General features: G+C 71.7%; 51 protein-coding genes (1 of these 51 cut by a window edge). 26 read left to right on the top strand and 25 right to left on the bottom strand.

Translation table 11 applies throughout. The features are described 5' to 3' along the window. Both AB0447_RS22040 and AB0447_RS22035 read left to right on the top strand, forming a co-directional pair. Positions 1-1,732, top strand: the 3' portion of a protein-coding gene (locus AB0447_RS22040) for a TPM domain-containing protein (RefSeq protein ID WP_366478410.1). Its footprint begins 371 nt before the window's first position; the window shows 1,732 of its 2,103 coding nt (coding positions 372-2,103); its start codon lies beyond the left edge, outside the window; the stop codon is at positions 1,730-1,732. 25 nt (positions 1,733-1,757) lie between these two features. After that, positions 1,758-2,477 carry a PspA/IM30 family protein gene (locus AB0447_RS22035; protein ID WP_366478401.1) on the top strand — a complete coding sequence of 240 codons (720 nt, stop codon included), beginning with the start codon at positions 1,758-1,760 and terminating at the stop codon, positions 2,475-2,477. A gap of 107 nt (positions 2,478-2,584) precedes the next feature. Here AB0447_RS22035 and AB0447_RS22030 read toward each other — a convergent pair whose 3' ends face one another. From AB0447_RS22030 to AB0447_RS22005, 6 genes are all read right to left on the bottom strand, one after another. Further along, entirely contained in the window at positions 2,585-5,155 is a 2,571-nt protein-coding gene (locus tag AB0447_RS22030) for a SpoIIE family protein phosphatase (protein ID WP_366478409.1), read from the bottom strand. Positions 5,156-5,367: 212 nt separating this feature from the next. Next, entirely contained in the window at positions 5,368-5,796 is a 429-nt protein-coding gene (locus tag AB0447_RS22025; RefSeq protein WP_366478408.1) for an ATP-binding protein, read from the bottom strand. 129 nt (positions 5,797-5,925) lie between these two features. Continuing rightward, on the bottom strand, positions 5,926-6,384 hold the full coding sequence (locus AB0447_RS22020; RefSeq protein ID WP_366478400.1) for a (deoxy)nucleoside triphosphate pyrophosphohydrolase: 459 nt from the start codon (positions 6,382-6,384) through the stop codon (positions 5,926-5,928). Positions 6,385-6,427: 43 nt separating this feature from the next. Next, positions 6,428-6,613, bottom strand: a complete 186-nt coding sequence (locus tag AB0447_RS22015; RefSeq protein ID WP_150209540.1) for an SPOR domain-containing protein — start codon at positions 6,611-6,613, stop codon at positions 6,428-6,430. Between the two features lie 332 nt (positions 6,614-6,945). Then, entirely contained in the window at positions 6,946-7,698 is a 753-nt protein-coding gene (locus AB0447_RS22010) for a GntR family transcriptional regulator (RefSeq protein ID WP_366478399.1), read from the bottom strand. Between the two features lie 283 nt (positions 7,699-7,981). Further along, a complete protein-coding gene (locus tag AB0447_RS22005; protein WP_366478398.1) occupies positions 7,982-9,556 on the bottom strand; it encodes a S8 family peptidase in 1,575 nt (524 codons plus the stop codon). A gap of 470 nt (positions 9,557-10,026) precedes the next feature. Between AB0447_RS22005 and AB0447_RS22000 the strand changes: the two genes are divergently transcribed. Then, complete coding sequence (locus AB0447_RS22000) at positions 10,027-10,848, top strand: isocitrate lyase/phosphoenolpyruvate mutase family protein (protein WP_366478397.1); 822 nt, start codon at positions 10,027-10,029, stop codon at positions 10,846-10,848. A gap of 183 nt (positions 10,849-11,031) precedes the next feature. Next, positions 11,032-11,889, top strand: a complete 858-nt coding sequence (locus tag AB0447_RS21995; RefSeq protein ID WP_366478407.1) for an EamA family transporter — start codon at positions 11,032-11,034, stop codon at positions 11,887-11,889. A 28-nt stretch (positions 11,890-11,917) separates the two neighbouring features. Here the strand turns inward: AB0447_RS21995 and AB0447_RS21990 are convergent, their stop codons facing one another. The 4 genes from AB0447_RS21990 to AB0447_RS21975 all read right to left on the bottom strand — a co-directional run bounded on the left by AB0447_RS21990 (position 11,918) and on the right by AB0447_RS21975 (position 15,949). Next, positions 11,918-12,712, bottom strand: a complete 795-nt coding sequence (locus AB0447_RS21990; RefSeq protein ID WP_366478396.1) for a trypsin-like peptidase domain-containing protein — start codon at positions 12,710-12,712, stop codon at positions 11,918-11,920. Continuing rightward, complete coding sequence (locus AB0447_RS21985) at positions 12,709-13,911, bottom strand: alpha/beta hydrolase-fold protein (protein ID WP_366478395.1); 1,203 nt, start codon at positions 13,909-13,911, stop codon at positions 12,709-12,711. Before AB0447_RS21985 ends, AB0447_RS21990 begins: the two co-directional genes overlap by 4 nt. A gap of 154 nt (positions 13,912-14,065) precedes the next feature. Further along, positions 14,066-15,400: an alpha/beta hydrolase-fold protein gene (locus AB0447_RS21980; protein ID WP_366478394.1), complete on the bottom strand. Its 1,335-nt coding sequence runs from the start codon at positions 15,398-15,400 to the stop codon at positions 14,066-14,068. 120 nt (positions 15,401-15,520) lie between these two features. After that, the gene (locus AB0447_RS21975) at positions 15,521-15,949 is read right to left on the bottom strand and encodes a MarR family transcriptional regulator (protein WP_366478393.1); all 429 of its coding nucleotides are present in this window, start codon (positions 15,947-15,949) and stop codon (positions 15,521-15,523) included. An 80-nt stretch (positions 15,950-16,029) separates the two neighbouring features. Here AB0447_RS21975 and AB0447_RS21970 point away from each other — a divergent pair, with 80 nt between their 5' ends. After that, positions 16,030-17,031 carry an SMP-30/gluconolactonase/LRE family protein gene (locus tag AB0447_RS21970; RefSeq protein WP_366478392.1) on the top strand — a complete coding sequence of 334 codons (1,002 nt, stop codon included), beginning with the start codon at positions 16,030-16,032 and terminating at the stop codon, positions 17,029-17,031. A gap of 40 nt (positions 17,032-17,071) precedes the next feature. Here AB0447_RS21970 and AB0447_RS21965 read toward each other — a convergent pair whose 3' ends face one another. Further along, the gene (locus tag AB0447_RS21965) at positions 17,072-18,379 is read right to left on the bottom strand and encodes a M20/M25/M40 family metallo-hydrolase (protein WP_366478391.1); all 1,308 of its coding nucleotides are present in this window, start codon (positions 18,377-18,379) and stop codon (positions 17,072-17,074) included. A 306-nt stretch (positions 18,380-18,685) separates the two neighbouring features. Here AB0447_RS21965 and AB0447_RS21960 point away from each other — a divergent pair, with 306 nt between their 5' ends. Further along, the gene (locus tag AB0447_RS21960) at positions 18,686-19,300 is read left to right on the top strand and encodes a hypothetical protein (protein WP_366478390.1); all 615 of its coding nucleotides are present in this window, start codon (positions 18,686-18,688) and stop codon (positions 19,298-19,300) included. Positions 19,301-19,537: 237 nt separating this feature from the next. Then, positions 19,538-20,119: a Uma2 family endonuclease gene (locus AB0447_RS21955; RefSeq protein WP_366478389.1), complete on the top strand. Its 582-nt coding sequence runs from the start codon at positions 19,538-19,540 to the stop codon at positions 20,117-20,119. Positions 20,120-20,228: 109 nt separating this feature from the next. On the opposite strand, the gene ychF is transcribed toward AB0447_RS21955, so the two are convergent. Next, on the bottom strand, positions 20,229-21,317 hold the full coding sequence (ychF, locus tag AB0447_RS21950) for a redox-regulated ATPase YchF (RefSeq protein ID WP_366478388.1): 1,089 nt from the start codon (positions 21,315-21,317) through the stop codon (positions 20,229-20,231). A 196-nt stretch (positions 21,318-21,513) separates the two neighbouring features. Between ychF and AB0447_RS21945 the strand changes: the two genes are divergently transcribed. After that, positions 21,514-21,957 (top strand): DUF6542 domain-containing protein, encoded by a 444-nt coding sequence (locus tag AB0447_RS21945; protein WP_366478406.1) that lies wholly within the window; start codon positions 21,514-21,516, stop codon positions 21,955-21,957. Positions 21,958-22,050: 93 nt separating this feature from the next. On the opposite strand, the gene ppgK is transcribed toward AB0447_RS21945, so the two are convergent. Further along, positions 22,051-22,803, bottom strand: a complete 753-nt coding sequence (gene ppgK, locus AB0447_RS21940; protein ID WP_366478387.1) for a polyphosphate--glucose phosphotransferase — start codon at positions 22,801-22,803, stop codon at positions 22,051-22,053. A gap of 21 nt (positions 22,804-22,824) precedes the next feature. Then, complete coding sequence (locus tag AB0447_RS21935) at positions 22,825-23,820, bottom strand: 4-hydroxy-3-methylbut-2-enyl diphosphate reductase (protein ID WP_366478386.1); 996 nt, start codon at positions 23,818-23,820, stop codon at positions 22,825-22,827. Between the two features lie 98 nt (positions 23,821-23,918). Between AB0447_RS21935 and AB0447_RS21930 the strand changes: the two genes are divergently transcribed. The 4 genes from AB0447_RS21930 (at position 23,919) to AB0447_RS21915 (ending at position 27,560) form a co-directional block, all read left to right on the top strand. Further along, positions 23,919-25,307 (top strand): APC family permease, encoded by a 1,389-nt coding sequence (locus tag AB0447_RS21930; protein WP_366478385.1) that lies wholly within the window; start codon positions 23,919-23,921, stop codon positions 25,305-25,307. Between the two features lie 9 nt (positions 25,308-25,316). After that, a complete protein-coding gene (gene xseA / locus AB0447_RS21925) occupies positions 25,317-26,537 on the top strand; it encodes an exodeoxyribonuclease VII large subunit (RefSeq protein ID WP_366478384.1) in 1,221 nt (406 codons plus the stop codon). A gap of 51 nt (positions 26,538-26,588) precedes the next feature. Continuing rightward, positions 26,589-26,828 (top strand): exodeoxyribonuclease VII small subunit, encoded by a 240-nt coding sequence (locus AB0447_RS21920; protein ID WP_366478383.1) that lies wholly within the window; start codon positions 26,589-26,591, stop codon positions 26,826-26,828. A 141-nt stretch (positions 26,829-26,969) separates the two neighbouring features. Next, positions 26,970-27,560, top strand: coding sequence for a malonic semialdehyde reductase (locus AB0447_RS21915; RefSeq protein WP_366478382.1), 591 nt, complete (start codon positions 26,970-26,972; stop codon positions 27,558-27,560). Between the two features lie 86 nt (positions 27,561-27,646). Here the strand turns inward: AB0447_RS21915 and AB0447_RS21910 are convergent, their stop codons facing one another. Continuing rightward, positions 27,647-28,162: a DUF4245 domain-containing protein gene (locus AB0447_RS21910; RefSeq protein WP_366478405.1), complete on the bottom strand. Its 516-nt coding sequence runs from the start codon at positions 28,160-28,162 to the stop codon at positions 27,647-27,649. Positions 28,163-28,343: 181 nt separating this feature from the next. Here AB0447_RS21910 and glpX point away from each other — a divergent pair, with 181 nt between their 5' ends. Further along, entirely contained in the window at positions 28,344-29,375 is a 1,032-nt protein-coding gene (gene glpX / locus AB0447_RS21905; protein ID WP_366478381.1) for a class II fructose-bisphosphatase, read from the top strand. A gap of 162 nt (positions 29,376-29,537) precedes the next feature. Here glpX and AB0447_RS21900 read toward each other — a convergent pair whose 3' ends face one another. Together AB0447_RS21900 and AB0447_RS21895 are read right to left on the bottom strand one after the other, a co-directional pair. Further along, positions 29,538-29,912 (bottom strand): WhiB family transcriptional regulator, encoded by a 375-nt coding sequence (locus tag AB0447_RS21900; RefSeq protein WP_366478380.1) that lies wholly within the window; start codon positions 29,910-29,912, stop codon positions 29,538-29,540. 112 nt (positions 29,913-30,024) lie between these two features. Continuing rightward, positions 30,025-30,696 carry a DUF1707 domain-containing protein gene (locus AB0447_RS21895; protein ID WP_366478379.1) on the bottom strand — a complete coding sequence of 224 codons (672 nt, stop codon included), beginning with the start codon at positions 30,694-30,696 and terminating at the stop codon, positions 30,025-30,027. Positions 30,697-30,852: 156 nt separating this feature from the next. Between AB0447_RS21895 and AB0447_RS21890 the strand changes: the two genes are divergently transcribed. Together AB0447_RS21890 and AB0447_RS21885 are read left to right on the top strand one after the other, a co-directional pair. Further along, the gene (locus AB0447_RS21890; RefSeq protein WP_366478378.1) at positions 30,853-32,541 is read left to right on the top strand and encodes a fumarate hydratase; all 1,689 of its coding nucleotides are present in this window, start codon (positions 30,853-30,855) and stop codon (positions 32,539-32,541) included. A gap of 392 nt (positions 32,542-32,933) precedes the next feature. Then, on the top strand, positions 32,934-33,719 hold the full coding sequence (locus AB0447_RS21885; RefSeq protein WP_366478377.1) for a glycerophosphodiester phosphodiesterase family protein: 786 nt from the start codon (positions 32,934-32,936) through the stop codon (positions 33,717-33,719). A 62-nt stretch (positions 33,720-33,781) separates the two neighbouring features. On the opposite strand, the gene AB0447_RS21880 is transcribed toward AB0447_RS21885, so the two are convergent. Beyond that, on the bottom strand, positions 33,782-35,305 hold the full coding sequence (locus tag AB0447_RS21880; RefSeq protein WP_366478376.1) for a ricin-type beta-trefoil lectin domain protein: 1,524 nt from the start codon (positions 35,303-35,305) through the stop codon (positions 33,782-33,784). 107 nt (positions 35,306-35,412) lie between these two features. Between AB0447_RS21880 and AB0447_RS21875 the strand changes: the two genes are divergently transcribed. The 3 genes from AB0447_RS21875 (at position 35,413) to AB0447_RS21865 (ending at position 40,135) form a co-directional block, all read left to right on the top strand. After that, positions 35,413-36,804 carry a class II fumarate hydratase gene (locus tag AB0447_RS21875; protein ID WP_366478375.1) on the top strand — a complete coding sequence of 464 codons (1,392 nt, stop codon included), beginning with the start codon at positions 35,413-35,415 and terminating at the stop codon, positions 36,802-36,804. A 101-nt stretch (positions 36,805-36,905) separates the two neighbouring features. Next, positions 36,906-37,592, top strand: a complete 687-nt coding sequence (locus tag AB0447_RS21870; RefSeq protein WP_366478374.1) for a DUF402 domain-containing protein — start codon at positions 36,906-36,908, stop codon at positions 37,590-37,592. A 200-nt stretch (positions 37,593-37,792) separates the two neighbouring features. Continuing rightward, a complete protein-coding gene (locus AB0447_RS21865) occupies positions 37,793-40,135 on the top strand; it encodes an ATP-binding SpoIIE family protein phosphatase (RefSeq protein WP_366478373.1) in 2,343 nt (780 codons plus the stop codon). 180 nt (positions 40,136-40,315) lie between these two features. Here AB0447_RS21865 and AB0447_RS21860 read toward each other — a convergent pair whose 3' ends face one another. Beyond that, on the bottom strand, positions 40,316-42,589 hold the full coding sequence (locus tag AB0447_RS21860) for a transglycosylase domain-containing protein (protein ID WP_366478372.1): 2,274 nt from the start codon (positions 42,587-42,589) through the stop codon (positions 40,316-40,318). Between the two features lie 232 nt (positions 42,590-42,821). On the opposite strand from AB0447_RS21860, the gene AB0447_RS21855 reads away from it, so the two are divergent. The 5 genes from AB0447_RS21855 to AB0447_RS21835 all read left to right on the top strand — a co-directional run bounded on the left by AB0447_RS21855 (position 42,822) and on the right by AB0447_RS21835 (position 47,752). Next, complete coding sequence (locus AB0447_RS21855) at positions 42,822-43,772, top strand: SPFH domain-containing protein (protein WP_366478371.1); 951 nt, start codon at positions 42,822-42,824, stop codon at positions 43,770-43,772. After that, positions 43,769-44,020 (top strand): hypothetical protein, encoded by a 252-nt coding sequence (locus tag AB0447_RS21850; protein WP_366478370.1) that lies wholly within the window; start codon positions 43,769-43,771, stop codon positions 44,018-44,020. Before AB0447_RS21855 ends, AB0447_RS21850 begins: the two co-directional genes overlap by 4 nt. 179 nt (positions 44,021-44,199) lie before the next feature. Beyond that, the gene (locus AB0447_RS21845) at positions 44,200-44,724 is read left to right on the top strand and encodes a PadR family transcriptional regulator (protein WP_366478369.1); all 525 of its coding nucleotides are present in this window, start codon (positions 44,200-44,202) and stop codon (positions 44,722-44,724) included. Beyond that, the gene (locus tag AB0447_RS21840; RefSeq protein WP_366478368.1) at positions 44,721-45,407 is read left to right on the top strand and encodes an ABC transporter ATP-binding protein; all 687 of its coding nucleotides are present in this window, start codon (positions 44,721-44,723) and stop codon (positions 45,405-45,407) included. The genes AB0447_RS21845 and AB0447_RS21840 overlap by 4 nt, the downstream gene beginning before the upstream one ends. Next, positions 45,404-47,752, top strand: a complete 2,349-nt coding sequence (locus AB0447_RS21835) for an FtsX-like permease family protein (protein WP_366478367.1) — start codon at positions 45,404-45,406, stop codon at positions 47,750-47,752. Before AB0447_RS21840 ends, AB0447_RS21835 begins: the two co-directional genes overlap by 4 nt. Positions 47,753-47,837: 85 nt before the next feature. Here AB0447_RS21835 and AB0447_RS21830 read toward each other — a convergent pair whose 3' ends face one another. Further along, positions 47,838-48,779, bottom strand: a complete 942-nt coding sequence (locus tag AB0447_RS21830; protein WP_366478366.1) for a hydrogen peroxide-inducible genes activator — start codon at positions 48,777-48,779, stop codon at positions 47,838-47,840. A 141-nt stretch (positions 48,780-48,920) separates the two neighbouring features. Between AB0447_RS21830 and AB0447_RS21825 the strand changes: the two genes are divergently transcribed. The 3 genes from AB0447_RS21825 (at position 48,921) to AB0447_RS21815 (ending at position 50,782) form a co-directional block, all read left to right on the top strand. Then, the gene (locus AB0447_RS21825) at positions 48,921-49,475 is read left to right on the top strand and encodes a peroxiredoxin (protein WP_366478365.1); all 555 of its coding nucleotides are present in this window, start codon (positions 48,921-48,923) and stop codon (positions 49,473-49,475) included. A gap of 3 nt (positions 49,476-49,478) precedes the next feature. After that, positions 49,479-50,015, top strand: a complete 537-nt coding sequence (locus tag AB0447_RS21820; protein WP_366478364.1) for an alkyl hydroperoxide reductase — start codon at positions 49,479-49,481, stop codon at positions 50,013-50,015. A 146-nt stretch (positions 50,016-50,161) separates the two neighbouring features. Beyond that, positions 50,162-50,782, top strand: a complete 621-nt coding sequence (locus AB0447_RS21815; protein ID WP_366478363.1) for a Uma2 family endonuclease — start codon at positions 50,162-50,164, stop codon at positions 50,780-50,782. Positions 50,783-50,790: 8 nt separating this feature from the next. Here the strand turns inward: AB0447_RS21815 and AB0447_RS21810 are convergent, their stop codons facing one another. The 5 genes from AB0447_RS21810 to AB0447_RS21790 all read right to left on the bottom strand — a co-directional run bounded on the left by AB0447_RS21810 (position 50,791) and on the right by AB0447_RS21790 (position 56,137). Then, complete coding sequence (locus AB0447_RS21810; protein WP_366478362.1) at positions 50,791-51,489, bottom strand: hypothetical protein; 699 nt, start codon at positions 51,487-51,489, stop codon at positions 50,791-50,793. A gap of 16 nt (positions 51,490-51,505) precedes the next feature. Continuing rightward, on the bottom strand, positions 51,506-52,255 hold the full coding sequence (locus AB0447_RS21805) for a hypothetical protein (protein ID WP_366478361.1): 750 nt from the start codon (positions 52,253-52,255) through the stop codon (positions 51,506-51,508). Beyond that, positions 52,239-53,663, bottom strand: coding sequence for an AI-2E family transporter (locus tag AB0447_RS21800; RefSeq protein WP_366478360.1), 1,425 nt, complete (start codon positions 53,661-53,663; stop codon positions 52,239-52,241). Before AB0447_RS21800 ends, AB0447_RS21805 begins: the two co-directional genes overlap by 17 nt. 118 nt (positions 53,664-53,781) lie before the next feature. Next, positions 53,782-54,474, bottom strand: coding sequence for a transglycosylase SLT domain-containing protein (locus AB0447_RS21795; RefSeq protein WP_366478359.1), 693 nt, complete (start codon positions 54,472-54,474; stop codon positions 53,782-53,784). A 346-nt stretch (positions 54,475-54,820) separates the two neighbouring features. After that, entirely contained in the window at positions 54,821-56,137 is a 1,317-nt protein-coding gene (locus tag AB0447_RS21790; protein WP_366478358.1) for a PhoH family protein, read from the bottom strand. Positions 56,138-56,289 lie beyond the last annotated feature (152 nt).

The following is a 56,289-nucleotide window of genomic DNA, read 5'->3' as shown; positions in this document are numbered from 1 at the left end:
GGAGCAGCTGGCCTCGGTCGCGCAGACCGCCATCGAGCCGGCCCTGAAGCAGAACGACTGGGCGGGCGCCGCCATCGGTGCGGCGAACGGCTACAACGCCGTGCTCGGCGGGCAGCCGGTGCCCGTGCCCACCATCACCCCCGGCCCGGCGGATCCCGGCGGCGACGGGGCCGGCGGGGAGAGCGGTGCCGGCGACTTCGTGCTGCCGGTGGTCGCGGTCGGCGCGGCCGGCGCACTGGCCGCGTACGCGTACACCCGCAGCAAGCGCCGCAAGGGCCGGGCCGGCGGCGGCCCGGCCACGGCCGGCTGGGGGGAGCAGGCCGCGGGCGGCCTGCCGCTGCCCGAGCTGGATGCGAAGGCCAAGTCGCTGCTGGTGGAGACGGACGATGCGGTCCGCACCAGCACCGAGGAGCTGGGCTTCGCGTCGGCCCAGTTCGGCGAGGAGGCCGTCAAGCCGTTCGAGGAGGCCGTGGTCCACGCCAAGGACGAGCTGACCCATGCCTTCCGGCTGCGCCAGCAGCTCGACGACGCCTATCCGGAGGACGATGCGACCCGCCGGCGGATGCTCGACGAGATCGTGGCCCGGTGTACGGAGGCCAACCGGCGCCTCGATGCGGAGGCCGCGGACTTCGACCGGCTGCGGGCGCTGGAGCGGAACGCCCCGCAGGCCCTGGCGACGGTCGAGGCACACCTCCGGGCGCTGACGGGCCGGACCGCGACGGCGGAGGCGACGCTCACCGCGCTGGCCCAGAGGTACGCGGATTCGGCGTCCGGGCCGGTCGCGTCCAACGCCGGGCAGGCCGAGGACCGGATGCTGTTCGCCACCGCCAGCCTGGGCGAGGCGCGCGCCGCGCTGGATGCGGGCGACAACGGCCGGGCCGCGGTGCACGTGCGGGCGGCGGAGGGTGCGGTCGACCAGGCGGCCACTCTGGTGGACGCGGTGGAGCGGCGGGCGCAGGAGCTGGCGGAGGCCGCCGGCAAGCTCGACGGTGCGCTGACGGAGACGGAGACGGACCTCGCCGATGCCCGCGGTCTGCTCACCGGTACGCCGGAGGGGGTGTCCACGGCCGATCTGCGGGGCCGGATCGGGCGGGCCGAGGCGGTGCTGGCCGACGTACGGCAGGAGCGGGAGGGCGGCCGGTACGACCCGATCGACGCGCTGCGGCGGGTGGAGGAGGCGGACGCGGCCCTGGACGAGGCGCTGGCCGGGGCCCGCGAGCGGGAGACGGCGCATCAGCGGGCCCGGACCCTGCTGGACCGGGCGCTGTTCGGGGCACGCAGTGCGATCGGCGCGGCCACGGACTACATCACCACCAGCCGGGGTGCGGTGGGCAGCCAGGCGCGGACGCGGCTCGCCGAGGCGCAGCGGCATCTGGAGCGTTCCACGGCGTTGGCCGGGACGGACGCGGCGGGCGCGCTGGCGGAGGCGCAGCAGGCGGATGCGCTGGCCCGGCAGGCCCAGCAGCTGGCGGAGCAGGACGTACAGGGCTACCGGAATCCGTACGGCGGGCAGCGCGGCGGGGGCGGGATGAGCGGCGCGGTGCTGGGCGGGATCATCCTCGGCGAGATCCTCGGCGGGGCGGGCCGCGGCATGGGCGGCGGCTTCGGCGGGGGTTTCGGCGGGGGTTTCGGGGGCGGCGGCATGGGCGGGGGTGGCGGCTTCGGTCGCGGGCCGGGGTCCTTCGGGGGCGGGGGCACGCGTGGCCGGATGGGCGGCGGCGGCCGTTTCTGACTCATCGCACAAGGAGACCGAACACATGAGCAAGCAGAGCATTCTCGGCCGGGTCACCCAGCTCGCCAAGGCCAACATCAACGCGCTGCTGGACCAGGCGGAGGATCCGCAGAAGATGCTGGACCAGCTGATCCGCGACTACTCGAACAACATCTCGGAGGCGGAGCAGGCGGTCGCGACGACGATCGGCAATCTGCGGCTGCTGGAGCAGGATCACGCGGAGGACGTGCAGGCGGCGTCGGAGTGGGGTGGCAAGGCGCTGGCCGCGAGCAGGAAGGCGGACGAGCTCCGCTCCTCCGGCTCGACGGCGGACGCGGACAGGTTCGACAACCTGGCGAAGGTGGCGCTGGGCCGGCAGCTCCAGTCGGAGAAGGAGGCGGGGACGGCGGAGCCGACGATCGCCGCGCAGACGGAGGTCGTGGACAAGCTGAAGGCCGGCCTGGACTCGATGAAGACCAAGCTGTCCGAGTTGCAGGCGAAGCGGGACGAGCTGGTGGCGCGTGCGAAGACGGCGCAGGCGCAGAACACGATGATGGACGCGGTCAAGAGCATCGACGTGATGGACCCGACGAGTGAGCTGAACCGGTTCGAGGACAAGGTCCGGCGGGAGGAGGCGCGGGCGCTGGGGAAGCAGGAGCTGGCGGCGTCCTCGCTGGACGCGCAGTTCGAGTCGCTGGACGATCTCGGGCGGGCCTCGGAGGTCGAGGCGCGCTTGGCCGCGCTCAAGTCCGGGCGCGCGGCGTAGTCCGGCTGCGGGGACGTTGCGGGGTTCCGCCGAGGACCCCGCGCCTCAATCGCCGGCGGGGCTGGTTTGCCCTGCGGGCAAACCGGCCGCCGCCGGCCCCGCTTTGTTCACCCGTACATGTTCAGCAGCTGCTCCGCCGAGAGTTCGGTGACCGGTTCGGCCGTGGCGCCCGGCAGGGGCAGTTCGAACCAGACGGTTTTGCCGCGGTGGGTGCGCCGGGTGCCCCAGCCGGCGGAGAGCAGGCCGACCAGCTGGAGGCCGCGGCCGCCCTCGTCGGTGTCGCGGGCGCGGCGGCGGCGCGGCTGGGCCAGGTTGCCGTCCCACACTTCGCAGACCAGGGTCCGGTCGAGGAGCAGGCGGAGCCGGATCTCGCCCTCGCCGTAGCGGAGGGCGTTCGTGACCAGCTCGCTGACGAGCAGTTCGGTGGTGTCGAGGAGTCCTTCCAGGCCCCAGGCGGGGAGTTTGGCCCGGGCGAGTTCCCGGGCGCGGCCCACCGAGCGGGCTTCGCGGGGCAGCTGCCAGTCGCCGACCGCGTCGGTCGGCAGGCCCTGCACCCGGGCCATGAGGAGGGCGATGTCGTCCTCGCCGTGCCGGGTGTCGAGGGTGGCCAGGACGTGGTCGCAGACGTCCTCCAGGGGGCGGACGGGGTCGGCGAGGGCTTCGCGGAGTCCGCGCAGGCCTTCTTCCAGCGGGTGGTCGCGGGATTCGACGAGGCCGTCGGTGTAGAGGGCGAGCAGGGCGCCTTCGGGGAGTTCCACTTCGACCTCCTCGAAGGGTTCGCCGCCGACGCCGAGCGGCATGCCGGGCGGGACTTCGAGCAGCAGGCCGGGCCGGGGGGCGCTGCCGGGTTCGCCGGGTTCCACCAGGACCGGTGGCATGTGGCCGGCGTTGGCGATGGTGCAGCGCCGGGTCACCGGGTCGTAGACGGCGTACACGCAGGTGGCGAGGTAGACCTCGGAGAGGTCGGCGTCCCGGGAGTGCAGGGCGGCGCGGGAGGCCTGCTGGCTGCCGCCGGGGGCGCCGAGGCCGCGGGCGACCTCGTCGAGGGCGGAGAGGACCTCGGCCGGTTCGAGGTCGAGCAGGGCCAGGGTGCGGACGGCGGTGCGGAGTTCGCCCATGGCGACGGCGGCGCGCAGGCCGCGGCCCATGACGTCGCCGACGACGAGGGCGGTGCGGTGGCCGGGGAGTTCTATGACGTCGAACCAGTCGCCGCCGACCTCGGTGGCCGCGTTGCCGGGCAGGTAGCGGCAGGCGATGTCCAGGCCGGCGGCTTCCGGGTCGCCGGGCGGCAGCAGGCTGCGCTGCAGTATCAGGGCGCGTTCGTGTTCGCGCCGGTAGAGGCGGGCGTTGTCGATGCATACGGCGGCCCGCGCGGCGAGCTCCACGGCGACGGCCCGGTCGCGTTCGCCGAAGGGTTCGCTGCCCTTGGTGCGGGAGAACTGGGCGAGGCCGACGACGGTGTCGTGGGCGACGAGCGGGACGACGAGGGTGGACTGGACGAGGGTCGTGACGTTGGGGTCGCCGCTCTCGAGGAGCCGGGGGCGGGCGGTGCGCAGGGCGAGGGCGCCGGGCGAGGCGGCGGGGTAGCGGTGGATCTCGCCGACGGCGACGGGCGGGCCGGAGAAGGGGGTGCCGGAGAGGGGGGCGTCGGAGACGGCGCTGGCGAAGGCGACCCGGCGCAGGGGGGCGGAGGGGGCGCGGCCGGAGCCGCGGCCGGGGAGGCTGGGGACGCCGGGGCCCTGGGGGCGGGCGGGGCGGTCGTCGTCGCCGAGCAGCAGCCCCTGGTAGAGGTCGACGGAGGCGAGGTCGCAGAAGCCGGGGACGGTGACGTCGAGGAGTTCGCGGGCGGTGGTCTCCAGGTCGAGGGAGTTGCCGATGCGGTGGCCGGCCTCGTTGAGGAGGGCGAGGTTGCGGCGGACGCCGGCGGCTTCGCGGGCGGCGAGGTGGCGGCGGGTGACGTCGGTGCCGAGTCCGGCGACGCCGATGGGCAGGCCGGAGCCGCCGTGCACCCGGTAGAGGTTGATGGACCAGTGCCGCTTCTCGCGGCTGCCGGGGGCGGCGCCGGAGATCTGGAGGTCGGTGACGGCTTCGCCGGTTTCCAGGACGCGCCGGAGCGCGGCGGCCATCCGGTCGGCTTCGCGCGGGGGCAGGTAGTCGTGGACGGTGCGGCCGCGGTGCTCCTCGACGGCCCCGCCGAAGACGGTGGCGAAGCGGCGGTTGGCGCGCTGCACGGTGAGGTCCGTACCGAAGAGCAGGAACCCGAAGGGAGATTGACCGAATATCGCCTGCGAGGCCGCGAGATCGGATTCGATCCGGCGCAGCGCGCGTACGTCGACGACGACGCAGAGCGCGGCCCGTTCGGCGGTCTCGGTTTCGGTGGGCATCACATAGATCTCGGCCACGCCGTGTGCGCCGTTCCCGCCGGGGATGCGGAAGGGGATGAGGCCCGTCCATTCCTTGCCGTCGAGGATCTCGGCCACCTTGCGGTGGCCGCCCTCGCGCAGCTCGGGGGGCATGAAGGCGTCGACCGGGTCGCGGCCCACGGCCTGGGCTGCGGTCAGGCCGAAGAGTTCCTCGGCGCGCAGGCTCCACTGGTCGATGAGCCCGTCGGGGCCGATCGAGAAGGACGCGACCTTGATGTAGTCATAGATCGAGCCAGGTGGACTGCTGTGCCACAGCGAGTCGTGCCAAGTCTCGCGGGGCACTCGGGCCTGATGTGCCTGCGCAGGTATTTCGCTCACGCGACCGTCCCCTCCAGCTCACCGCAACCGGACCGGCCATGACCGAAGTATTCAGCACCACGGGCACGGCTGGCACGGCGTTCACGATCACAGCAAGGTCTCGGTCGTTTTGAGCCAGGCCTTGTGATCGTCAGCCGCCCTTCATCTTGTTACTCACCAGGAAGAGCCAACTCGAACCACACTGTCTTGCCCGTCTTCCCGTGCCGGGTCCCCCAGCGCTGTGCCGAGACCGCCACCAGATGGAGTCCGCGGCCGCCCTCGTCGTCGGGCGTGGCGGTCCGCTCGCGGGGCGGATCCGGAAGCGGATCGGAAACTTCCACGAGCAGCGCGGGGCGGCCGGCGCGCGCTTCGGTGGCCGGATCCTGCCGTACCAGCCGGACGCCGATGGGGCCGGACGCGTATCGGAGGGAATTGGTGACCAGCTCGCTGACCAGCAGGACGGTCACGTCGCAGATGGCATCCAGACCCCAGGATCGGAGCTTGCCGAGCACCGCGTGGCGGGCGGTGCGGACGGCACCCGGTTCGGCGGGAAAGGCCCATTCGGCGCAGTCACCGTCTGTCTCGATCACGCCGATCACTTCCCGGGTCGGCAACAGACCCCAGTGCGGTTCTTCAGGGACGAGATAGGGATTAATAACGACATACCCGATATCGGGGCGTCGTACCGCCCGGGGGCTCGCCCACCGGCGCACTGTGGCACGTACGGCCTACACCGTGCCCCTCATGCGCCCCCGAACTCCTCCGGACCCGGTCCGGGGGGACCCCCCGGCCGTGGCGGCGCGCAGCCGGCGGCCGACCTCGGCGACCGCCGGGCGGTCCTGGTCGAGCCAGTCGACCGAGTCGAGTTCCGCCGGGTCGAGCCAGCGCAGCTCGTCGTGGTCCTCCAGCGGTTCGGGCTCGCCGGAGAGCAGCCGGGCGGTCCACACGTGCAGGACCAGTCCGGGCCTGAGGTCCCACTCCCCCGGGATCCGCTCCAGCGGCTCGGTCTCCACGCCGAGCTCCTCGCGCAGTTCGCGCACCAGCGCCTGGGGGCCGCTCTCGCCGGGTTCGGCCTTGCCGCCGGGCAGTTCCCAGCGGCCCGCCAGCTCCGGCGGGGCACTGCGCCGGGCGGCCAGCAGGCGCCCGTCACGACAAAGGGCTCCGCCCACGACCACTCGTACAGTCATGGGCGGAGCCTAGTTCACGGGGCGTGCCGTCCCGTTGGCGTGCTCAGTTCGCGGTGGCGGTCTGTCCGATCCGCTCGACCCAGTACAGCTGCTTGTGTCCGCGGTCGTCGAGACTGTCGACGACCTTCTGGGCCTCGGCCCGGGTGGCGTAACGGCCCACCCGGTAGCGGTTGCCGTTGTCGTCCTGCCGTATGACCAGCCACGGGAGCAGGGCACCGCTGTCGTTCATCGCGCTTCACCCTCCGCCGACGTACCTGCCCAGGAAACCGCATTGCGCATATGCCTGAGCTTACGCCCGACCTTTACTCAGCGGATACGTGTTTTCACCAAGAGATACCTCACAGGCGTACGCATCCGGCCATGCGTACGAGTGGGCCGTGCGCGCCGGAGCGTGCGGCGCGAACGACCCACTGGGCAAGGAGAGTTGAGCCGGGCCTCGCGGGGATGGCCGGCGGCGGCCCGCGACCGGGCCAGGGGGTGCCCCGGCGGCGGCCCGCGACCGGGCCCAGCGGGTACCCTGCCGATCAGGCCGCGAGCCCGGCCGGATCGGCAGGACACCCCCTAGCGGACCGGGAGGTGGTACGAGAGCCGGTAGCGGTCCGCGGGGACGACCACGTCCGCCGTCTCGACGGCGCGACCGGAGGCGTAGTACGTCCGCCCGATGACCAGGACCACATGGCCGGGGACCCCGCCGAGGGAGAGCAGCTCCTCGGCCAGGCCGGGGCGCGCGCCGACGTCTTCCACCACGTTGTCCACGACGACGTCGATCGCGGCCATCCGGTCGACCACCCCGCAGCCGCCGAGCGGGCCCTCCTCGGGAAGCATCACCGGGGTGCGGCCGGTCACCGCGAGGGGCTCCCAGGAGGTGGACAGCATCATGGCCTCGCCCGCGTCCCGGAAGACGTAGCGGGTCCGCATCACCCGGTCGCCGGCCGCGATGCCGAGCCGCTCGGCGATCTCGGCGGGGGCTCCGGTCTGCTCGCTGCTGGAGTCCCAGGTGCCGCGCGCGCCGGCCTCGGCCTGCTCCTGGCGGAAGGGGGTCGAGCCGGCGGAGGAGCGGTACCCGGAGCGGGACACCCGGCGCGGCACGGGCTGCTCGCGCACGTACGTGCCGGAGCCGGACCGGCCTTCGACCAGGCCCTCGGCCATCAGGACCTTGCGGGCCTCCAGCGCGACCGTGTCGGAGACTCCGTACTCCTCCCGGATCCGCGCCTGCGAGGGCAGCCGGGCATGCGGGGGCAGGGACCCATCGACGATCTTCCGCCGCAGATCCCCGGCGACGCGCAGATAGGCCGGCTGCTCACCGAAAGTCACTGGCCACTCCCATCAGGTTGACAGACAGCTACAGCCTGGCAACCGACGGTTGTACGCCGCAAGCAAGGGCCAGAGTTTCACCCGATGTGATGAAACGAGGTCACCCAAACCCATTACCGCGGGTCATGGTCCGGTGGACCCGAGCTCTCCCCTGAGCTTCCGCTCCACGCACGCAGCGGGGGCGACCGTTGGTTCGGTCGCCCCCGCCGTTACCGGCTCAGGTGCTCAGTCGGTCGTTCGTTTCATTCGGCCGGTCTGCCGGTCTGCCGGTCTGCCGGTCGCGTCAGAACTGCAGCGACCAGACGTCGATCTTGCCGGTGTCGATGTTGGCGTTGTCGTTCACCCGGAGCTTCCAGGTGCCGTTGGCGACCTCGCTGGAGGCGTTGACGGTGTAGGTCTGGTTGATGTTGTCGGTGCTGCCGCCGCTGCGGTTGTGCAGGGTGTAGACGGAGCCGTCGGGGGCGACCAGGTCGACCTTCAGGTCACCGATGTAGGTGTGCTGGATGTTCACGCCCACCTGGAGGGCGGCCGGGGCGTTGCCCGCGACGCCGCTCACGGTGACCGGGGACTCGACGGTCGAGTTGTCGTTGATGGCGTAGTCCGCGGTGTTCTCGAACTTCGGCCCGGTGGGCGGGGTGGTGCCGGTGCCGACGCTCAGCAGGCGGTTCGGCGAGCCGGTGCCGGGGTTGGTCACCTTGTTGGCCGTGGACGCGTTCACCAGTGCGGTGCCGACCTGGGCCGGGGTGCTGGACGGGTTCTGCGAGAGGTACAGGGCGGCCGCGCCGGCGACGTGCGGCGAGGCCATCGACGTACCGGAGATGTTGTTGGTGGCGGTGTCGCTGGAGTTCCACGCCGAGACGATGGAGGAACCGGGCGCGAAGATGTCCAGGATGCTGCCGTAGTTGGAGTAGCTGGCCCTGGCGTCCGAGCTGGTCGTCGCACCGACCGTGAGGGCCTCGGCGACACGGGCCGGGGACTTGGTGTTGGCGTTGGTGTTCTCGTTGCCCGCCGCGACCGCGTAGGTGATGCCGGCGGCTATGGAGTTCCGCACGGCGGTGTCGAGCGCGGAGTCGGCGCCGCCGCCGAGGGACATGTTCGCCACGGCCGGCTTGACCGCGTTCCGGGTCACCCAGTCGATGCCCGCGACGACCCCGGCCGTCGTGCCCGAGCCGTTGTTGTCGAGCACGCGGACGCCGACGATCTTCGCCTTCTTGGCGACGCCGTACGCGTTGCCGCCGACGGTGCCGGCGACGTGGGTGCCGTGGCCGTGGCCGTCCTGCGCGGTGTTGTCGTTGTCGACGGCGTCGTAGCCGTAGGAGGCGCGGGTGCCGAAGTCCTGGTGGCTGATGCGGACACCGGTGTCGATGATGTACGCGGTGACGCCCTCGCCGGCCTTGTCCGGGTAGGTGTAGCTCTGGTTGAGCGGGAGCGACGGCTGGTCGATGCGGTCCAGGCCCCAGGACGGCGGGTTGGGCTGGGTGGCGTCGACGGTGAACGTCCGGTTCTGCACGACGGACGCGACGGCCGGGTCGGCGGCGATCTTCTTCGCCTGGGCCTCGGAGGCCGCGATGGAGTAGCCGTTCAGTGCCGCGCGGTAGACCTTGTCGATCTTCGCACCGTGGCGCTCGGCGACGGACTTGCCGCTGGCGAGCGTGGACCGGGCGGCGGAGTCCTTCAGGATCACGATGTAGCTGTCGGCGATCGTGCCGGCGGCGCCGGCGTTCACGATCCGGCCTTCCGCGGCGGATCCGCCGGCGGCCGAGGCCGGGAGGGCCGAGGCCGCGCCGAGCACAAGGGCGACGGCGGCCGTCGCGCTGAGGCCGGCGAGCTTCCGGCGGTGATGACGCATCACGGACATGTGAGGTGTCCTCCTGATAGGTGGTGCGTTGCGGGGGGTTAAGCGACGTGCCCATGACAATCAGTTCGGCCAAGGGCCCTTCGCCTCCGAAAGGTTGACCCACCATCAGGCGGTCCCACAAGAGGAGAACGGATGCGTAACATCCGTGCCACACAGCGGCCACGAACGGGAAAAGGGCCGGTGCACAGGCCTCATCCGATGCCCAGATCGGTTCCGGCCAAGCCGCCCTCCCGCGGCACAGCGGGCACCGCCCGGACACGCTCCGCGAAGCTCCCGGGACAGCGGGGGCGGAGGGATTCGCTCCGGCCTGCGGAGCCAGGGGCGGAATCCCGCCACCGCAGGCCCGGCCGGCCCGGGCAGGCGCCATGAGCGGGCGGACCGCGCCCGGTTGTGCAGTTTTCGTGAGTGCCCCGAGCCACCTGACGGAAATCCGCCGGACTCGACGCCCACCCGTCTGATGAACTGCACGCATGAGCCAGAATCTCGAGCTGAACTCCAAGGCGCAGGCCTTCACCGCCCTGCACGACCCGGCCGCCCCGCTCGCCCTCGCCAACGCCTGGGACGTGGCCAGCGCCCGCATCGTCGCGTCGGCCGGGGCCCCGGCCGTGGCCACCACCAGTGCCGGGGTGGCCTGGTCCCTCGGCGCACCCGACGGGGACGCGCTCGCCCGGGACCGGGCGCTGGACCTGATCGCCCGTTTGGTGGCCGCCGTGCCGGTGCCGGTGACCGCCGACATCGAGGGCGGCTTCGGCGCGGACGCGGCAGCGGTCGGCGAGACCGTCACCGGAGTGCTGGCCGCGGGCGCGGTGGGGATCAACATCGAGGACGGGTCCCGGCCCCCCGCCGAATACGCCGAGCGGCTCGCCGCGGCCCGGGCGGCCGCCGACCGGGCCGGCGTCCCCCTCTACATCAACGCCCGCATCGACACCTACCTCCGGGGCTTCGGCGAGCCGGGCCCGGCCCGGCTGGACGAGACCCTGGCCCGGGCCGCCCGCTACCTGGAGGCCGGGGCCAGCGGCATCTTCGTCCCCGGAGTGCACGATCCGGCGACGGTGGCCGAGCTCGCCAAGGGCATCTCGGCACCGCTGAACATCCTGGTGGGCCCGGGCGCCCCGACGGTCGCCGAACTCGGCGCGCTGGGCGCGGCCCGGGTGAGCCTGGGGTCCTGGGTGGCCGAGGCGGCGTACGCGGTGGTGCGGCGGGCGGCCGAACAGCTCGCCGCGGACGGCGGCTACGGGGCACTGACCGGCTCACTCGCCTACGGGGAGCTCAACGGGCTGCTCAAGGACTGAAGCACAGTTACTTGCAACGACCAACGAACGTAGGATCCGGCCGTGCCCATACCGAATGCGTCCAACGCCTCGAACGCCTCGAACCCGTCGAGCGCTGCGGAGAGCAGCCAGTCGGTCCCGCCGGCCGGAGCCTCCGGCGGCCCGGTCCCCGCCCGCAAGGTCACCGGCGCCGTCTGGGCCGCGCTGGCGATCGTCTACGTCGTCTGGGGTTCGACCTACCTCGGCATCCGGATCGTCGTCGAGACCATCCCGCCGTTCCTCTCCGCGGGCGCCCGGTTCATCACCGCCGGCCTGCTGCTGACCGCTCTGGTGGCCTGGCGGCAGGGCCCGGCGGCACTCAAGGTCACCCGCGCGCAGCTGGGATCGGCGGTGCTGGTGGGCCTGCTGCTCCTGCTCGGCGGCAACGCCCTGGTGGTGCTCGCCGAGACCTCGGTGCCGTCCGGGCTGGCGGCGCTGCTGATCGCGGCGGTACCGATGTGGGTAGTGCTGCTGCGGGCCGGCTCCGGGGACCGGCCGTCGCCGCGCACCCTGGGCGGCGTGCTCCTGGGCGTGGCGGGGCTCGCGGTGCTGACCGTGCCCGGCATCAGCGGGTCCGTACGGCTGTCGGGTGTGCTGCTCGTCCTCGGGGCGAGCGGGCTGTGGTCGATGGGCTCGTTCTCCGCCTCGAAGCTTCCGATGCCGGCGAACCCGTTCACCGCGAGCGCGTACGAGATGGTGGCGGGCGGCCTCGGCGCGCTGCTGGTGGGCCTGGTCCGGGGCGAGCAGCGGGGGCTGGACCTGGCGGCCGTGTCCACCCGGTCGTGGGTGGCGTTGGGCGCCCTGGTCCTGATCGGCTCCCTGGTCGCCTTCACGGCGTACGCGTGGCTGCTGCAGTCGGCGCCGCTGTCGCTGGTCGCCACGTACGCGTACGTCAACCCGGTGGTCGCGGTGCTGCTCGGTGCGCTGATCCTGGACGAGGCACTGACCTGGCCGATCCTGGCCGGCGGCACGATCGTGGTGGCGGCGGTCGGAGTGATCGTCTCCACCGAACGCAAGCAGTGAGGCTCCCGCGCTCGGGGATCACGGGGGCTCAGTCGCGGGCGGCCCGGTCGTAGAGGGCCTTGGCCCGGTCGTCGAAGAGCGCTGCCGTGGAGTCCACGTCGGTGTCGCCGCCGCTGAGCACCCCGATGAGCCGGCCCGGCCTGCCGGGGCCGCCGCGGTCGGCGACCCAGGGGCTGCCGCTGGTGCCCGTCCAGAACCCGGCGCAGCTGATGTACAGCATGTCCGGGTCGTCCTCGTCGTGGCCGGTCCGGGTGGTGCAGGAGATCGGCTTGTTCTCCGGGTTGCGGTCCTCCTCCGGATAGCCGACGACGGTGACGTCCCGCTCGTACCCGGAGTGCCAGTCGGCGGACGGGGCGTCCTCGCGGCCCACCACGTCCTGGAGGCTGCGGCCGTCCTCGCCGGGCTCGACGGTGAGGAAGGCGTAGTCGGCCGTGTCCTCGCCCCACTTGGCCCAGCGGTCGTCGACGTGGATCGAGGTGACCTTCCACCGGCCCAGGGGCTGCCGGCCGGCGCCCCCGCCGGAGAAGGCGGGGGCGAAGGAGAGGTCGCCGATGGCGAGACCGTCGTGGGCGACCTCGCCCGGCCGGCCGTCCTTGCCCTCGGGCGCCACGCAGTGCGCGGCGGTGGCGACGACATTGCCCTTCGGGCTGTCGACCACGCTCGCCGTGCACCAGTGTTGCCCGTCGGCCATGAGCACGCCGACCGTGGGGAACGGGTGGTCGGCGGCGTTGCCCACGCCGTCGGCACGCAGGTCGAACAGCGCGAGGGCGAGCACCGCGAGCACGGCGGCGGCCGCGGATATGCCCTTGGCCAGGCCGCTCATCGGGCTGCGGACGCGGTCTCCGGAGGAGCTGTCTTCGATGGAGCTGTCTTCGATGGAGCTGTCTCCGGCGCGGGGGCCGGGGCGGGGTCGGGTGTGGGTGCCAGCAGCACCTTGCTGATCCACTCCAGCGAACCCTCCCTCATGCCCCGTACGTACGACTTGCCGTTGTGCTCACCATCCTGGATCACCTGGAGGCGGGTGTGCACGGGACCCCTGCCGTACTCCCGCATGAACTTCTCGGCCTGGTCGCGCCCGCTCTCCTTGGTGCCGATCTGGAAGTTGACGTAGACGTCGGGGCCCTTGGCCTCGATGAGCTTCCGGGCCAGCTTCTCCGGGTTGTTCGCGTCCATCGCCGCCCGGTTCCCCTTCCACAGCGGGGAGTCGGGGACGATGTCGACCCCGCTGGCGATGACCGCCTTGAAGCGGTCCGGGTGTTTCAGGACGTGCTTGAGGGCGCCGAAACCGCCCGAGGAGGAGCCCATGAAGGCCCAGCCGTCGCGGGCGGTGAAGGTGCGGAAATTGGCCTTCACGAAATCCGGCACGTCATCGGCCATCCAGGTGCCCATCCTGGGCTGCCCGGGGATGTCCGAGCCGTCGAAGTGGTTCTTGGTGTCCGCGTTGATCACCGGCATGACCAGGATGAAGGGCAGGCTGCGGCCCGCCTCGGCCCCGTCGGTCACGGCCTGCTGCAGGCCCAGGCCGGGGCCCGTCCCCCAGTAGTTGTTCGGGTAGCCGCGGCCGCCCGGCAGGGAGATCAGCACCGGGAACGCGCTGCGGGCGTAGGCCGGGTCGTCGTACTCCTTGGGCACCCACACCCAGACGTCGCCGGTGAACCCCGATTTCGCGCCCTTGAGGGTGGTCTTCCCGATCTCGGTGCCGTCGGGCAGGCGGGCGGCCCGGACGAACTTGGCGGCCGGACCGGTCGGCAGCCGCGTCCCGGGGCGCGCCCGGCCCGCCGCGCCGGTGCCGGACGCGGGGTCGGCCGCGGTCTCGGCGGTCCGGCCGAAGCTGATCGGCTCGCCTATGTCGCTGAACAGGTCGTACTGGTACGCCGCCACACCGCCCCCGGCGGTGAGGGCGAGCGCGAGGGCACCGCAGATCAGGAACAGGCGCCTGCGCCGGGGCCTGCGGGGATTGCGGGGCCCGCGGCGCTTGCCGGCGTCGCCGCCCTGCTGGTCTCCCTGGTGGTCTTGTTGCACGGAACATCTCCGACCGTTACCGACTGATCCCCCTTACACAACTTAGAGAGCCCAAAACACCCGATCAGGTTGCCTGCCCCGGCCTGCCCGGCCTGCCCCGGCCTGCCCACCGTCCGACCCGCGGCCCGGCCGGTGAGGCGGGTTCGCCGCCGTGTCACCCGGCGTCCGGCTTCGGCGCCTTCATCACCTTGCTGGTCTCCTGCAGGGCGCTCTCCTTCATGCCCCGGACGTAGTCCCAGCCGTTGTGGTCGCCGCCCTTGATCTCGTGGATGGTCACCTTGACCGGGCCCTTGCCGAACTGCGTCCGGAACTTCTCCAGCCGTGCCCGGCCGCCCTCCTTGGTGCCGTACTGGAAGTTGACGTACACCTCGGGGCCGTTGCCGTCGATCAGCTTCTGGGCGAGCTTCTCCGGGTTGTTGGCGTCCATCTCCTTCTGGTGGCCCTTCCAGAGGGGGGAGTCCGGGACGATCTCGCCGCCGTTGGCGATGACGGCCTTGAACCGGTCCGGGTGCTGCATGACCTGCTTGAGGCCGACGAAGGCGCCGGAGGAGTTGCCCATGAAGGCCCAGCCGTCACGGGACTTGTAGGTGCGGAAGTTGGCCTTGGCGAAAGCGGGGATGTCCTCGGCCATCCAGGTGCCCATCTTGGCCTGGCCGGGTATGTCGGAGCCGTCGTAGTAGTACTTGGCGTCCGGGTTGAGCACCGGCATGACCAGGACGAAGGGCAGGCTGGTGCCGGCCTTGGCGCCCTCGCTGATCGCCTTCTGCAGGCCGAGGCTGCGGTCGGCCCAGTAGTTGTTCGGGTAGCCGTTGCCGCCCGGAAGGGCGATCAGCACCGGGAAACCGCTCTTGGCGTACTTCGGGTCGTCGTACTCCTTGGGCGTCCACACCCAAACGTCGCCCTCGAAGCCGGACTTCGCCCCCTTGAGCCGGGTCTTGGATATCCGGGTGCCGTCGTCGAGCTTGGCGGTCTGCTTGAACTTGGCGGCCGGGCCGGTGGGCAGCGAGACGTCCGGGTCGCCGCCGGGCGAGGGGGCGGTGCCGCCGGAGTCCTTGCCGCCGGCGCCCTGGCCGGCGGGCGGGGTGCCGTAGCTGACGGTCTCGCCGTTGCCGTCGAACCAGTCGGTCTTCCAGTACGCCCAGCCGGCGCCGCCGCCGGCCAGCAGCGCCACGACGAGCGCCGAGCCGATCCACACCTTCTTCCGGGAGCGGCGGGGCCGGGCGGCCGGCGGCTCCGGCTGCTCCTGGTACGGGGGCTGCCCGTACGGCGGCTCCTGGTACGGCGGCTCCTGGTACTGCGGCGTCCGGTGCGGCTGCTCCTGGTACTGCCGCCCGTACGACTGACCGTACGGTTGCTCGTACCCCTGCTGCCCCGGGTATCCCTGCCCCGGGTATCCCTGCTGTCCCGGGTATTCCTGGTGCTGCTGAGGCTGCTGGTATCCCGGGTACGGCTGGTCATCGGGCCGCGGGCGCTGCGGGTACTGGTGCACGGACTTCGCTCCGAACGGTCATGACTGCCCCCACGGGACAGAACGGCTGGTCATCCCCCTACTCCTGATGCACCAATGCCCCGTCGGGTTTCAAAAGCGGCCGAAAAGATGAGCTGAATCTCAGCTCAGCACACCGATGCACCGGCCCAGCAGTGCGATCAGCTGCTCCCGCTCCGCGGCGGAGAACTCCGCGGCCAGCCCCCGCTCGACCCGTACCGCGGCCGCGTCCGCCACCGCCATGACCGACCGGCCCTCCTCGGTGAGCCGGGTCTCCAGCACGTTGCGGTGCCACTCGTGCGGGGTGCGCTCGATGAGCCCGCGCTCCTGGAGGTTCTTCAGCACGGTGTTCATGGTCGGCGGCGTGACCCCGCACAGCCGGGCCAGGGCCGCGGCGGAGATCCCGGGCTTCTCCGCGAGCCAGGCCAGCGCGGCGTACTGCGGGACCGTCACCCCGGCCGGCTTGAGCGCGGCGTTCTTGGCGGTCAGCAGAGCCTGCTCGGCGCGCTTGATGTGGGAGCCGATGCGCTCTTCGACGGGCATGGAGGTCATTCCCGAATCCTACGACCCTTGCAATCATTAGAGCTCTAACATAACTTTCACTCCACACGACAGAGAGTGAGCTAACCATCATGCGTACACACCTGAATCGGGGCGCGGTCGCCCTGGCCACCGCCTTCCTCGCCGCCCTGGCCACCGCCCCCTCCGCCACGGCGTCCGACGCCACCGCCCCGGCCTCCGCTGCCACAGCTCCCCACGCCCGTCTCTCCACCGCCTTCGTCCTGCCGGGCGCGAAGGTCTACCCGGAGGGCATCGCGGCCGACGCCCGCACCGGCGACGTGTACGTCGGCTCGTACGCGGACGGCACGGTCTACCGCGCCCGCCCGGGCCGCCGTACCGCGGAGGTCTTCCTGCCGGCCGGCACCGACGGCCGGGACACCGCCAACGGACTGCGGGTGGACGACCGGGGCCGGTTGTGGGTCACCGACTCCACCACCGGAGTCGCCGTCTACGACACGGCCACCGGCACCCGCCTGGCCCACTTCGAAGCGGCCGGCGGGACCCCCTTCTTCATCAACGACCTGACCCTCACCCCGGACGGCACCGCCTACCTGACGGACAGCTTCCGCGCGGTGGTCTACCGGGTCACCCCCGCCGACCTGGCCCGCGGCACCGGCACCCTCCAGGCGGCCTACGACCTCGGCCGGCCGTCCGGCGGCGTCTTCCTGAACGGGATCGTCTCCGACCCGCGGGGCCGCTACCTCCTCACCGTGGACATGGCCGCCGGCGACCTCTACCGGATCGACCTCGGCTCCGGCGCCGTCCGCCGGGTCGCCCTGCACGGCGCCGCCGACGTGAAGGCCGCCGACGGCCTCCACCTCTCCCCCGGCGGCACCCTGCGGGTGGTCCACAACACCACCAACACCCTGACCCGCTGGCAGCTCTCGGCGGACGGCACCCGGGCCCGCCTCACCGGCACCCTGACCGACCCGGACCTGCAGATACCCACCACCCTGACCCGCTCCCACGGCCGCACCCTGGTGGTCCGCTCCCAGTTCGACAAGGGAGGCCCCCTGACCCCGAGCACCGGCAGCCCGACCACCTTCACCATCGCGGCCGTCCGGGGCCTGTGAGCCCCTCTCCCGCCCCGTCCTCGAAGGGCGGGGTCACGGGTCATCCCGCCCGCGGGTGGGCGCGCTCGGCCAGCCAGCCCGACATCGCGCGGACGCCGAAGCCGATGGACCGCTCGTCCGGGGCGAAGTCGCCGTAGTGCGGGCAGCTCTTCGTGATGCCGTCGCCGGGGGCGCGGACACCCAAGAAGCTGTAGGTGCCGGGGATGCGGTCCAGGAACAGCGCGAAGTCCTCGCCGTTGAACGGGAACGCGGTGTGCATCACCGTCGCCCCGTCCGGGCCGAATCGGCGGCGCAGGTGCCGCGCCAGGGCGTGGGCCTCCCGCTCCGGGCAGACCATGGCCGGGAACGGCTCGGCGGGGAAGTTCACCAGGGCCCCGGCGTACGGCTTGGCCAGCCGACGGATCTCCTCGCGTACCTCGACGTACCGCTCCTCGGGCCAGCAGCGGTACCACACCCGCACCCCGGCCCGGCCCTCCCCGTCGGGCTGCTGCGCCTCGGCCCCTACGACGACGAACCGGGCCAGCGGCCCGTCCGGCGTCTGGACGTCGGCGACCATCCGCTCCAGATCGGCGGGGGTCTCCGGGGGTGCGACCGTGGCGAGCCCGCCGATCTCGGCGGCCAGCCGCTGCGCCGCCCCGGCCGCGTCCGGGCCGGACAGCGTGATCACTGCACCGTCCTGACCCGGCAGTCCGCTGCCGGGCGTCACGGCGAACTGCCCGACCGGGAACGGGCCGCAGTGCAGGGCGTGGATCTCCTCGGGACGGGTCCGCTCCAGCACACCGGCGTCGATCATCGCGCGGGCACCCGTCAGCGTCTCCTCGGCGGGCTGGAAGCAGAAGACGACCGTGCCGCTCAGCCGGTGCCGCAGCCCCGCCAGGACCTGCGCGACACCGACGCCCACGGTGGTGTGGATGTCGTGCCCGCACACATGCGCCGCCTCGGCGCCTCCCGTGACGATCCCCTCCGGCGGCACCGCGTCCATGTCGGCCCGGTAGGCCACCGTACGTCCGGGACGCGCGCCCTTCAGTACGCCGACGACCCCGTGGCCGCCCACCCCGGCGGTCACCTTCAGCCCGGCGGCACGGAGCCGGTCGGCCACCGCCGCGGCGGTACGGCGCTCCTGTCCGGCCGTCTCGGGATGCCGGTGGAGATCACGCCGTAAGGCGATCAGACCGCGGTCGAGCCGCGCGGCGGCGGCGTCGATCGCCGCCTGGTCCCCCCGGAGGGGACGCCCGCCGGGACCGGCCGCTGCGGCGAGCCCGGCCGGCAGCACGGCGCCGACTCCGGCAGCCGCGGTAGTGCCGAGCAGGGTGCGGCGGGTGAGGACGGGCTTCTTCGGACCGGTCATGTTTCCCCCAGTGAACGTGCGGCGCGCTCCACGGGCGTCGGTGTCCGCCCGGCGCAGACCGCCAGTCAATCAAAAAAGGGCTCGATCGGGCCCCAACTCCCCTCCACCACAAGGCAACTGAGAGGCTGCGCTCCGCCCGCCCGTGCGGCGAGGGGTGCCGGGCGGTCACCCGAACGCCCCGGCCACCTTGCCTCCCACCCGTCCCGGCCATCGGATGGAGTGCGTGACGCGGGCCCGCTCGGGGCTCGCCCAATGCCTGGCGGACCGCCCTCACGGACGGTCTGCGGGACGGCAGGAAAGGGCGCCATGTACGTTCGCACCCTCTACGCAACAGGCGATCCGGCCGAGCTCGGCGGCGTGGCCGAGGCGATCGGCAGCGAAGGACGACGGATGCTGTCGGAACAGCCCGGCTACCGCGGCATGGGCTTGTTCGTCGACCGCGAGCTCGGCAAGCTCCTCGTGGGCTCGTGGTGGGAGGACGAAAGGAGCCGGCAGGCCAGTGACGAGAGCCTTCGCGAGCGGCGCGCCGAGCTGCTGGCGCCGTTCGCGCAGACCGTGACGATCGACAACTGGGAGGCGGCGGTCGCCCGGCGCGCGGACGACATCGGGCCCGGCGCGTGGTTCCGGCTGGTCCGCATGGAGGTCGCCCCGTCCGACGTGGACCTGCTGGTGGAAACGTTCCGCGACACCGCGCTGCCCAAGCTCCAGAGCATGCCCGGCCTGGAGGGCACGTCCCTGCTCATCGACCGCGCCACGGGCCGAGCCGCAGTGGGCTCGATCTACACCGACCACAACGCCATCGCGGCCTCCCGCGGCGCCGTCGCGGCGGTACGCGGCCAGGCCACGGCGAAGGCACGCGTGACCACCCGAAGCCTCGAGGAATTCGAGGTGGCCGTCGCTACGGCGGTCACATCGTCCTGACCGCGCCGATCGGACTGACGCCGGAAGGGGCCGGACTCAACAGAGTCCGGCCCCTTCCGCGCTGCACGATCGACGATGGAGAGCTCGTGGTGTGGTTCGCGCACGTCGGACACCGCTCCACTGTCCATGACACCTAATGCCGGCTGATCCGCGGTTATGGCGCGGCAAGTTGCCGAAAGCCCCCGGACCGGCATCGTTGGCTCTCCAGCTCGAGCGGCGGGCCGCTACCGTGAAGCCATGACCGCACTGCCCGACTGGATGCGCCCGCCGCGCGCGGAAGGCTGGTTCGCGGAGGACCTCGACCACCTGCCCGAGGCACCCCGCCACACCGAGTTGATCGATGGAGCCCTCGTCTTCATGATGTCGCCCCAGCGGTCCTGGCACGGCCGCCTCGTCACCGCCCTGACCACCACGCTCATGGCGCAGGCGCCGGCCGGCTTCGAGGTCGAGCGCGAGATGACGATCCGCCTCGATGCTCGCAACCGCCCCGAGCCGCACCTCTTGCTGACGAACCTGCCCTATGACCCCGACCGCACCTGGTACGCCCCGGAGGACGTGAAGCTCGTCGTGGAGGCGGTGTCACCCGAGTCCGCCCACCGCGATCGCACGGTGAAGCTCCGCAAGTACGCGGAGGCCGGCATCCCGCACTACTGGTGCATCGAGGACGAGGACGGGGCACCCGTCGTCCACGTCTACGAGCTCGACGAACCCACCGGCGCATACGCGCCCGCCGGGATCTTCCGAGGCACCCTCCAGCGCCCCGTGCCTTTCGAGGTCAGCCTGGACCTCGACAAGCTCACGCCGCCCCGAAGCAGCTGAAAAGTCGGCACCACGTCAGCGCGGGAATGCAGAAGGGGTCGGACTCGCCAGAGTCCAACCCCTGCTGACCTGCACGTTTGACGACAGCCAAGATGCAGTAACGAGACGACTACACGTTGAAGCGGAACTCCACCACGTCGCCGTCCTGCATCACGTACTCCTTGCCCTCCATGCGGGCCTTGCCCTTCGCGCGGGCCTCGGTGACCGAGCCGCAGGCGACCAGGTCGGCGAAGGAGATGACCTCGGCCTTGATGAAGCCGCGCTGGAAGTCGGTGTGGATCACGCCGGCGGCCTCGGGGGCGGTGGCGCCCTTCTTGATGGTCCAGGCGCGGGTTTCCTTCGGGCCGGCCGTCAGGTAGGTCTGCAGGCCGAGGGTGTCGAAGCCGACGCGGCCGAGGGTGGCCAGGCCGGGCTCTTCCTGGCCGACCGACTGGAGGAGCTCGAGGGCCTCCTCGTCGTCGAGCTCGGCGAGGTCCGCCTCCAGCTTGGCGTTGAGGAAGATGGCCTCCGCCGGGGCGACCAGGGCCGACTGCTCGGCCTTGAACGCGTCGTCCGTCAGCTCGTCCTCGTCGACGTTGAAGACGTAGAGGAACGGCTTGGTGGTGAGCAGGTGCAGCTCGTGGAGGAGTTCGCCCTGCTCGGTGCCCTTGGTGATGCCCTTCGAGAAGAGGGTGTCGCCGGCCTCGAGGATCTTCTTGGCCTCGACGACGGCCGCCAGGACGGCGACCTTGTCCTTCTGGAGGCGGGACTCCTTCGTCAGGCGCGGCTCCGCCTTCTCGATGGACTGGAGGTCGGCGAGGATCAGCTCGGTGTTGATCGTCTCGATGTCGTCCTTCGGCGAGACCTTGCCGTCGACGTGCACGACGTTCTCGTCCTTGAAGGCACGGATGACCTGGCAGATCGCGTCGGACTCGCGGATGTTCGCGAGGAACTTGTTGCCCAGGCCCTCGCCCTCCGAGGCGCCGCGCACGATGCCCGCGATGTCGACGAAGTCGACGGTCGCCGGGAGGATCTTCTGCGAGCCGAAGATGCCCGCCAGGACCTGCAGGCGCGGGTCCGGGACCCCGACCACGCCGACGTTCGGCTCGATGGTGGCGAACGGGTAGTTGGCCGCCAGCACGTCGTTCTTGGTCAGGGCGTTGAACAGGGTCGACTTGCCGACATTCGGCAGGCCGACGATTCCGATCGTGAGCGACACGTTGGCGACTTCCCGTAGCTGCTGGAGGGTACGGCCCGGGCATGGGCCATCAGACAGTTTACGCGTGTCCCGGGGCCCCGATCCGGGGTGCGGCGCCTAGCCTCGTGGGGTGGAGCAATACAGGGTGCGGTCAGATCATCACACCACGCAGCAGCGGCCCCCGGCCCAGCGGCGGCCCGCCGGGGCCGCGGCCGCCGTGGCACGGCCCCGGCCTCCCCGGCCGCCGGCGGCACCCCGCCGACTGCCGAGGCCCCGGCTGACCGGCCTCGGCGGCGGGCTGTTCGCCTGTGCCGCCATGATGCTCGCGGGCGGGATCGTCTGGCTGCTCTTCGACGCGTCGCTGGTGGGGTACGGGGTGCTGTTCCTGCCGGTGGCCGCGGCGACGGCGATCTGGGTGCGACCCGCCGACCTGATCACCGCGCCGGTCGCGGTCCCGATCGCCTTCGCGGTGGGGGTGTGGCCCATCGCCGGCGGGTCGGGCGGGGTGGGCGGGCAGCTGATGGGGGTGGTCAGCGCCCTGTCGCTGCAGGCCGGATGGCTGTACGCCGGGACGCTGGTCGCCGCGCTGATCGCGCTGGCCCGGCGGGCCGCACTGAGCAACCGGCGGCGGATGGCCGCCGCCCGCCGCCTGCCCGCCTGACCCCTGACCGCCGGGCCTCCTCCACCCTGCGCGCCCGATCTGACCGCCCGGCGCCTGCCCGCCTGACCCCTGCCCGCCCGGTGCCGCCCGTCCTCAGTGCGCGTCGCGGGCCGCCATCGCCGCGCCCACGATGCCCGCGTTGTTCTGGAGGCGGGCCGGGACGATCTCGGCGCGGATGCCCTCGATCAGCGGCAGGAACTTCTCGGGCTTGCGGCTGACGCCACCGCCGATGATGAAGAGTTCCGGGGAGAACAGCATCTCCACATGGGCCAGGTACTTGTGCAGCCGGCGGGCCCACCGTTCCCAGCTGAGGTCCCCGTCCTCCTTCGCCTTCACCGATGCCCGCGTCTCCGCATCGTGGCCGTGCAGCTCCAGGTGCCCGAGCTCGCTGTTGGCGACCAGGTGCCCGTCCGTGAAGAGGGCGCTGCCGATGCCCGTGCCGAGGGTCAGCAGGATGACCGTCCCGGTGCGGCCGCGCCCCGCGCCGTACGTCATCTCGGCGACGCCCGCCGCGTCCGCGTCGTTGAGGATGGTCACCGGCAGCCCGTCCAGATGGGCGGAGAGCAGCGCCCGGGCATCCAGGTCGACCCACGCCTTGTCGACGTTGGCCGCCGAACGGGTGATGCCGCCGGTGACCACCCCGGGGAAGGTGATCCCGACCGGGCCGGCCCAGTCGAAGTTCCGGACCACCTCTGCGACGCAGCCGGCCACCCCCTCGGGGGTGGCCGGCTGCGGTGTCAGTACTTTGTGGCGCTCGGCGGCGAGCTCTCCGCGCGCCAAGTCGACCGGTGCGCCCTTGATTCCGGATCCACCGATGTCCACGCCCATGATCTGCGTCGTCTGCATGGACATACGGTACGAAAGGCGCTACTTGTCGGCGACCAGTTCCGCCGCCTCGGCGCGCAGATCCCGGCGCAGTTCCTTCGGCAGGGAGAAGGTGATGTGCTCCTCCGCCGTCTTGACCAGCTCGACGTCCTCGAAGCCGCGCGCCGCCAGCCAGCCCAGGACTTCCTCGACCAGCACCTCGGGCACGGACGCGCCGGAGGTCAGGCCGACCGTGGTGACGCCCTGCAGCCAGGCCTCGTCGATCTCGTGGGCGAAATCGACCAGATGGGCGGCGCCCGCGCCGGCGTCCAGGGCGACCTCCACCAGCCGGATGGAGTTCGAGGAGTTCTTCGAGCCCACGACGATGACCAGGTCGGCGTCGGCGCCCATCGCCTTGACGGCCGCCTGCCGGTTCGACGTGGCGTAGCAGATGTCGTCGCTCGGCGGCGAGAGGAGCAGCGGGAACTTGGTCTTCAGCGCGTCGACCGTCTCCATCGTCTCGTCGACCGAAAGGGTGGTCTGGGAGAGCCAGACGACCTTGGACTCGTCGCGGACGGTGACCTTGTCCACGTCGTCCGGGCCGTCGACGATCGTGATGTGGTCCGGGGCCTCGCCGGAGGTGCCGATGACCTCCTCGTGGCCCTCGTGGCCGATGAGGAGGATGTCGAAGTCCTCGTTGGCGTACCGGACGGCTTCCTTGTGCACCTTGGTGACCAGGGGGCAGGTGGCGTCGATCGTCGCCAGCTTGCCGCGGGCGGCTTCCTCGTGGACGACCGGGGCGACACCGTGAGCGGAGAACATCACGATGTTCCCCTCGGGGACCTCCTCGGTCCGCTCGACGAAGATCGCGCCCTTCTTCTCCAGCGTCTGGACGACGTACTTGTTGTGCACGATCTCGTGGCGGACGTACACCGGGGCGCCGTACTGCTCGAGGGCCTTCTCGACGGCGATCACAGCTCGGTCCACGCCCGCGCAGTAGCCACGAGGGGCGGCGAGCAGGACACGGCGACGGGATGCGGGAGCAGTCATACGGACCATCGTACGGCCGCGTCGGTGAGCGCGAAGATCGGTCCGCCGACAGAGACTGGGGCGGAACCCTGTTCCCCTTGTCGCCCGGAGGATGGTGTGGCGCGGTCATGACGGAAGACGGGCGGCTACGGCGGAGTCTGGGCTTCCGGGATCTGGTCGTGTACGGGCTGCTGTTCATCGCGCCGATGGCCCCGGTCGGCATCTTCGGCACGCTGGACGCCAAGTCGCACGGCGCCGTCGCGCTGGTCTACCTGTGCGCGACCGTGGCGATGGCCTTCACCGCCTTCTCGTACGCGCAGATGGTGCGGGTGGCCCCGCAGGCCGGGTCGGTGTTCACGTACGCCCGCAAGGGGCTCGGCGAGGGGCCGGGCCTGATCGCCGGGTGGATGGCGATGCTGGACTACCTGCTGATCCCGGCGGTGGCGTACCTGTTCTCCGGGATCGCGATGAACGCGCTGGTCCCGGAGGTGTCGCGGTGGGTGTGGACGGCGCTGGCCGTGCTGGTGACCACGCTGCTGAACCTGTGGGGGGTACGGGCGGCCGCGCGTGTCGGCTTCGCGGTGCTGGCCATGGAGATCCTGGTGCTGCTGGTGTTCCTGGTGTCCGCGGTGACGGTGCTGGTCCGGGACGGGGCGCAGCGCGGCTGGCTCTCGCCGCTCACCGGCGACGGCTCGCTCGGCTTCAGCCCGGCCGCCGTCCTCGGCGCGGTCTCGGTGGCGGTGCTCTCGTACCTCGGTTTCGACGCCATCGCCTCCTTCGCGGAGGAGGTGACGGGGGGATCGGCCCGGGTGGCCCGGGCGGTGTTGTTCTGTCTGGGGCTGACCGGGGTGCTGTTCGTCGCCCAGACCTATCTGGCGGCGCTGCTGGCGCCGGTGTCCTCGGCGGAGCTGGCGGCGGATCCGGCGCAGCAGGGGCCAGCCTTCTACAACGCGGTGGAGGCCTCGGTCGGGACCTGGCTGCACGATCTGGTGGCGGTCAGCAAGGCGGTCGGGGCGGCTTTCGCGGCGCTGGCCGGGCAGGCGGCGGCCGGCCGGCTGCTGTTCGCGATGGCCCGGGACCGGCGGCTGCCGCATGCGCTGGCCCGCACCTCGGGCGGAACTCCGCGGGCGGCGCTGCTGGTCGCGGCGGTGGTGACGCTGGTCGCCGCGGTGTGGGCGGCCCGGCGGGACGACGGGCTGGACCACCTGGTCTCGGTGGTGGACGTCGGGGCGCTGGTGGCGTTCACCCTGCTGCACGCCTCCGTGGTGGGCTGGTTCTGGGTGCGGCGGGGCGGCGAGGCGGCCGGCGAGGGGCCGCCGAGCCGGTGGAAGCACCTGGTGGTCCCGGTGCTGGGCGCGGCGGTGACGGTGGCGGTGATCGTCGAGGCCTCGTGGACGGCGCAGCTGGTGGGGGCGGTCTGGCTGGCGGTGGGGCTGGCGGTGCTGTTCGCCCAGCGCGGGCGACGCGCGGGGCTTCCGCAGGAGGAACCCAAGGAGACTGTCGGCGGCGCCGGTTAGCCTGCCTGCATGAGTCTGAATACGTCGGCCGAGGCGCCGCTGCCCGTCGGCCAGGTGTCCCGGCTCATCGGGGGCTGGATCGAGCGGCTCGGCCAGGTGTGGGTGGAGGGGCAGATCACGCAGCTGTCCCGGCGGCCGGGTGCGGGGGTGGTCTTCCTGACCCTGCGCGATCCGTCGCACGACATCTCGGTGAGCGTGACCTGCTACCGGCAGGTGTTCGACGAGGTCGCGGACGCGGTGGCGGAGGGCGCCCGGGTCGTCGTCCTGGCGAAACCGGAGTGGTACGCGCCGCGAGGCCAGCTGTCGCTGCGGGCCACGGAGATACGGCCGGTGGGCATCGGGGAGCTGCTGGCCCGGCTGGAGCGGCTGAAGCGTTCACTGGCCGCCGAGGGGCTGTTCGCGCTCGACCGGAAGCGGCCGCTGCCGTTCCTGCCGCAGCTGGTGGGGCTGGTGGTCGGTCGGGCCTCGGCGGCCGAGCGGGATGTGCTGGAGAACGCCCGGCGGCGCTGGCCGGCGGTCCGCTTCGAGGTGCGGAACGTCGCCGTCCAGGGGGTTCACGCGGTTCCCCAGGTGGTCCAGGCGGTGAAGGAGCTGGACGCGCTCGACGAGGTCGACGTGATCATCGTGGCGCGGGGCGGCGGCAGCGTGGAGGACCTGCTGCCGTTCTCCGACGAGCAGGTCGTACGGGCGGTGGCCGCGGCCCGCACTCCGGTGGTCTCGGCGATCGGGCACGAGCCGGACTCGCCGCTGCTGGACCTGGTCGCCGACCTGCGGGCGTCCACCCCGACCGATGCCGCGAAGAAGGTGGTTCCGGACGTCGGCGAGGAGCTGGAGCGGGTCCGGCTGCTCCGCGACCGCGCGCTGCGGTCCGTACGGGGCCTGCTGGACCGGGAGGAGCGGGGGCTGGCGCATGCGCTGGGCCGCCCGGTGTTCGTGCATCCGCAGCGGATGGTGGAGACCCGGCAGGACGAGCTGGAGGCGCTGCTCGGGCGCAGCCGGCGCACGCTGGGGCATCTGCTGGACCGGGCCGAGTCGGAGTTGGCCCACACGCGGGCCCGGGTGGTGGCGCTGTCCCCGGCGGCGACGCTGGAGCGGGGTTATGCGGTGCTTCAGCGGGCGGACGGGCATGTGGTGCGTTCGCCGGAGGAGGTCCCGGTGGGCGAGGTGCTGCGCGCGCGGGTGGCGGAGGGCGAGCTGACGGTGCAGGTCACCGACCTTCCCCTCAAGTAACGACACACTCCTGCAATATTTCCGTTGTACTACGCATATAAGGTGGCAGGAATGGCCGAGTCGGACACGTCGCTGGAATCCCGGGGAACGCTGGGGTACGAGCAGGCCCGGGACGAGCTGATCGAGGTCGTCCGCAAGCTGGAGGCGGGCGGCACCTCGCTGGAGGACTCGCTCGCCCTGTGGGAGCGAGGCGAGGAGCTGGCGCGGGTCTGCCGGCACTGGCTGGAGGGCGCCCGGGCCCGGCTGGACTCGGCGCTGGCGGCGCGGGAGTCCGGCGCAGAGGCCGAGTAGGCGGGAGCGGCCGGAGCGGGGCCGAAACGCCCCGGGGAGTTGTGAGCCAGCCCACACGCCCACCACATTAGTTGAATTTTCATCTATCTCTGCGTAGTGTCGGGGACATCGCTTCAGCCCCGTATGGAAGAAGGCTTTCCGATGTCCCTCGTTCTCGACGCCGCCGCCCAGGACCTCCTGTTCCGCGAGGCACGCACCGCCAACTCGTTCACCGACGAGCCGGTGACCGAGGAGCAGGTCCAGGCGATCTACGACCTGGTCAAGTACGGCCCGACCGCCTTCAACCAGACCCCGCTGCGCATCACCCTGGTCCGCTCCCCCGAGGCCCGCGAGCGCCTGGTGAAGCACATGGCCGAGGGCAACCAGGCCAAGACCGCCGCCGCTCCGCTGGTCGCGATCCTCTCCGCGGACAACGAGTTCCACGAGGAGCTCCCCCACCTGCTCCCGCACTTCCCGCAGGCCAAGGACGCCTTCTTCAGCGAGCGCCCGGTCCGCGAGCAGTCCGCGGTCCTGAACGCCGCCCTGCAGGCCGCCTACTTCATCGTCGGCGTCCGCGCCGCCGGCCTGGCCGCCGGCCCGATGACCGGCCTGGACTTCGCCGGCCTCCAGAAGGAGTTCCTGGACGCCGACCACACCCCGCTGATGGTCGTCAACATCGGCAAGCCGGGCGAGGACGCGTGGTTCCCGCGCTCCCCGCGCCTGGACTTCGACCAGGTCGTCACGACCGTCTGAGTCCCCCGCGCACGGCACATACGGCGAAGGCCGCCCCGGAACCCCGGGGCGGCCTTCGCCGTATCCGTCTGCGCACTGCGGCTCGCTCAGCCCTTCTTGAACTCCAGCGCCGCCGCCATCTTCGCCAGCTGCTCGAAGGAGGCCGTGCCGGTCACCACCGTCACGTGGCCCTGCTCCGCCCGCACCAGCGCGTCGTACTTCGGCCCGTCCCAGCGCTCCCACGCCAGGTCGCCGACCTGCTGGGTCTGCCCGGTGGCGGTGGCCTGCTGGGTCACCCTCGCCAGGTACTTCGCGGAGGTGTCGCTGGACTGCTCGAGCGCCACGTACTGGTTGTCCGGGTCCAGGAAGCCCAGGTGCCAGGCGTTGGCGTTCTTCCGCTCGTACGTCACCGAGGTCGCCCGCCACTCCTGCGGCAGGCCGGTCGGCGCAGCCAGCGGATACGGCGCCGCGCGCCGGGCCGTGAGGGTCTCGACCCGGTAGTCGACGACGCGCGTCGGGTCGGCCTTCTCGTCATGCGGGAGGAAGATGTAGATCCCCGCGACGACGATGCCGATCAACGCCAGCGACCGGACCATGTCCCAGATCGTCTGCTTGCCTTTCATACCTGCCACGCACCTATCGTCCCGCATGCCCCACGCGATCAAGGACAGGGGTCCGCCCAGGACAATCCGGTGTCCGATATGCCGCTCATACGTGACCCCCTCTGCTCAATATGTCGACGTACCGATAGAGTTCCAGCACCCTCACATCTCCGGCCGTCGTCGTACAGAAAGGTGCGCTCCGATGACCGAGCACAACCTGCCGCCCCAACTCGAGGTCTCTCCCGAGGCCCCCGACCGCAACCTCGCCCTGGAGCTCGTCCGGGTCACCGAGGCCGCCGCCATGGCCGCCGGCCGCTGGGTCGGGCGCGGCGACAAGATCGGCGCGGACGGCGCCGCGGTCAACGCGATGCGGACCCTGATCTCCACCGTCTCGATGAACGGCGTCGTCGTCATCGGCGAGGGCGAGAAGGACGAAGCCCCGATGCTCTTCAACGGCGAGCGGGTCGGCGACGGCACCGGCGCCGAGGTGGACATCGCCGTCGACCCGATCGACGGCACCACGCTCAACGCCAAGGGCATGCCCAACGCCATCGCCGTCCTGGCGGCCGCCGACCGCGGCACCATGTTCGACCCGTCCGCGGTCTTCTACATGGACAAGCTGGTCACCGGCCCGGAGGCCGCCGACTTCGTCGACATCAACGCCCCGGTGTCGGTGAACATCCGCCGGGTCGCCAAGGCCAAGGGCATGGCCGCCGAGGACGTCACCGTCGTCATCCTGGACCGCCCCCGTCACGAGGGCATCGTCAAGGAGATCCGCGAGACCGGCGCCCGCATCAAGTTCATCTCGGACGGCGACGTCGCCGGTTCCATCATGGCGGCCCGCGAGGGCACCGGCGTGGACCTGCTCCTCGGTATCGGCGGCACCCCCGAGGGCATCATCTCGGCCTGTGCGATCAAGTGCCTGGGCGGTGTCATCCAGGGCAAGCTGTGGCCGAAGGACGACGCCGAGCGCCAGAAGGCCCTCGACGCCGGCCACGACCTGGACCGCGTCCTGACCACCACCGACCTGGTCTCCGGCGAGAACGTGTTCTTCGTCGCCACCGGCATCACCGACGGCGAGCTGCTGCGCGGTGTCCACTACCGCTCGGAGACCGCGACCACGTCCTCGCTGGTCATGCGCTCCAAGTCCGGCACGATCCGGAAGATCGACTCCACCCACCGCCTGTCGAAGCTGCGCGCCTACAGCGCGGTCGACTTCGACCGGGCGCAGTAGCCGGAGACGGCAAACGCGAAGGGCGGTCCCGTGTGCGGTGGGACCGCCCTTTCGTGTGTTCCGGTTGCTTCCGGTGTCCGATGGCCGGGGCCCGGGTCCGGTGGCCGGTGTCCGGCGGCCGGGACCGGGGACGGTGGCCGGGGTCCGGTCGGGTGACGCGGCTCAGCCCGCGGCGGCGATGGGACCGGCTCCCGGGCTCTGCCGCAGCTCCGCGGCCCGCCGGCGCATCCGCGCCAGCACCACCCGGCGCTCGGCGGCGGTGAGCCCGCCCCACACCCCGTACGGCTCGGGCTGGAGCAGGGCGTGCTCACGGCAGGCGACCATGACCGGGCAGCGGGCGCAGACCCGCTTGGCGGCCTCCTCGCGCGACAACCGGGCCGCGGTCGGCTCCTTGGACGGGGCGAAAAACAGTCCCGCCTCGTCCCGACGGCACACCGCCTCCGCGTGCCATGGGCCGTCCTCTTCCCTCGACGACACCCGCGGCTTTGGCAGAGCGATGGCGGCTACCTGCAGGGACTGATGCGGCGGATGCTGCACGGTCTACTCCTGACGACGTATTCGCGAGCCGAGAGACGATGCACCTGTCCCTACCCGCTGTGCGCGCCCATATGCACCCTGTGCCACGAAGTGGCTGGGAACCATGCGGTGTTCAGCCGTTGCGGCGGCGGTGCAGGCGGTGGGCGAGATCGACCAGGCGGGCACCGGGTTTGGGGCGGGCCTCGATGCTGCCGAGCAGGGCGAATCCGCGTACCACCACGACCGGGGCCTGCGGGTCGGTCTCCCCGCGGGCTTCCCCGCGGACGTCGAAATTGCCGAGGACGCCGTTGCCGAATCCGCGCAGCGTGACGTTTTCCGGCACCAGGATCTCCGCCTTGCCGAGGACGCAGGTCACGTTGATCTCGGTGAGCTGCTGTTCGAAGACGGCCTCGGTGAGGTCGATGGTGATGTCGCCCATGACGGCCACGGCGCGGGTCTGCGGAGCCGGCCGCCAGCGGCCGCGGCGGGAGGCGTTCCCGCACACCGCGACGACGTTCTCGGCGGCACCCGCGCCGCCGAGCGGGACGGCGGCCGGAACGTGCGCCGCCGGATGCGCCCCGGGGCGGCCTCCGCCGGCCGGCGGGAGGTCCCGGACCAGCTGCTCCAGCTCGCCGACGGTCTTGACGGCGTACAGCGTGTCCAGCCGCTCGGAGTGCTCCTCGGCGGTGAGCCGGCCCTCCGCGACGGCGTCGGCGAGGATCTGCGCGATCCGGTCGCGATCGGCATCCGAGGCGCGCAGTTCGGCGGGGGCGGCAGGGGCGGCGGGGTGCTTTTCCAAGTCCACCCGGCCAGCATAGCCAAACACGATAGATCGCGATACTGGTGAAACGCGGCCAGTGAGCCTTACCTCACAGACAGCGCCCCGGGCGGAGGACCTACGCTGGTGGACTGCGCTGCCAATAGGTCGTCAGCGCTGTCTGCCGAGTGAGGAATGGCCACAATGCCGGAGTTCGCGTACACCGACCTGCTCCCCCTGGGAGAGGACCAGACTCCCTACCGACTCGTGACGTCCGAAGGCGTGTCCACGTTCGAGGCGGACGGCCGTACGTTCCTCAAGGTCGAGCCGGAGGCGCTGCGCAAGCTGGCCGAAGAAGCCATCCACGACATCCAGCACTTCCTGCGCCCCGCCCACCTCGCGCAGCTGCGCCGCATCATCGACGACCCCGAGGCGTCCGCGAACGACAAGTTCGTCGCCCTGGACCTCCTCAAGAACGCCAACATCGCGGCGGCCGGGGTGCTGCCCATGTGCCAGGACACCGGCACCGCGATCGTGATGGGCAAGCGCGGTCAGAACGTGCTCACCCAGGGCGGTGACGAGGAGGCTCTGTCCCGGGGCATCTACGACGCCTACACCCGCCTCAACCTGCGCTACTCGCAGATGGCCCCGCTGACCATGTGGGAGGAGAAGAACACCGGCTCGAACCTGCCCGCGCAGATCGAGCTGTACGCGACCGACGGCGGCGCGTACAAGTTCCTCTTCATGGCCAAGGGCGGCGGCTCGGCCAACAAGTCCTTCCTCTACCAGGAGACGAAGGCCGTCCTGAACGAAGCCTCGATGATGAAGTTCCTCGAGGAGAAGATCCGCTCGCTGGGCACCGCGGCCTGCCCGCCGTACCACCTGGCGATCGTGGTGGGCGGCACCTCGGCCGAGCACGCGCTGAAGACCGCGAAGTACGCCTCCGCGCACTACCTGGACGAGCTGCCGACGGAGGGCTCCGCCCTGGGCCACGGCTTCCGTGACCTCGACCTCGAGCAGCAGGTCTTCGAGCTCACCCAGAAGATCGGCATCGGCGCGCAGTTCGGCGGCAAGTACTTCTGCCACGACGTGCGCGTAGTGCGTCTGCCGCGCCACGGCGCCTCGCTGCCCGTGGCCATCGCGGTGTCCTGCTCCGCGGACCGCCAGGCGACCGCGAAGATCACCGCGGAGGGCGTCTTCCTGGAGCAGCTGGAGCGGGACCCGGCGCGGTTCCTGCCGGAGACCACCGACGCCGAACTCGACAGCGGCTCCGCCGCGGGCTCGGACGCCGCCGACGTGGTCAAGATCGACCTGACCCAGCCGATGGACGACATCCTGGCCACCCTCACCCGGCACCCGGTGAAGACCCGCCTCTCGCTCACGGGGCCGCTGGTCGTGGCGCGCGACATCGCGCACGCGAAGATCAAGGAGCGGCTGGACGCGGGCGAGGAGATGCCGCAGTACCTCAAGGACCACCCGGTGTACTACGCCGGCCCGGCGAAGACCCCGGAGGGCTACGCCTCCGGCTCCTTCGGCCCGACCACGGCCGGCCGGATGGACAGCTACGTCGAGCAGTTCCAGGCGGCGGGCGGCTCCAAGGTCATGCTGGCCAAGGGGAACCGCTCGCAGCAGGTGACCGACGCGTGCGGCACGCACGGCGGCTTCTACCTGGGCTCCATCGGCGGGCCGGCCGCCCGCCTGGCCCAGGACTGCATCAAGAAGGTCGAGGTCGTCGAGTACGAGGAGCTCGGCATGGAGGCGGTGTGGAAGATCGAGGTGGAGGACTTCCCGGCGTTCATCGTGGTCGACGACAAGGGCAACGACTTCTTCCAGAACCCGGCCCCGGAGCCGACGTTCACCCACATCCCCGTCCGCGGCCCCGGCCTGGCCTAGCCCCCACGCGGCACCTGCTCCCCACCCCGCCCTCCCCGACGCCGCGCGGGCTGGATGTGCTCAGCACACACCAGCCCCGCCGGCGTTTGAGGCGCGGGGTCCGGGGCGGAGCCCGGTACCACCCAGCCCCGCCGGCGTTTGAGGCGCGGGTCCGGGCAGAGCCCGGTTTCGGGAAGGGGCGGGGTGGGGAAAGGCCCCGCAGGGACTGCCCGGCTCAGCGTCCGGCCGCGCGGCGGGGCTCCGGCAGGGCCGTCGGACGCGGACCGCACCCACTGGCCGACTGCGGGCCCGGCCCCGGGCGAACAGGGCGCGCAGTGCAATGTCACGAACTGTTCGGCCACCGGCAGCATGCTGCAGCAGTCAGGACACCGCATCCGATTAACGTCTGTCCCATGACACAGCAGTCACTCGCCCCCACCCGCCCCGCCATCCGCGTCATCGCCCACCGCGGCGCCTCCCACGAGCACCCCGAGCACACCCTCGCCGCCTACCGCCAGGCCATCGCCGACGGTGCCGACGCGCTGGAGTGCGATGTGCGGCTCAGTGCCGACGGGCGGTTGGTGTGTGTGCACGACCGGCGGGTGGAGCGGACCTCCGACGGGCAGGGGGTGGTGTCGGCCATGACGTACGAGGAGCTGGCCGGGCTCGACTTCGGGGGCTGGAAGGGGGATCCGCACCGCGGTGCGCGGGTGCTGCTCTTCGAGGACCTGTTGCAGGAGGCGCTGGGGGCGGGGCGGCCCGTCGGGCTGGCCGTCGAGACGAAGCACCCGACCCGGGCCGGGGGCCGGCTGGAGGCGGAGCTGGTGCGCATGCTCAAGGCGTACGGGCTCGCCGACGGGGCGAGCGGGCTGGTCGAGGTGATGAGCTTCTCGCGGAACGCGCTGACCCGGCTGCACCGGATGGCCCCCGGCCTGCCCGCCGTGTACCTGATCGAGCGCCGGCTGCGCCCCGGCCGGCCGCCGTTCGCCGGTCACGCCGGCCCAGGCATCGAGCTCGTACGCAAGGACCCCGGCCTGGTGGGGCGGCTGCAGGCGAAGGGGCTGCGGGTGCGGGTGTGGACGGTGGACGAGCCCGAGGACGTGGAGCTGTGCCTGCGCCTCGGCGTGGACACGCTGATCACCAACCGGCCGCGCGAGGTGCGGGAGACGGTCTCGGGGCTGCTCGCGACCAAGCCCTGAGTACGGAACATCCGGCCGGGGTGCGCCGGCCGGATGTGGGGGGTGTGCGTGGAGCGGGGCGGTTATGCGAAGCGCTGGTTCGCCGAGCCGTTGCAGGTCTGCAGGCGCAGGGGCTCCTTCGCCGCGCCGATCGTCAGGCACATGCCCGGGGAGGCCGCCGGCCGGAGGGTGGCTCCGTCACGGACGAAGTTCTGGTTGGCGCCGCCGTGGCAGTTCCACAGGATGAGGCCGGTGCCGGGACCGTAGTTGGCGCCGGGTGCGTCCAGGCAGCGGTCGTGGGTGAGTTCGGTGTGGACGGACTGGTTGGCGGGGTCGTACCACCAGCCCTGGTTGCGGCCGCCGTGGCAGTCCCAGCCGAGGACCTGGGTGTCGTTGGCGCTGGAGCTGCCCTTGACGTCCAGGCAGTTGCCCGTCGCCTCGTTGCGGAGCGGCTTGTACAGGTCGTCCCAGGCGCCGGGCCGGAGCACCGGAGTGCCGGTGGAGGCCGGGTCGGCGCAGGAGGCCTCGCGCAGGCCCGAGTTGTAGAACTGGGTCAGGCAGGACGCGAAGGCTCCGTGCCCCCGGGCGTTGGGGTGGAAGGACTGACGGGCGGTGTTCTCGTCCCACGGGAAGTGGTCCCCGAGGTCGAGGTAGAGGCCGCGGGCCCAGGTGTCTTCCATGCAGACCTCGTGGCCGTGGAACAGCCGCGAGTTGTCGAGGTAGAGGGCGCCGGAGTTGCGTGCCGCCTCCCGCATGCCCTTCTCGAAGGTGGGGACGGCGTAGTTGCGGCCCCAGGTGGCGTCCGAGTCGTAGCCGGCGCAGCCGCCCGGCAGCTTGCCGGGGAAGTTCGGGTTGTCGTTGAAGTCGGGGCCGATCGGGCTGGGGTAGCCCATCACGACCAGCTTGTAGTCGGAGTCGGCGTAGCCGGCGTCGCGCATGACCGTCTTGAGGTCGGCGACGGTGGACTCGACCTTGGGGCGGAGTCCGTCGACCCGGGCCTGCCAGCCGGGGGCGTACTTCGGTTCGCAGGTGCCCTGGCTGAGCACCCAGCGGGTCACGCAGTCCGTCATGACCGGCCCGAACTGCAGGTCGTCGTTGGCGCCGGCGACCAGCAGGACCATCTTGATCTTCGTGTTGCGGGCCTTCACGGCGAGGCTGTCGCTCTGGACGAGTTCGTCCGCGTACTGCTTGGACCCGCCGATCCTGATGTTGCCGGTGTAGGCGCCGGAACAGGCCACGTTGAAGGTGAGGTCGGCCTGGATGCCGGTGCGGTGGATCGCGGTGTCGGGCGAGCGGTGGCACTGGTTGTTCGGCGTGTTCGTCGCCGGGTCGTAGTTGCCCACGCCCTCGCCGGAGATCTCGCTGTCGCCGAGCGAGATGAGGCCGGTCTTGCGTTCGCCGAGCGGGCGGATCGCCGGGTCGCCGTAGATCTTCACGGCTTCGGCGGCCCGGACGGCCTCCAGCTCGGGCGGGAGCGGAGTGATGGACGAGGCGGGTGTGGTGGCCGCCTGGGCCATGGGGGTGATGGCTGCGACGCCCCCGAGGGCGGCCGCGAACGCCGCGAGTGCGGCGAAGGTAGATCTGAGTCTGGGTTTGGTACGCGCCATGAACGCCTCCCCGGTGTCAGTGTTACCCCCGGTATTTACTGGCCGGTAGGGGAGTTGGGAACACTTCGAACAAGACAATTGCTCAACTTTTTGAGGAGGCTACGCAGATGACCGACGATCAGCACCGCATCGAACACGACTCCATGGGCGAGGTACGGGTCCCCGCACACGCCAAATGGCGGGCCCAGACCCAGCGCGCGGTGGAGAACTTCCCCATCTCCGGGCAGCGCCTGGAGCGCGCCCACATCGCCGCACTGGCCGAGATCAAGGCCGCCGCCGCCAAGGTCAACGTCCGGCTCGGGGTGCTCGACCCGGCCATCGGCGAGGCCGTCGAGGGCGCCGCGGCCGAGGTCGCCGGCGGCAGCTGGGACGAACACTTTCCGGTCGACGTCTTCCAGACCGGCTCCGGCACCTCGTCCAACATGAACGCCAACGAGGTGATCGCGACCCTGGCCACCGAGCGCCTCGGCCGCGAGGTCCACCCCAACGACCACGTCAACGCCTCGCAGAGCTCCAACGACGTGTTCCCGTCCTCCATCCACATCGCCGCGACCGCCGCCGTCACCCACGAGCTCATCCCCGCCCTGCGCCATCTGGAGCTCGCCCTGGAGCACAAGTCCGCCGAGTTCGCGGAGGTGGTCAAGGCCGGGCGGACCCACCTGATGGACGCCACACCCGTCACCCTGGGCCAGGAGTTCGGCGGGTACGCCGCCCAGGTCCGGTACGGCGTCGAGCGCCTGCACGCGGTCCTGCCCCGGCTCGCCGAACTGCCGCTGGGCGGCACGGCCGTGGGCACCGGGATCAACACCCCGCCCGGGTTCTCCGCCGCCGTGATCGCCGAGGTGGCCGCCGCCACCGGACTGCCCCTCACCGAGGCCCGGGACCACTTCGAGGCACAGGGCGCCCGGGACGCGCTGGTGGAGACCTCCGGGATGCTCCGCACGATCGCGGTCTCGCTCACCAAGATCTGCAACGATCTGCGCTGGATGGCCTCCGGCCCGCGCACAGGATTGGCCGAAATCAATCTGCCGGATCTCCAGCCGGGGTCCTCGATCATGCCCGGCAAGGTCAACCCGGTGGTCCCGGAAGCCGTGCTGATGGTCGCCGCGCAGGTGACCGGGAACGACACCGCGGTCGCGGTGGCGGGCGCGGCCGGCAATTTCGAACTCAATGTGATGCTCCCGGTGATGGCCCGGAACCTCCTCGAATCGGTACGGCTGCTCGCCGCCGCCGGCCGCCTGCTGGCCGACCGGACGGTCGCCGGAATCACCGCCAACGCGGACCGGGCCAGGGAGTACGCCGAGTCCTCGCCCTCCGTGGTCACCCCGCTGAACCGGTACATCGGCTACGAGGAGGCCGCCAAGGTCGCCAAGAAGTCCCTCAAGGAACGGAAGACGATCAGGGAGGTCGTGCTGGAGTCCGGGTACGTCGAACGCGGCGACCTGACCGTCGAGGAACTCGACCAGGCCCTTGACGTGCTGCGCATGACACACCCTTGAGCGAGCGGGGGGAACGCCGAGTTTCAGTCGATTCCCCGCCCCGACCCCCTCCGTGACCTGCACCGCAGCGGGTCCGGGAGGGGCGGCCCTAATATCTGCGCATGACAGGTACCGACGCGCGGGACGCGCAGGGCACGCACTGGGCGCCCGGGGAGCACATCCTCTGGCGCTACCGCGACCATGCGCCCGGCCTGAAGGGCCAGGTGCACATCTGCCGGCCGGTGACCGTGGTCCAGGACACCGACGAGCTGCTGGCCGTGTGGATGGCGCCGGGCACCGAATGCGTCAAGCCGGTGCTGGCCGACGGCACTCCGGTGCACGAGGAGCCGCTCGCCACCCGCTACACCGCCCCGCGCACCACCGTCCGTTCGCAGTGGTTCGGGGCCGGGGTGCTCAAACTGGCCAGACCCGGCGACCCGTGGTCGGTCTGGCTGTTCTGGGAGCACGGCTGGCAGTTCCGCAGCTGGTACGTGAACCTGGAGTCCCCGCGGGTGCGGTGGGCCGGCGGGGTGGACTCCGAGGACCACTTCCTCGACATCTCCGTCTACCCGGACCGCACATGGAAGTGGCGGGACGAGGACGAATTCGCGCAGGCGCAGCGGTCCGGGCTGATCGGCCCGGAGGAGGCGGCCCGGGTCCGGCAGGCCGGCCGCGCGGCAGTGGACCTGATCAGGGCCTGGGGGCCTCCGTTCTCGGCCGGCTGGCAGGACTGGAGACCCGATCCGAGCTGGAAGGTTCCGGTTCTGCCCGAGGACTGGGACCGCACTCCGGCGCATATGACCTCATGAGACCCTTGATGCGCCCCCGGGGTTCAAACGTAGGATCGTCCTCCGCAAGGCTGCGTAATTGTCATGCTGCGCGCGGGACTTGGTAACGAGCGGGACGCGGTACCCGAGGGTGACGGTGCCCTCGCCGCTGAGCGGGTATACCGCGACTGAACCGAGTTGAGTGCAGCGCACATCGAGCGCAAACGGACGGAATTCCACGCGTGACGGAGTACCCCACCTCGCACGAGGGCCCGCAGCCTGCCGCGGCGGGCAGCTCCGACGTGCCCGGACCGCGCGGCGCGCGGCGGAGTACGGCGGGCCAGGCCGCCCCCGGCGCAGACGACCGCGGCCACGGAAAGGCCCCGGCCCCGTCCGCCGAAGCCACCCGCCCCGGGGCCGCCCTCCCCGAGTCCCCCGGTACGGTCCCGCCCGCCCGGCAGCACGAGGCGGGCCGGCGCCTGCCGGGCGCCGCGCGCACCCGGGACGCGGCCGCCGCCCAGAACGCAGCCGCGGCCGAAGCCGGCCCGGCGAGCGCCCGCGTCCGCGCCGAACCCGGCGTCCCCGCCGGGCCGGTCCTGGCCGCGGGCCCGGACCGCCCGCGCGGCGAGGCGGGCTCGGAAGCAGCCCGGCCGGGCACCCCGGTCGGCGGAACGGCGGCAGCCGGTGCGGGGACCGCCCACGGCCCGGGTGCGGGCACCGCCGGCCCCGCTGCGGTCGTTGCCGGCCCGGCAGCGGCCCCGCACGGTGCCGGCACCGGAATACCGGGCGGCGGCGGGGGCATCGTGGACGGCACTGCCGCGCGCCGCGAAGGCGACCGGCTGCGGTTCGTCGGCGCCGCCACCCGGCGGATCGCCCGTGGCATCGACCTGGACGAGATCGTGCTGGGCCTCTGCCGGGCCACCGTGCCGACGTTCTCCGACGCGATCCTGGTCTACCTGCGCGATCCGCTGCCCGTCGGTGACGAGCGCCCGGCCGGCCCCGTCGTCTTAAGGCTGCGCCGTACCGACCGGCTGCGGCCGATCGACGAGCTCGGCACCGGGCTCGAACCCACCGGGAACGCGGCGGCCACGGGGGCCGCCGGCGAGCTCGACTTCAGCCAGCTCCCCCTCGTCGGCCCGCAGGGCGACCTGCCGGCCGCCGAGTTGTGCGAGATCCGGCCCGGCGGGGCCCTCGCCGAGGTGCTGCGCGGCGTACGGCCCGTCTTCGGGTCCTCCGCCGCAGCCCGCGCCGCGCTGCCCGAACTGCTGGGCGCCGAACATCCGGTCCCTCGCGGCCAGCGGGCCGTACTGGCGCCGCTGCGCGGGCGCCGGCGGGTCATCGGTGCCGCCGTGTTCCTGCGCAGCCCGGAGCGGCCCGCCTTCGAGCCCAACGACCTGCTGGTCGCGGCGCAGTTGGCCACGCACACCGCGCTGGGCATCGACAAGGCCGTGCTGTACGGGCGCGAGGCCTACATCGCCGACGAGCTTCAGCGCACCATGCTGCCGGACAGCCTGCCCCAGCCCACCGGGGTGCGGCTGGCCTCCCGCTACCTGCCGGCCGCCGAGACCGCCCGGGTGGGCGGCGACTGGTACGACGCCATACCGCTGCCCGGCAGCCGGGTCGCGCTGGTCGTCGGCGACGTCATGGGGCATTCCATGACCTCCGCCGCGATCATGGGCCAGTTGCGGACGACGGCCCAGACCCTGGCCCAGCTGGACCTGCCGCCGGGCGAGGTGCTGCACCATCTCGACGAGCAGGCGCAGCGGCTCGGCTCGGACCGCATGGCGACCTGCCTGTACGCCGTGTACGACCCGGTCTCGCACCGGATCACCATCGCCAATGCCGGGCATCCGCCGCCGGTGCTGCTGCACCTGGGCGGCCGCGCCGAGGTGCTCCGGGTGCCTCCGGGCGCCCCCATCGGCGTCGGCGGGGTCGACTTCGAGGCCGTGGAGCTGGACGCGCCCGCCGGGGCCACCCTGCTGCTGTACACGGACGGCCTGGTGGAGAGCCGGCTCCGGGACGTGTGGACCGGCATCGAGCAGCTGCGGGAGCGGCTGGCCGCCACCGCCCAGCTGACCGGCCTGGACCACCCGCCGCCGCTGGAGGCGCTCTGCGACGACGTGCTCGACATGCTCGGCCCGGGCGACCGGGACGACGACATCGCGCTGCTCGCCGCCCGCTTCGACGGGATCGCGCCCAGCGACGTCGCGTACTGGTTCCTCGACCCGGAGGAGACGGCCCCCGGCCGGGCCCGCCGGTTCGCCCGCCGCGCCCTGTCCCGGTGGGGTCTGGAGGAGCTGACCGATTCGCTGGAGCTGCTGGTCAGCGAGGTGGTGACCAATGCCGTCCGGTACGCGGAGCGGCCGGTCACGCTGCGCCTGCTGCGGACGGACGTGCTGCGCTGCGAGGTGGGCGACGACTCCCCGCAGCTGCCCCGGCAGCGCCGGGCGCGGGACACCGACGAGGGCGGCCGCGGCCTGTTCCTGGTGAACCGGATGGCCCGGCGCTGGGGTGCGACCCGGCTGAGCAGCGGCAAGGTGGTCTGGTTCGAGCTCGCGTTGCCGGCCGCGCGAGAGCAGCGCTGACGGGTTCGGCAGGCCGGCTCGGAACGCCGGAGGCAACGCCACCGTCGGAACGCCACACCGGGAACGCCACCGCCCGGCAGCGGATGCGCTGCCGGGCGGTGGCGTTCGTCCGGTGGCCGTACGGTCGCCGTCCGGTGGCCGTACGGTCGCCGTCCAGTGGCCGTACGGCCAACGGCCGGGTCAGTCCTTGGGCGGCTTGATGGCCGTACCGGTGGGGTCCGGGTCCGGCGAGCCCGAGCCGGACCTCGTCGGGCTGTTGGTCGGCTTCGGCGGCCTGCTGGAGCTGCTCTGGCCCGGGTCGGGCTTGTTCGAGCGGCTGCCCGACGGGTCCGGGTTCGGCTGGGACGAGCGGGTGCTCGGCGTGTTCTCCGGCGTACGGCTGGGCGTGTTGGACGGGCTGTTGCTGCGGCTGGCCGGCACGGCCGGCTCGCCCATCTCGGCGTCGTCCAGCTCGAACCGGCCGGTCTCCACGCCCTGCAGGGCGGCGAGCGTGTACGACTTCCAGATGTCCGCGGGGAAGCTGGAGCCGCCCGCGCGGCCGCCGCCGGCGGTACCGGTCAGGGTCTTCTGGGTGCCGGTGCCGGGCTCCTCGCCGAACATCGCGACGACGGTGACCAGTTCCGGGGTGTACGCGGCGAACCAGGCGGCCACGTTCGACTCGGTGGTACCGGTCTTCGCGGCGGCCTCGTAGGCGCTGCTGCGGACTGCCTTGCCGGAGCCGTCCTTGACCACGCCGGTGAGGACCTTGGTGACGGTGTCGGCGGTCTCGCTGGAGATCACCTGGCTGCCGATGGCCTGCACCGGCTTGTATTCGCGGGTGGCGTGCGTCGCCGACTTCACGATCGAGGGGGTGACCTTCTTGCCGTGGCGGTCGAAGGTGGCGTAGACGCCGGCCATTTCGACGGTGTTGGCGCTCATGGTGCCCAGCGACATGGCGGGCGAGTTCGCCGGCCAGCCCTCCCGGTCGGCCATGCCCAGTTCCAGCGCGGTCGTCTTCACGGTGGCCGGGCGGGCGTCGACGAACATCTGGGCGTACACGGAGTTCACCGAGAAGTTGGTGGCCTCCTGGACGGTGATCTGCTTGCCGTAGTCCTTGTCGTCCTGGTTCTGCGGCGCGAAGTGCTCGCTGGCGCCGACGACCGGCCGCCGGCTGGTGCCGTCGTAGAGCGCGTTCGGGGTGATCGGCTTGCCGTCTTCGGTGGTGGCCTTGGTCTCCAGGGCGGAGGCCAGCACGACCGGCTTGAAGGTGGAGCCGGGCTGGAAGTCGGTGCGCAGGGCGTTGCTCGACCACTTGTCGGCCTGCCCGGTGCCGCCGTACATGGCGACGATGGCGCCGGTCTTCGGGTCCACCGAGGTGGCGCCGGCCTGCACGTACTGGTCGACGGGGCGCTTCTTGGTGTCCTTGCGGTCGAGCTTGGACTCCAGCTCGTCCTGGACGGCCTTCTCCAGCGCCTTCTGCCGCTTCGGGTCGACGGTGAGGGTGAAGGTCCAGCCGCCGGCCTTGATCTGGTCCTCGGTGACGCCCTGCCGCATGAGCTCGGCGTTGGCGGCCTCGATCAGGTAGCCCTTCTGACCCTCGGTGCCGGGGGCGGGCTTGGGCTTGACCGGATCCTGGAACTTCAGTCCGGCCCGCTTGCCGGAGTCGAGCGCGCCCATCTCGACCATGTTGTCGAGCACGCCGTTGAAGCGGATCATGGCCAGCCTCTTGCCGTTGGGGCCGGCGGTGGCCACGTCGTACTGGCTGGGGGCCTGGAGGACGGCGGCCAGGTAGGCGCCCTGCTCCAGGGTGAGCTGGGAGGAGTTGACCCCGTAGTAGGCCTGCGCCGCGGCCTGGATGCCGTAGGCGCCGCGGCCGAAGTAGCTGGTGTTGAGGTAGCCCGCGAGGATGTCGTCCTTCTTCATCCGCTGGTCGACCTTGAGGGAGATCACCAGTTCCTTGAGCTTGCGGGTCGCCGTCTGGTCCTGGTTCAGGTAGTAGTTCTTGACGTACTGCTGGGTGATCGTGGACCCGCCGGCCTTGCCCTTGCCGGTGACGGTGTTGAAGGCGCCGCGGGCCACGCCCATGATGTCGATGCCGCGGTCCTTGTAGAAGGACTTGTTCTCGATGGCGATGAACGCCGTTTGGACGTCCTTCGGGACCCGGTCGAGCGGCACGATCTCGCGGTTGAGCTTGCCGGTGCGCGTCATCACGCTGCCGTCGGCGTACTTGTAGACGTTGCTCTGCAGGGTCGCGTCCACGTTGGCGTTCTTGGGCTCGTCCACCCAGTAGTAGAGCGCGACGAGGGCCGCCATGCAGAGCAGGGCCAGCCCGAAGAACGTGCCGAGGATCTTCTTCCAGGTGAAGAGCCGGCGTATGCCGCTCTTTTTGCCGGCCCGGCCGGACCCGCCGGCGCCCTTCGCCGCGCGCCGCGCTCCGCGCTGCTTCTGCGCTTTGCGCGCTTCTGCTCGGCCCATCGCTCCCGCTCCGCTCGATTACCCCCCGACGTCAGCTCCGAAAACTAACACCGCAGGAATGGACAAAGGTTGGCGAATGTCGACCAATACCGCCCAATTCGGACGTGAGAATCAGCACCCACTCCAGTGGAACCGACGCATGCGAGGGGGCAAGGGTTGCGGTGACCGATAAAAGTGATATCACTTTGCTAGTGGCTGCGGCCGAGTGAGACCGAACGGAACGGGGCGAACCATGACCAATGCTGTGACCGACACGAGGGAAGTCACCCCGGCGAACCCGGCGACGAGCATGCCGGACCCGCAGGTACGGGAGTACGCCGCGCACAGCGTCGGCGGCGGGCTGGCCCTGCTGCTCGGCCTGGCCGGGGTCCTGGCCGGGGCGGGCATCGTGGCCGCGGGGGCGCTCGCCGCGGCCACCGCCGTCAAGGTCTCGCTGATCCTGCTGGGCATCCTGGCGGTCCTGGGCTCGCTCTTCGCGATGGGCGGACTGAACATGGTGGAGCCCGGCCAGGCACGCGTGGTCCAGCTCTTCGGCCGCTACCGGGGCACGATCCGCACCGACGGACTGCGCTGGGTCAACCCGCTGACCACGCGGGAGAAGATCTCCACCCGGGTCCGCAACCACGAGACCGCCGTCCTGAAGGTCAACGACGCGTACGGCAACCCGATCGAGCTCGCGGCGGTCGTGGTGTGGAAGGTCGAGGACACCGCGCGGGCGGTGTTCGAGGTGGAGGACTTCACCGAGTTCGTCGAAACCCAGACCGAGGCGGCGGTCCGTCACATCGCCATCGAGTACCCGTACGACGCCCACGAAGAGGGCGGCCTGTCGCTGCGCGGCAACGCCGAGGAGATCACCGAGAAGCTGGCGGTCGAGCTGCACGCCCGGGTGGAGGCGGCCGGGGTGCAGATCATCGAGTCCCGCTTCACGCATCTCGCGTACGCTCCGGAGATCGCCTCGGCGATGCTCCAGCGCCAGCAGGCCGGTGCCGTGGTGGCGGCCCGCAAGCAGATCGTCGAAGGCGCGGTGGGCATGGTCGAGCTGGCCCTGACCCGCCTGGCGGAGGAGGACATCGTGGATCTGGACCCGGAGCGCAAGGCCGCGATGGTGTCGAACCTGATGGTGGTCCTGTGCGGGGACCGCGCCGCCCAGCCGGTCGTCAACACGGGCACCCTGTACCAGTGACCGGCGCGGAGCGCGGCCCGGCCGAGCCGGCCCCCGAGCGGGCCGGCCGACAGGCCCGCAAACAGGTGCTGCTGCGGCTGGACCCGCAGGTGTACGACGCCCTCGCCCGCTGGGCGGGCGAGGAGCTGCGCAGCGCCAACGCGCAGATCGAGTTCCTGCTCCGCCGCGCCCTCTCCGAGGCGGGCCGCCTCCCCACGGCCCCCGGCCCGATCCCCCGCCGCGGCCGCCCCCCGAAGTCCTCGGACTGAGCCGAAAACCCCGCCCCGCCGGCGTGGGGGGCGCGAGATCCGGAGGCCCGCTCCCGGCAGCGGCGCCGCCCGCACAGAACCGTGACAAACCGCGCTGACCAGCGATGACGATGCCCGTCTACCCGGCTATACACCGTAGGTATACAGCGAGCGTATACACCCGGTGTACAGTCGTCGGCATGTCCATCGGTCACACACTCCTCGGCCTCCTCGAGGCCGGCCCACGCCACGGCTACGACCTCAAGCGGACCTTCGACGAGAAGTTCGGCCACGACAAGCCGCTCGCCTACGGCCAGGTCTACTCGACCATGTCCCGACTCCTGAAGAACGGCCTCGTCGAGGTCGACGGCATCGAGGCCGGCGGCGGCCCCGAACGCAAGCGGTACGCCATCACCGACGCGGGCGTCACCGATGTCGCGCACTGGCTGGCGCAGCCCGAAAAGCCGGAGCCGTACCTCCAGTCCACCCTCTACACCAAGGTGGTCCTCGCGCTGCTCACCGGCCGCAGCGCCGCCGACCTGCTCGACACCCAACGCGCCGAGCACCTGCGCCTGATGCGCATCCTCACCACCCGCAAGCGCAAGGGCGACCTCGCCGACCAGCTCGTCTGCGACCACGCCCTGTTCCACCTCGAGGCCGACCTGCGCTGGCTCGAGCTCGCCGCGGCCCGCCTCGACCAACTCGCCCGGGACGTGACCCGATGACCCCTGCCGGCTCCCTCCTCGTCGCCTCGGACCTGCGCAAGGCCTACGGCCCCACCCCCGCCCTCGACGGCGCAGGGTTCTCCATCCACCCGGGCGAGGTCGTCGCCGTCATGGGACCCTCCGGCTCCGGCAAGTCGACCCTGCTGCACTGCCTCGCCGGGATCGTTGCCCCCGACTCCGGCACCATCACCTACGCCGGCCGCGAGCTCACCGCCATGAGCGATGCCGAGCGCAGCGCCCTGCGGCGCACCGAGTTCGGCTTCGTCTTCCAGTTCGGCCAGCTCGTCCCCGAGCTGACCTGTGTGGAGAACGTCGCCCTCCCGCTGCGCCTGGCCGGCGTCAAGCGCAAGCAGGCCGAGGCGGCCGCCCTCCAGTGGATGGAGCGGCTCCAGGTCGACGACCTGGGCGAAAAGCGCCCCGGCGAAGTCTCCGGCGGCCAGGGCCAGCGCGTCGCCGTGGCCCGCGCCCTGGTCACCAACCCGCGCGTGCTCTTCGCCGACGAACCCACCGGAGCCCTCGACTCCCTCAACGGCGAGCTGGTGATGCAGCTGCTCACCGAGGCCGCCCGCTCCGCCAACGCCGCCGTCGTGCTCGTCACCCACGAGGCCCGCGTCGCGGCGTACTCCGACCGCGAGATCGTCGTACGCGACGGCAAGTCCCGCGACATGGAGCGCATCGTATGAGCGCGTCCAAGAAGCACAGCAGCTGGTCCCGCGACCTCGGCCTGGGCGCGCGCTTCGCGTTCGCCGGCGGTCGCGAGGGCTGGACCCGCACCCTGCTCACAGGCGTGGGCGTCGGCCTCGGCGTCGCCCTGCTCCTGATCAGCACCGCGCTGCCCGGCGCCCTGGCCGCCCGTACCGACCGCGGTGACGCCCGCAGCACGCTGAACTCCTCGCGCGCCGAACAGCCCGGACCCGACACCCTGCTCATCGCCCGGGCCGGCCAGAGCTACCACGGCCTGGACATCGACGGCAGCCTGGTGAAGGCCGAGGGACCCGACGCCCCGGTGCCGCCGGGCCTGAAGAAGGTCCCCGGCCCCGGCGAGATGGCCGTATCCCCCGCCCTGAAGGAGCTGTTGGGCTCCTCGGACGGCAAGCTGCTGCGCGAGCGCCTCGACGGGCGGATCACCGAGACCGTCGGCGACGCCGGACTGACGGGCCCCGGCGAACTGCTCTTCTACGCGGGCGACGACCGGCTGCAGAAGACGTCCGCATCCTCCTACGGGGTCCTGCGGATCACCTCGTTCGGCCACGAACGCGAGACCGAGAAACTCGGCCCGGTGCTGCTGCTCCTGGTCCTCCTCACCTTCGTCGCCCTGCTCCTGCCGGTCGTCGTCTTCATCGCCGCCGCCGTCCGCTTCGGCGGCGAGCGCCGCGACCGCCGGCTCGCCGCGCTCCGCCTGGTCGGCGCCGACAGCCGGATGGTGCGCCGGATCGCCGCCGGCGAGGCCCTGGCCGGCTCGCTGGCCGGGCTCGTGCTGGGCGCCGGCTTCTTCCTGATCGGTCGCGAACTGGTCGGCAGCTTCAACCTCCAACAGCGCAGCGTCTTCCCCGCCGACCTCGATCCGACGGTGTGGCTGGCCGCGCTCGTCGCGGTCGCGGTGCCGGCGGCGGCCATCGGGGTCACCCTGTTCGCCCTGCGGGGCGTGGTGATCGAGCCGCTGGGCGTCGTACGGACGGCCCGGCCGAGCAAGCGCCGCATCTGGTGGCGGCTGCTGGTGCCGCTGGCCGGACTGGGCCTGCTCACACCGCTGATGGGCCGCGGCGACACCAACGGGGTGTTCAACCAGTGGCAGGTCGGCGGCGGTGTGGTGCTGCTCCTGGTGGGCATCACCGCCCTGCTGCCCTGGGTGCTGGAACGCTGCGTCGGCCGGCTTCGCGGCGGCCCGGTCTCCTGGCAGCTCGCGGTGCGCCGGCTCCAGGTGAACAGCGGCGGCGCCGCCCGCCTCGTCAACGGCATCGCCGTGGCGGTCGCGGGGGCCATCGCCCTGCAGATGCTCTTCGCGGGCGTCGAGGGCGACTACACCGAGGAGACCGGCCAGGACCCGGGCCGGGCCGCCGTCTCGATCCTGCTCGACCAGGACTCCAAGGTCGATCCGGAGCAGCTGGCCCAGCAGGTCGCCCGCTCCGAGGGCATCACCGGGGCGGTGCCGCTGCGCTCCGTCTCCGCCGCCCACAAGGTCCCCGAGGACAGCCGACTCGTCGAGGTCACCGTCGGCAGCTGCCAGGCGCTGCGCGAGGTCGCCGTACTGGACTCCTGCACGGACGGCGACGTCTTCCTGGCTTCCGGCAGCAGCGACCCGGACCGGAAGTACGGCGCCACGGCCAAACCCGGCGACAAGCTGTTCGTGGGCAATGTGATGGGGTATTCGGAGACCAAGCCGGTCCGGTGGACGGTGCCCGCCACCGCCCGCGCGGTGGCCGCCCGCCCGGACCCGGTCGGCACCCTGCGCTCCGGTCTGCTGGTGACCCCGTCGGTCGCACCCGAGGACACCGGCGAGTACGGATCGACCCAGATCTACGTCCAGGCCGACGATTCGGATCCGGAGGGTCTGGAGAGGGCGCGGACCGCCGCGTTCAAGGCGTCCCCGCTGTCCGTCGCCATGACGCTCAAGTCCACCAAGCAGGACGGCAGCTACTCGGCGATCCGCACCGGGCTGTTCTTCGGGGCCACCGCCGTGCTGATCCTGATCGGCGCGAGCCTGCTGGTCTCCCAGCTGGAGCAGCTGCGCGAGCGCAGGAAGCTGCTGTCCTCGCTGGTCGCGTTCGGCACCAAGCGCTCCACGCTGAGCCTGTCGGTGCTGTGGCAGACGGCCGTGCCGATCGGCCTGGGCCTGGGCCTGGCCACCGTGTTCGGGGTGGGCCTGGGCGCCGTGCTGATGCGGATGGCCGCGGCCCCGGTACGGATCGACTGGGCGTCGGTCGCGGCCATGACGGGGGCGGGGGCCGGCGTGGTCGCGCTGGTGACCGTACTCAGCCTGCCGCCGCTGCTGCGCCTGATGCGTCCGGACGGCCTGCGCACCGAATAGGGCCCGGTGGGCCGGTGCGGCCCGGTGCGGCCCGGTGCTGCCGGTGCTGCCGGTGCGGCTCGCGGAACCAGGGCCCCGGCAGGGCCTACTCCGCGGGCCACACCGGCAGCGGCCGTACGGCTTCCCGCAGGCCGGCCGCGACCGCGCGGAACTCCTCCGCGCGGGCGGTTCCGGTCCGCATGGCCAGGGCGATCCGGCGGGAGGGCGCGGGCTCGGCGAAGTACCCGGTGGCCAGGTACTCGTTGCGGGTGGTCTCCAGCCGCAGCGCGGTCCTCGGCAGCAGGGTCACCCCCAGTCCCCCGGCGACCAGTTGGACGAGGGTGGAGAGTCCGGCGGCGGTGGTGGTGACGTCGGCGCCGTCGGTCCGGCCGGCCTCCCGGCAGATGTCCAGGGCCTGGTCGCGCAGGCAGTGCCCCTCGTCGAGGAGCAGCAGGTGCAGCCCGCGCAGCTCCTCGCGCGGGATGTCCCGCCGCCCGGCGAGCGGATGGTCGCGGGGCGCGAGGAGGACGAAGTCCTCGTCGAAGACGGGCAGTTCGGTGACCCCGGGCACACCCAGCGGCACCGCGAGCAGCAGCAGGTCGAGCCGCCCGCCGGCCAGCCCCTCCAGCAGCGAGGAGGTCTGCTCCTCGTGGACCTGGAGCTCCATGCCCGGCCAGCGGCGGTGGAAGAGCCCCAGGACGGTGGGCAGCAGATAGGGCGCCACGGTGGGGATCACGCCGAGGCGCAGCGCCCCGGTGAAGGGGGCCCGGACCGCCTCGGCCTCCTCCAGCAGTCCGCCCATCGCGTCGAGCACGAGGCGGGCGCGGGCGGCGATCCGTTCGCCCGCCGGGGAGAGCAGCACCTTGCGGGTGGTGCGCTCCAGCAGCTGGACGCCGAGGGCCTCCTCCAGCGCGGAGACCGCGCCGGAGAGGGCGGGCTGGCTCATGCCGATGGCCGCGGCGGCGTCCCGGAAGTGCAGGTGCTCGGCGACGGCGGCAAAGGCGCGGAGCTGGGCAAGGGTGGGCTGCTTGGCTCCCCTGTTACTCATGGCCACTGATAGGTACCTCCGATCGCTCGACACAAGACTAGCTATTTCTGTAATCAATGCAGCTGTGCCAGCATGTGAGATCCGTCCAACCCCTTTGGAAAGCCCCCAAAAGGGTCACTTTCCATTCAGCAAGGAGAGCACGTGCTCACTGTCGGTGACAAGTTCCCCACCTACGATCTGACCGCCTGCGTCTCGCTCGAGGCCGGCAAGGAATTCGCGCAGATCGACCACAAGACCTACGAGGGCAAGTGGCGCGTGGTGTTCTTCTGGCCGAAGGACTTCACCTTCGTCTGCCCGACCGAGATCGCCGCCTTCGGCAAGCTGAACGACGAGTTCCTCGACCGCGACGCGCAGATCCTCGGCGTCTCCGGCGACTCCGAGTTCGTCCACCACGCCTGGCGCAAGGACCACGCCGACCTGCGTGACCTGCCCTTCCCGATGCTGGCCGACTCCAAGCACGAGCTCATGCAGGCCTGTGGCGTGCAGGGCGAGGACGGCTTCGCGCAGCGCGCCGTCTTCATCGTCGACCAGAACAACGAGATCCAGTTCTCGATGGTGACCGCCGGCTCCGTGGGCCGGAACCCGAAGGAGGTCCTGCGGGTCCTCGACGCCCTGCAGACCGACGAGCTGTGCCCCTGCAACTGGACCAAGGGCGAGGACACCCTCGACGCCGGCGCGCTGCTGGCCGGTGAGTGACCCGTGTCCCTCGACACCCTCAAGTCCGCCGTACCGGACTTCGCCAAGGACCTGAAGCTGAACCTCGGTTCGGTCATCGGCAACAGCGACCTGCCGCAGCAGCAGCTGTGGGGCACGGTCCTGTCCTGCGCGATCGCCGCCCGCTCCCCGATCGTCCTGCGTGAGCTGGAGCCGGAGGCGAAGGCCAACCTGTCGCCGGAGGCGTACACCGCCGCCAAGTCCGCCGCCGCGGTCATGGCGATGAACAACGTCTTCTACCGCACCCGCCACCTGCTCTCCGACCCGGAGTACGGCACCCTGCGGGCCGGTCTGCGGATGAACGTCATCGGCAACCCGGGCGTGGAGAAGGTCGACTTCGAGCTCTGGTCGCTCGCGGTCTCCGCGATCAACGGCTGCGGGCAGTGCCTGGACTCCCACGAGCAGGTGCTCCGCAAGGCCGGCGTGGACCGGGACACCATCCAGGAGGCCTTCAAGATCGCCTCGGTGATCCAGGCGGTTGCCGTCACCCTGGACGCGGAGGCGGCGCTCGCCGCCGAGTAGTCACCGCGGTTCGACCTGCTTGCCGAAAGAGCCCCTGGCACATGCCAGGGGCTCTTTCGCACGTTCGGGTGGACGGAGCGCATCCGGCACTTCGGCGACGTACCGCCCTACGATGATGGTCTCGACACCCACCACCAGGAGGCGCCATGTCTGCCGCAGCAGTCGAGCACCCCTTTGACAACGGCCCCGCATCCCTGCTCGAAACCGCTGATCTGATCATGGAGCGGCTGCCGGGGTATCGCGTCGAGATCATCGAAGGGAACATCACCGTGGCCCCACCGGCGAATGGCCCACACGCCAGCGTCCTGACCAGCCTGATGATCCCGTTCCTCGCTGCCGGCCTGCACGGACCTGATTCCGAGGTCCTCCAGGGCATCGGCCTGTGGCTGCCGAGCGGCCCAGCGGACTATGCCATCCCCGACCTGGCCGTGGTCGACTCCGACCTCCTGGAACACGAGGCCGAGTTCAACTGCTACGACCCGGCCTGCTTCCGACTGGTCGTCGAGGTCACCAGCAGCAACTACAACAACGACCTCAAGAACAAGGTCCGGGTCTACGCCCAGGCGGCAATCCCCGTCTACGTCATTGTCGACCGCAGAAGCGACCGCGTGCACGTCCTGACGGACCCGGCCGACGGCGAGTACGGCAGCCACACGCTCTACGCCGCCGGCCAGCAGGTCACGCTCCCCGACTCGGTCGGCGCCAAGGTGACCCTCGACGTCGCCGAGCTGCTGGCTGCCGGCCGGCCCACGGCCCGCAAGGGCTGATCAGCCCCCTACTCCTTGCGCAGCGCTTCCATCAGCGCGCGCATGTCCTCGATCAGAGCTGCCTGCACCGCGGTCGGGTCCATCCGGGCGCGCTCTCCGTCAGATCCGCCGTCCCCGAAGTCCGTGGCCGAGGCCGACAGCCGGAACACCGCCCCGCCGTCGAGGACCTTCAGTTCCACGCCGTCGCCCGAGTCCTGGACGAACATCAGCGCCCGCTCGCCCAGCCCCGGTACCAGCGACCGCTCCGGCGAGTCCTCGTACAGCAGCGGCTCGACCTCGAACTCGGTCGCGGGGTCGGCCTTCTTGTGCAGGGCCACCTGCGCGGTCACGAAGTAGCCCAGCCGCGCCTTCCGTTCGCCGGACGACAGCATGCAGACCGCCTGGTCCAGCACCGGGTGCGGTACTTCCCGGTGTTCGGGCCCGTTGCCGTGCAGATTGCCGCCGATCCGGGTCAGGGCCGGCACCTCCAGCACCTTGCACAGGTTCTCCGGGAGCCGGTACGCCACCTCCGGCCCGGTGGTGGGCCATGCCCCGGCGAGGTGGAGCCCGCCGGCGCACAGCGCCGAGCCGGCCAGGGCGCCGCCCAGCGCCCACCGCCACGGCCGGGACGGCCCGCGGACCGGTGGCACGGGTGATTGGGCCGGACCCACCGGCTCGGCCGGGCGGCCGTCCTCCCACTCCCCGTCGAGCTCCGGCTCACTGATCATTCGGGCCCCCCTGCCCCTACTTCCTGAGCGCCGCCAGCAGGGCGCGCATGTCCTCGATCATCGCAGCCTGGAGCGCCTGCTCATCGGGCTCCGGCGGGAACTCGACCCCTTCCCCGAGGTCGTTCCCGGACATCGACCAGTTCGTCTGCAGGGTGATCACCGCCCCGCCGTCCAGGACCTTGAGCCGGGGCCCGCGCCGGGGGCCGGACCCGTACATCAGGGCGCGTTCGGCGACTCCGACCACTTCCGACACCTCGGTCGCGGCCGTGCCCTCGTACGGTGCGGCCTCCAGGCCCGCGTCGAACTCCACGGCCGGATCGGCCTTCTTGTGGAGTTCCAGCGTCACCGTCACGTCGTATTCGAGGTACGGTTCGCTGCCCGCCTCCTGCTCCGGTGTCGACGAGTTGCCCAGCCCGCACCAGGCCAGGTCCACGGCCTCGTGCAGGCGCTCGTTGTCGCGGCGCTGCGGCCGCAGGTCGCCGGTGATCCGGGTCAGCGCGGCCACCTCGACCTTGTCGCACAGCTGCGTCGGGATCCCGTACGCGATCGGCGGCGCCCCCTCGCGCTCCGGTACGAGGGCCAGCCCGCCCGCCCACAGCGCGGAGGCGGCCACGGCTCCGGCGAGCGCCCACTGCCAGGCGGGGCGGGCCCGGTGCTCCCCCGCGCCGACGGGTCCGCCCGCTTCCCCCGCTTCCCCCGCATCCGCCCGCTCCTGCGGGCGTTCGGGGAACTCGGAGCTGTCGTCGAGCTCAGGTTCGCCGATCACCGGGCCTGCTCTCCCCCTCGTCGGCCGGAAGCGTGGCGGCCAGCGCCGTGGCTCCGTGCGGGGCCGGGCCGACCCGCACCTCGCGTTCGTGCGAGTACACCCGCAGGTAGCCGACGACCGTGTTGGTGACGGCGACCAGCGGAACCGCGACCACCGCTCCCCCGATTCCGGCGATCATGCCGCCGGCGGCCACCGAGAGGACCACGGCGAGCGGGTGGACCCGTACCGCCCGGCCGAGGATGAACGGCTGGAGCACGTGCCCTTCGATCTGCTGCACGGCGAGGACGACCAGGAGCACCATCAGCGCCGTGAACACCCCCTGGGTCACCAGGGCCACGACCACGGCCAGGGCGCCGGAGACCACCGCGCCGACCAGCGGGATGAAGGCGAACAGGAAGATGAAGACGGCCAGCGGGACCGCCATCGGCACGTCCAGGAAGTAGATCCCGAGGCCGATGAAGATGGCGTCGATGAGGGCGACGAGCACCGTGCCTCGCACGTACGCGGTCAGGGTGCGCCAGGCGCGCGGGCCGGCGCCGGCGACGCCGGGGCGGGCGACCGCCGGGACCAGGCCCAGCACCCACTGCCAGATCCGCTTCCCGTCGTAGAGCAGGAAGAGGGTGGAGAACATGGCGAGCAGAATGCCCGTCAGCACCTCGACCATCACCGTGACGCCCTGGAGCCCGGCGGAGGTGATCTCGTCCGTGTTGGAGCCGATCGTCTCGGTGAGGTTCTTGGCGATGTCGTTGATCTGCTTCTCGGTCACATGGAACGGACTGTCCAGGGCCCACAGTTTGAGCTCGTTGATGCCGTCCTTGACCCGGTCGGAGAGGTCGTCCAGGTTCTCCATGACCTGCCAGACCACGAACCAGCCGACCAGTCCGATGACCACGAAGCCGAGGACCGCGGTGACGGCGGTGGCCAGGCCGCGCGGCAGACCGTAGCGGCGCAGCCGGACCACGAAGGGCTGGAGCATCGCGGTGATCAGCAGGGAGGCCGCGAAGGCGAGGACGACCAGCCGCACCTCGCTGATGACCCGCATCATCACCCAGAGCATCCCGGCGAGCAGCAGGAGCCGCCAGCTGGCCTCGGCGGCCACCCGGACGCCCCAGGGGACCATGCTGGCCGGGTCGGGGCGGGCGGGCACCGCACCCGGGTGGACTGCGGCGGCGGGCGCCTGCACGGTCGCGGCGACACCGGCCGCGGAGGGCACCGGCGCGGCCGCAACCCCGGCCTGGGCGCCCGCGGGAGCGGCGGCGGCCCCGGCGCCGGCTGCCGCGGGAACGGCGGGCGGCTCGGTCTCGCCCCTGGCCTCGGCCTCGACTTCGGCACGCCGCTCGTTGAGGCGCGCCTCCATCCGGTTCAGCTTGTTGCCGAGCCGGCCCAGCCAGCCTGCTCTCTTCGCCATCTCGTTCCCTTCCCCCGCCCGGTCCGTCCAGCGCCTCGTCGACCGTACACGCGAGGAGCCCCGCACCGAAGGACGGTGCGGGGCTCCCCGAGGTTGAGCGGCGGCGCGGCCGGAACCGCTAGTACCACTTGTTGGCCAGCCAGAACGACCAGGCGCCGCAGGGACTGCCGTAGCGCTTGTTCATGTAGTTCAGGCCCCACTCGATCTGGGTGGCGGGGTTGGTGCGCCAGTCGGCTCCGGCCGTGCTCATCTTGGAGCCCGGCAGGGCCTGGACCAGACCGTAGGCGCCGGAGGACGGGTTCTGGGCCCGGTAGTTCCAGGTGGACTCGTGGTTCACGATGTTGGAGAAGCACTGGAACTGGTTGGCCGGAACCATCTGCTTGGCGATGGCCTTGACCTGGGCGACCGTGTAGCTGCTCTGGACCTGGAAGTCGGAGCTGTCGCGGGTGGCGGACCGGCTGGCGGCCTGCTCCTTCTCGTCGCGCTCCTTCTTCGCCTTGGCCTCGGCGGCCTCGGCGGCCGCCTTCTTGTCCTTGGCGTCCTTGGCGGCCTGGATGCGCGCTGCCTCCTCGGCCGACTTCTTCGCGTCGGCGTCGGCGGACAGGGCGATGGCGTCGGCCTGCTGCGTCAGGGACGCGGTCTGGACCGAGGCCTGCTCGCCCACCGGAATGTCCGCGAGGAGCGTGGCGCCCGACGCGGTCGTTTCGAGATCGTTCGAGGGGTCGCCCGTGGCAACGCCCACGACAGCGCCGACGGTGGTGACCGCGGTGGCGGATGCCACGGCGAATCCCCGGACCGAGATCCGGCTCACACGGTGTCCTTCCAGCAGCGACCGCAACGTGACCGCAGCGGCCGCAAGAGCGCCCCTTGCACTGGCCTCCGGTTACTGCGGTCACTGGAGGCAACTGGCCCGATGCGGGCGGCATACGGCGGTCGACTCTTGAGTTGTGGGTACAGCTGTGCCGTATGCGGGGCCTGACGGAAAACAGACTCTGCCGGACCCCGACACCGCAAGGCAATTATCCGTTGCGTGGGAAAGCTCACACCTCGGATGTCGCCCGGGGTTTGAGAAAACACCTGTGCAAGGGGGCGCCGCCCGGCTAGGCTCCTTCGCCTTTGCCGGACGGCGCCAACTCCCTTTCCACCTATGGGTGTTTTCAGATGTTTTCGAGCATCTCCGTGACCAGGGCCGCGATGGGCGAGCGCTCCGAACGCGTCAGCGTGACGTGCGCGAAGAGCGGGTGGCCCTTCAACTTCTCGACCACGGCGACCACTCCGTCGTACCGGCCGACCCTGAGGTTGTCCCGCTGGGCCACGTCATGGGTCAGGACAACCCGCGAATTCGCCCCGACCCGGGACAGAACGGTCAACAGGACGTTCCGTTCCAGCGACTGGGCCTCGTCGACGATGACGAACGCGTCGTGCAGCGAACGCCCGCGGATGTGCGTCAGCGGCAGCACCTCCAGCATGCCGCGGCCCAGCACCTCCTCGATCACCTCACGGCCGGCCACCGAGGAGAGGGTGTCGAAGACCGCCTGCGCCCAGGGGCTCATCTTCTCGCCCTGGTCGCCGGGCAGGTAGCCGAGCTCCTGCCCGCCCACCGCGTACAGCGGCCGGAAGACCATCACCTTCTGATGCTGCCTCCGCTCCAGTACGGCCTCCAGGCCCGCGCACAGGGCCAGCGCCGACTTTCCGGTGCCGGCCCGGCCGCCCATGGAGACGATCCCGACCTCCGGGTCGAGCAGCAGGTCGAGGGCGATCCGCTGCTCGGCGCTGCGGCCGTGCAGCCCGAAGGCCTCCCGGTCGCCCCGCACCAGCTTCACGTTCCCGTCGGCGGTGACCCGGCCCAGCGCCTTGCCGCGCTCGGACTGGAGGACCAGCCCGGTGTGCACGGGCATGTCGGCGGCCTCCGGTACGTACAGCCGCTCCTCGGAGTAGAGGAGGTCGACCTGCTCCCCGGAGAGGGAGAGCTCGCTCATGCCGGTCCAGCCGCCATCGGTGATCGCGAGCTCCGCGCGGTACTCCTCGGCGAGCAGGCCCACCGACGAGGCCTTGATGCGCAGCGGGAGATCCTTCGACACGACCGTGACGTCGTACCCCTCGGCCTGCAGGTTGCGGGCGACCGCGAGGATCCGCGAGTCGTTGTCCCCCAGCCTGAAGCCGGCCGGAAGTACCCCGGGGTCGGAGTGGTTGAGCTCGACACGGAGGCTGCCGCCCAGATCGCCCAGCGGGATGGGGGCGTCGAGGCGGCCGTACCGGACCCGGAAGTCGTCGAGCAGGCGGAGGGCCTGCCGGGCGAAGTAGCCGAGTTCGGGATGGTGCCTCTTGGCCTCCAGCTCGGTGATCACCACGATCGGGAGCACGACCTCGTGCTCGTCGAATCGGGAGAAGGCGTGAGGATCTGCCAGCAGGACACTGGTGTCGAGGACGTAGGTCCGCCTGTCGGGCAGGCGGCGCTTTGTGCTGGTCACCACGGAAGGACGTACCCCCTCGGAAGAGGTCGGGCCATGAAGACCGGACCGGTCATCGGCTCCCATGCCAGGGCCGATTTCCGGCCCCTCCACTCCGTCCGTGCGAACCGCACGTGCGTCCTGGTGCAAAGGGCCTCCCGGGCGGACGGCCCTGT

It is taken from the genome of Streptomyces sp. NPDC051211, assembly GCF_040689505.1.
GTDB lineage: Bacteria > Actinomycetota > Actinomycetes > Streptomycetales > Streptomycetaceae > Streptomyces.
The sequence above is the reverse complement of the archived record's forward strand: the minus strand, read 5'-3'. Positions and strand labels throughout refer to the sequence as shown.

Coding starts and splice junctions, on each gene's coding strand:
- AB0447_RS22035 (WP_366478401.1), top strand. CDS start 1,758: ATGAGCAAGCAGAGCATTCTCGGCCGGGTCACCCAGCTCGCCAAGGCC.
- AB0447_RS22020 (WP_366478400.1), bottom strand. CDS start 6,384: ATGACTGTACGAGTGGTCGTGGGCGGAGCCCTTTGTCGTGACGGGCGC.
- AB0447_RS22015 (WP_150209540.1), bottom strand. CDS start 6,613: ATGAACGACAGCGGTGCCCTGCTCCCGTGGCTGGTCATACGGCAGGAC.
- AB0447_RS22005 (WP_366478398.1), bottom strand. CDS start 9,556: ATGTCCGTGATGCGTCATCACCGCCGGAAGCTCGCCGGCCTCAGCGCG.
- AB0447_RS22000 (WP_366478397.1), top strand. CDS start 10,027: ATGAGCCAGAATCTCGAGCTGAACTCCAAGGCGCAGGCCTTCACCGCC.
- AB0447_RS21990 (WP_366478396.1), bottom strand. CDS start 12,712: ATGAGCGGCCTGGCCAAGGGCATATCCGCGGCCGCCGCCGTGCTCGCG.
- AB0447_RS21975 (WP_366478393.1), bottom strand. CDS start 15,949: ATGACCTCCATGCCCGTCGAAGAGCGCATCGGCTCCCACATCAAGCGC.
- AB0447_RS21970 (WP_366478392.1), top strand. CDS start 16,030: ATGCGTACACACCTGAATCGGGGCGCGGTCGCCCTGGCCACCGCCTTC.
- AB0447_RS21965 (WP_366478391.1), bottom strand. CDS start 18,379: ATGACCGGTCCGAAGAAGCCCGTCCTCACCCGCCGCACCCTGCTCGGC.
- AB0447_RS21960 (WP_366478390.1), top strand. CDS start 18,686: ATGTACGTTCGCACCCTCTACGCAACAGGCGATCCGGCCGAGCTCGGC.
- AB0447_RS21955 (WP_366478389.1), top strand. CDS start 19,538: ATGACCGCACTGCCCGACTGGATGCGCCCGCCGCGCGCGGAAGGCTGG.
- ppgK (WP_366478387.1), bottom strand. CDS start 22,803: ATGCAGACGACGCAGATCATGGGCGTGGACATCGGTGGATCCGGAATC.
- AB0447_RS21935 (WP_366478386.1), bottom strand. CDS start 23,820: ATGGTCCGTATGACTGCTCCCGCATCCCGTCGCCGTGTCCTGCTCGCC.
- AB0447_RS21930 (WP_366478385.1), top strand. CDS start 23,919: ATGACGGAAGACGGGCGGCTACGGCGGAGTCTGGGCTTCCGGGATCTG.
- xseA (WP_366478384.1), top strand. CDS start 25,317: ATGAGTCTGAATACGTCGGCCGAGGCGCCGCTGCCCGTCGGCCAGGTG.
- AB0447_RS21920 (WP_366478383.1), top strand. CDS start 26,589: ATGGCCGAGTCGGACACGTCGCTGGAATCCCGGGGAACGCTGGGGTAC.
- AB0447_RS21915 (WP_366478382.1), top strand. CDS start 26,970: ATGTCCCTCGTTCTCGACGCCGCCGCCCAGGACCTCCTGTTCCGCGAG.
- AB0447_RS21910 (WP_366478405.1), bottom strand. CDS start 28,162: ATGAAAGGCAAGCAGACGATCTGGGACATGGTCCGGTCGCTGGCGTTG.
- glpX (WP_366478381.1), top strand. CDS start 28,344: ATGACCGAGCACAACCTGCCGCCCCAACTCGAGGTCTCTCCCGAGGCC.
- AB0447_RS21890 (WP_366478378.1), top strand. CDS start 30,853: ATGCCGGAGTTCGCGTACACCGACCTGCTCCCCCTGGGAGAGGACCAG.
- AB0447_RS21885 (WP_366478377.1), top strand. CDS start 32,934: ATGACACAGCAGTCACTCGCCCCCACCCGCCCCGCCATCCGCGTCATC.
- AB0447_RS21880 (WP_366478376.1), bottom strand. CDS start 35,305: ATGGCGCGTACCAAACCCAGACTCAGATCTACCTTCGCCGCACTCGCG.
- AB0447_RS21875 (WP_366478375.1), top strand. CDS start 35,413: ATGACCGACGATCAGCACCGCATCGAACACGACTCCATGGGCGAGGTA.
- AB0447_RS21870 (WP_366478374.1), top strand. CDS start 36,906: ATGACAGGTACCGACGCGCGGGACGCGCAGGGCACGCACTGGGCGCCC.
- AB0447_RS21860 (WP_366478372.1), bottom strand. CDS start 42,589: ATGGGCCGAGCAGAAGCGCGCAAAGCGCAGAAGCAGCGCGGAGCGCGG.
- AB0447_RS21855 (WP_366478371.1), top strand. CDS start 42,822: ATGACCAATGCTGTGACCGACACGAGGGAAGTCACCCCGGCGAACCCG.
- AB0447_RS21845 (WP_366478369.1), top strand. CDS start 44,200: ATGTCCATCGGTCACACACTCCTCGGCCTCCTCGAGGCCGGCCCACGC.
- AB0447_RS21840 (WP_366478368.1), top strand. CDS start 44,721: ATGACCCCTGCCGGCTCCCTCCTCGTCGCCTCGGACCTGCGCAAGGCC.
- AB0447_RS21835 (WP_366478367.1), top strand. CDS start 45,404: ATGAGCGCGTCCAAGAAGCACAGCAGCTGGTCCCGCGACCTCGGCCTG.
- AB0447_RS21830 (WP_366478366.1), bottom strand. CDS start 48,779: ATGAGTAACAGGGGAGCCAAGCAGCCCACCCTTGCCCAGCTCCGCGCC.
- AB0447_RS21815 (WP_366478363.1), top strand. CDS start 50,162: ATGTCTGCCGCAGCAGTCGAGCACCCCTTTGACAACGGCCCCGCATCC.
- AB0447_RS21810 (WP_366478362.1), bottom strand. CDS start 51,489: ATGATCAGTGAGCCGGAGCTCGACGGGGAGTGGGAGGACGGCCGCCCG.
- AB0447_RS21800 (WP_366478360.1), bottom strand. CDS start 53,663: ATGGCGAAGAGAGCAGGCTGGCTGGGCCGGCTCGGCAACAAGCTGAAC.